Consider the following 57,671-nt stretch of genomic DNA (forward strand, 5'->3'; position numbering starts at 1 on the left):
AAGCACCGCCTCCCGAAACCGGGGGTCCTCGTCCTCGGCATCGGCGGCCTCGAGCGCGATATCGGCGACGAGCGCCTCGGGCGCAGCGATCATCTGCCGCAGCACCGAAACATAATGCCGCTGCAAGCGCTCAACCGTCCCATGCTCGAACAGGTCGGACGCATAGCCGAACACACCTTCGATACCGTCTTCATCCTCCTGCGTGTCCAGGGCCAGATCGACCTTGGCCGCGCTCGCCGTCCGGGCGACCCGCTCGAGGGTCAGGCCCGGTAGCTGCCGTAACGCCCGCAAATCCCGCCGCTGGTGATTCAGCATGACCTGAAACAACGGGTTATGAGACAAGCTCCGCTCGGGCTGCAAAGCCTCGACCAGTTGCTCGAACGGCAGCTCCTGATGCGCCTGCGCCTGCTGCACGGACTCGCGGGCCTCGCCCAGCAACGCGAGCACGGACCGGGTGCCATCGATCCGCGCCCGCAGCACCTGCGTGTTCACGAAGAAGCCAACGGTACGGGACGTCTCCGCGCGGTTGCGGTTGGCGACCGGCACGCCGATGCGGATGTCGTGCTGCCCGGTGTAGCGGTAGAGCAGGATCTGGAACGCTGTGAGCAACACCGTAAAGGCAGTCGTACCGGCCCGCTGAGCCAGGCCAGCCAGTTGCAGCGCCTCGTCACGCCCAAGCGCAAACGACACGGTGCCACCGCGGTGCGACGGCACGGCCGGCCGCGCACGGTCCGCAGGCAACTCGAGCACCACGGGGTCGTCGCCAAGCGCGCCACGCCAGTAGTCGAGCTGCCGCTCGCGCTCTCCCGCCTCGAGCCAGTGACGCTGCCACGAAGCATAGTCCGCATACTGCGCCTCAACCGGCAGCAACCGCACCGGCTGCCCGGAAGCGTAAGCCGCATAAAGCGAAGCAAACTCGTCGATGACGACGCCCATCGACCATCCATCGGAGACGATATGGTGCATCGTGACGAGCAACACATGATCGTCCGTCGCCAGCCGCAGCAACCGCACCCGCATCAACGGCCCATGCGCGAGATCGAACGGCGCAGTGGCCTCGGCATCCACGTGCCCCGTCAACGTCGCCTCGGTAACGTCGACGAGCGGAATCGATACAGAAAAGGGCGCATGAACGCGCTGCACCGTCTCCCCATCGCGTTCATGAAACGTCGTGCGCAGACTCTCGTGCCGCGAGACCAACGCATCGAAAGCCGCCTGCAGCGCAGAGACGTCCAACGCTCCCCGTAACCGCAACATCCCCGCCAGATGATAAGAACTCCCGGCCGGATCGAGCTTCCAAAGAAACCACATCCGCCGCTGCGCCGCCGACAACGGCAATTCGTCGCCAGCCGCGGCGCCAGCGCGCCACTCGCCCGTCACGGGCAGGATGGAGAAATCGATACCCTGCGTACGCAAGCGCTCCAGCAGAACGCGCCGCTTGTCCTGCGGCAGCGCGACGTAACGCCGGACCAGGTCACGGCCTGTTTGTGGGTCCATCATCGGTCAGGAAGCCTCCAGATCTGCCATCAGGTCGTCCAGCGCGGCGAGCTGCCGCGCGGTGTCCTGCTGAGGGTCGGGCCGCGCGTCGATCCACGCGGCAAGTTGAGCGATCGTCGGTTGCGACATCGCGTCGCGCAGGCTCAGCGTGAGACCCATTTCGCGATGCAGTCGCGACACCAGCTGCATGAGCAGCAACGAGTGCCCACCGAGCTCGAAGAAGTTGTCATGAATGCCGATGCGTTCGACGCCGAGCAGCGATTGCCAGATGCCCGCCAACGCTGACTCGCGCGCCGTCCGCGGGGCGACGTGATCCGCACTGGCGAAGACCGGCGCAGGCAATGCATGCCGATCGAGCTTGCCGTTCGCAGTGACCGGCAGCTCCGCGACCACGATGATTTGCGCGGGAACCATATAAGGCGGCAGCGTAGCCGAAAGCATTTCGCGCAGGCGCTCGGTATCTGGCGCAACCCCACCATCGCCCACCACATAGGCGACCAGTTGCGACCCCTGCGGCGTCGGCACGGCGAGCACCGCAGCCGCATGGACGCCGTCGGCCGCACGCAATCGCGCCTCGATCTCGCCAGGCTCGATGCGATAGCCGCGAATCTTGATCTGATGGTCGCGGCGCGATACGTATTCGATGGCGCCGTCCGCAGCCTGACGCACGAGGTCGCCGGTGCGATACATGCGCCCGCCTGGCACGTACGGATCGGGCAGGAATAGCCCGGCGGTCAGGCCGGGACGCCGGAAATAGCCGCGCGCAAGTCCATAGCCGCCGATGTAAAGCTCGCCGGTGACGCCCCGCGGTACGGGATGCAGGTCCGCATCGAGCAGGTACACATGTCGCGAGCCGACCGGCCGGCCGATCGGTGCATAAGCGGGCGTGCACGGCGTCTCCGCGTCGGCCACCCACGCGAGCGGCGTCACGACGGCTTCCGTCGGGCCATAGCCGTTGATGAGCGTGCGTGGGCGGAAGGTGTTGCGCACGCGTGTGAAGCTCTCGCGCGAGATCGCCTCGCCGCCGAAAGACAGCAGCCGCAGCGGTGGCGCGTCCGGATCCGCGGCTTCGGTCAGTCTCATCAGGTAGGCTGGCGGGAACCCCGCGTTGGTGATGCCATGCAGCGTGAAGGCGGCCAGCGTTCGCTCGGCGCTCCACAGTGCTTCGTCGCGCAGAACGACCTCCGCCCCGGCCACGAGCGGCACGATCCACCGCTCATGGGCGCCATCGAAGCTGAACGAGAGGACGTGCAACTCGCGCTCGCCGGGCGCCATGCCGTACTGCTCGGCCGTAGCGTGGCAATGCATGGCCAGTGGACCATGCTCGACGGCGACAGCCTTGGCCTTGCCAGTGGACCCCGAGGTGTAGATCAGGTACGCCAGCTGCTGCGGCGACACCTCGGGCAATGCCGCACCGCCGATGTCCGCCGCGTCCTCCATGTCGAGCCATGGCACCGTCGCCGCGATCCGCCCACGCAGCGATCGCGTGCCGAGCAACAACCGCACGTGCGCGCCATCGATCATCTCGTCGATCCGGGCCTGCGGCAGTTCCGGGTCGATCGGCAGGTATGCAGCGCCTGCTTTCAGCACGGCGAGCAATCGCACGATCATGGCCGGCGAGCGGTCGATGATCACGCCGATCACGGGCTCCTGACTTGCCTTGTGACCCATCCCATGTGCGCGCAATGCCCGCGCCAGCCTCTCGGCGGCGCCGTCGAGTTCCCGATACGTCAACGCCTGATCGCCGCAACGCACGGCCACCGCATCGGGCTGCATCGCTGCGCGGCGCGCAATGGCGACGTGCACGGGCGGCGCATGCCGGAAGCGATCGTCCTCGGCGGCAACGGTCTCGGGCCGGTCGAGCACGAGATCCGCCACGCGTTGGCGAGGATCGTCGGCAATGCGTTCGACGGTCGCGATGAAGTGGCCCAGCACTTGTTCGACACGGTTGGCCTCGAATAGCGCGGTGTCGTAGCTGATGGCCACGTCGAGCGTCTGCGATCCCGTGATCACGAGCGTCACCGGATAGTTGGTCATGGAGGCATGCTGCACCGCCCCGATCCGCAGCCCATGCTGCTCGCGCTCGCGCAACGCGGCATCCACGGGGTAGTTCTCGAACACGAGGATGGAGTCGAACAGCGGCTGCCCCCCCTGATGCTGACTACCTCGATTGGCCCATCGCTGGATCTCGTACAGCGGCACGTGCTCATGCTCGCGCAGCGAGAGGTTCTCCTGCTGCAACGCCTGCAACCACGCGTCGATGCGTTGATCAGGCGCCGGCGCCTGTATGACGGGCAAGGTGTTGATGAACAGCCCCAGCATCGCCTCCGCGCCGGGCAGCGACGCCGGGCGCCCGGCGACGGTCGCGCCGAACGCCACCGCGCGCTGCCCCGTATAGCGCTGCAGTACGACGATCCACGCCGCCTGTAGCAGCGTATTCAGCGTGACGCGCTGCTGTTGCGCCACGCGTTGCAGCATCTGGGCATCGACGCGCACGCGGGCCACCGCGTGCCCGGCGACGGGGGGCTCCGGCGCTGGCATCGCCTGCGCGAGCAACGTGGGCGCCTCGAGCAGCGGCAGCCGCTCCTGCCAGAACGCCTCGCTCGCCGAAGCATCCTGTGCCTGCAACCACGCGATATGGTCCCGATACCGCGTGGGCACCGCCTCGACGGGCAACCCGTGATAGCGCTGCAACACCTCCCCGATGAGCCGTGCGGTGCTCCACCCATCGAGCAGCAGATGGTGGCTCGTCCAGATCATGCGATAGCATGCATCGCCTTGCGCCACCAGTCGTACGCGCATCAGCGGCGCGGTGTCCAGCGAGAACGGCCGGGAGCGATCCTGCATGGCAAGGGCATCCGCATCGCCTATCGCATCGCTATCGGCATCGATCACCACCGGCGACGGCACACTGCGCATCAGCGCCTGCAACGGCGTGCCGTCGATATGCAGAATCGATGTCCGCAAGATGTCGTGCCGCGCGATCGTCTCGTTCCACGCGTGGCGCATGCGTTCCGCATCGAGCCCCCCCAGATCGACCGCGATCTGGTTCACGTACATCGCCGAGTCGGGTGCGTAGAGGGCATGGAACAGGATGCCTTGCTGCATCGGCGACAGCGGATAGATGTCTTCGATCGCGACGCCGGGCAGAGCGTCCAGCTGCGCCTGCGTGAGGCCGGACAGCGGCACGTCTGACGGCGTGAGCGAGCCGCCAGGCGCCTGCATGCAGTGCGCAACGATGTCGCCGAGGGCTTCATGGAGACGCTCGCCAAACGCTGCAAACGCTGGGTCCGCGAGCGTCAGCGTGAAGGTCAATGCGCCATCTCGCACGACGCCGTCGATCACGATGGCATTGCTCACCGGAGCATCGGGATCGCGGCTTTCTCCGGGAGACTCGGTCGCCTGCGCGAACAAGGCATCGGCCCCGTGGTCGAACTGGCCGAGATAGTTGAACGTGATGGACGGACGCGGCACACCTTGTAGCGGATCGCTCAGCAGACCGAAGCCGATGCCATGCCGAGGCACCGCGCGCAGAGCCTCTTTCACGCGCTTGATATGCGTGCCGGTATCGTCGTCGATCGGCAGCGCCACCGGAAACACGGTCGTGAACCACCCGACCGTGCGCGACAGATCGATATCGTCGAACAGGCCCTCCCGGCCGTGTCCTTCCAGCAGGACGGCAGTGCTTGCGTGGCCTTGCCATTTGCCGACGGCCCGCGCCACGGCCGCGAGCAGCAGGTCGTTGATCTGCGTGCGATACGCGCCGTGCGCGTCGGTCAGCAACGCACGGGTGGTGGTGGCGTCCACGCTCACCGTCGTCACGGTGGCGTCGCGTCGCTTGACATCGTCCGGCGCGGCAATGCCGGGACCGTGTTGCGCGCGCCAGTAGGGGAGCTCATACGCCAGCGATTCGGCATGCTGCCGGACCCTGCTCGCCCATGCCTGATACGAGGAGGTCCGCGTCGGTAGCGGGCCGTCGCTGTTGTACGCCTGCTGGAGGTCTTCCAGCAGGATGCGCCACGACACGCCGTCCACGACGAGGTGGTGGATGGCAACGAGCAGCCGCTGCGAGCCGTCCGGGAGCGTGAAGAGGGCGACGCGCAGCAGCGGGCCGTGTTCGAGATTCAGGCTCTGCTGCGCGCGCGTGCAGGCGTCGGTCAGCGCTTCGTTATTCACGACCTCATGCGTCACCGTGGTGACCGACGTGTCCGCGTAGCGCTGCGTCCATTCGCCATCGCGCTGGCTGAACCGCATCCGCAACGCGTCATGATGCGCGACGACCCGATCCACCGCTCGCTGTAAACGCACGAGATCGATCGCTTCCGTCGGCCGCAGCAACACCGCCTGATTCCAATGGTGCCGCGCCGGAATCGGCGTATCTAAGAAGGCCTGCTGCACCGGCAGCAGCGGCACATCGCCGCTCGGCGCATCGGACTTGACCGGTGCCGTCGCCACGCGCGTGACGACCGTGGCCAGTGCGCGCACCGTCTGATGCTGGAAGAGGTCCTTCGGGGTGAACCGCAGTCCCGCGCGCCGCGCGCGGCTGACCGCCTGGATCGACAGGATCGAATCGCCGCCGAGCTCGAAAAAGTTGTCGGTTACGCCAACGCGTTCGATATGCAATACGTCCTGCCAGATGCCTGCAAGGACCCGCTCGGTCTCGTCCGCCGGGTCCACGTGTCCGATGGCCTCGAACACCGGCGCCGGCAACGCGCGCCGGTCGAGCTTCCCGTTCGAGGTCACCGGCAACCGCTCGAGCGCGATGACCTGCGCGGGGACCAGATACGCCGGCATGCGCGCCGCGGCCAGGCGTAGCACCTCGGCCGCATCCAGCGCCGGTGCCAGCACCGCATATGCAATCAACCGCCCATCCACCACGACAACCGCCGCGTCGCCCACGCCTTCGATTGTCCGCAGCGCCTGCGCCACCTCGGCAGGTTCGACGCGATACCCCCGGATCTTCACCTGCTCGTCCGCGCGCCCGAGGTAAAGCAACCGCCCACCCGCCACCCGCACGCGATCCCCCGTGCGGTACATACGTGCCCCGTGCACGAACGGGTCAGGGAAGAACCGCTCGGCCGTCCGCCCGGCCGCCCCGCGATAACCCCGCGCGAGCTGCGCTCCACCGATATATAGCTCGCCGCTCATCCCTTCAGGCAACGGCGTCAGGCCCGCATCGAGCACATAAGCCCGCACACCCGGCAGCGGCGCGCCGAGCGGCAGCGCGGCTTCGTCGTCCGCCAGCGCATGCGTCAACACGCCGACCGTGGTCTCCGTCGGCCCGTAGTGATTGAAAATTCGGCACGCCGGCCGCAAGGCCCGCACCTGCGCGATCAGGGCATCCGACGTAGCCTCACCGCCAAGAATCAGCGCCACCTCCGGCAACACGTCCGCGCCACGCTCGGCATGCAGCAACGCGCGCAAATGGCTCGGCACGATCTTGAGCACGCCGACACGATGCCGCGTCATATACGCCGCCAAGCGATCCCCGTCCGTCGCACGCGAAGGCGCGATCAGATGCAGCGGGTGCCCGCCATATAGCGCGCCGAACAGCACCGTATGGCCGAGGTCCGCACCCGGTGTCGACACCATCGCCATGCTGGCGTCGCGCGGCAACGCAAGGCGCGACAGCACGCCGGCAACATAGTGCGCAAGCGACTCACGGCTGACGATCACGCCCTTGGGCGTGCCCGTGGAGCCCGAGGTGTAGATCTGGTAAGCCCCTTGCTGCGGCAGCACGGAGGCCGCCACGCGCCGGACGGAAGGCTCGAGCGTAGCCATATCGAGATGATCGACGCCGAGTGGCATCGTGCCGATCACTACCCCAGCATGCGCCGCCGCGACGAGCTGCCGCCGCCGTTCGACCGGCTGCGCGACATCCAGCGGCAACGCGACCGCGCCAGCCTTCAGCGTGCCGATCAACGCGACCACGAACGGCACCGAGCGATCGAGGTCGATCGCCACGACGTCCTCGCGCCCGATGCCGCGCGCCCGCAACGCCAGCGCGACGCCATTGGCCAGTGCATCCGCCTCCGCGCGCGTCAGTGTCTGGGTGTCATCGCAAAGCGCCGGTGCATCGGGATCGCGCTGCAACGCCGCGTCCCATGCCGCCATGATGTCCTGCGGCGGGATGGTCAACGGTGTGCCGTCGAGTCGTGACGTGTCGCCGCCGAGCGGCAGCAGGGCGACGGCCGTGTCGGGCATGGCGGCAACATGGGTCAGCACGGAGAGGTAGTGCCGCGCCATGCGCTCGATCGTCGCGCGATCGAAGAGGTCGGTAGCGAACGCCAGCCGCGCATGCAGCGCATCGCTGCCATCGATGGTGTCGAGAATGTCGAGCGCCAGATCGAACCGCGTAAAGTCGCCCTCGATCTGCATGGCGCGCAAGGCGTCGCCCGCGAGCGTGTCCGGCGCCGTCACAGGCAACCCGAGGTTGAACTTGACCTGAAACAGCGGGTTATGGGCAAGCGTGCGGTCGGGTTGAAGCGCGTCGACCACTTCGTCGAACGGCAGCGCGAGGTACGGCTGGACCTCGCGCACGGTATCGCCGACCTGCCGCAGCAGCGCGGTGAAGGGCTGCGGCCCGTCCACGCAGGCACGGATTGTCTGCGTGCTGATGAAGTACCCGACGGACCGCTCCGCCGCGACGCTGTCGCGCAGGGCGAAGGGGACACCGATGCGAATGTCGCGCTGGCCGGCATAACGATGCAGCAGAGCATGCCAGGCCGACAGCAGCACCGTGAACAATGTCGTGCGCTGCTGCATCGCCACGTTGCGCAAGCGGCTTGCCAGCGTGGCGTCGATCGCGAATGCGATGGCGTCGCCGTGGCCGGTGGGCTGTGCCGGGCGCGGGCGATCCGTCGGGAGTTCGAGCACGACGGGGTCCGGGCCGAGCGTGCGCTTCCAGTAGGCGAGGGCCTCCGCGCGGCATCTCGCGAGGGCGTGTGCGTGCGTGGCGGCGATGTCCGTATGGCGTGGCGCCGACGGCAGCGATGTGTTGCCCTCATAGAGCCGGCAGAACTCGTCGACCATCACGTTCATCGACCAGCCGTCGACGAACAGATGGTGGACGCAGATGGCGACCCATTCGGCGTTATCTGCGCCGATGCTGACGCGCAGCACGCGGAATGCCGGGCCTTCCTTCAATGCGAAGGGCTGCGCGCTCCAGTTGCGCACCGCGCGCTCGGCATCCTCGCGGCTGGCGTGGCGCTCGATGTCGATGTGAACGGACGATGCGGGCAGCACGCGTTGAAGCGGCTGCGACGCGCCATCGAGCACGATCTGCGTGCGGAGGGCGGTATGACGCTCGGCCAGTGTGTCGATGGCGGCTTGCAGCGCGGCGGTATCGAACCGCCCGGCGCGCTGCATGACGCCACACACGTTGTACGCAGCGCTATCCGGCGCCATGCACCAGAGCACCCACAGGCCGCGCTGGATGGGCGACAGCGGTGCCGCGGCGCCAGCGTCCGCGCTGGGCGATTCGCTCCGCGCGGTGCTGGTGCGATCAGCGGACAAGACGCCTGCCCCCGCCGCACCTGCGGCGGATGCGCCGGCGAACGCCGCTTCGCCTTTTCGCGCACCGGTATCCATTGCCTCGACCGGCGCCTCGGCCGCAACCATCGCCTCCGCGCACGCCGCAAGCGTCGGATGCGCGAACAGCTGCGCGAGCGCAAATGCCGGATACCCTCGCTCCCGCACCCGGGCCACGACGTGCGCGGCCTGCACCGAATTCCCGCCCAGCGCGAAGAAATGGTCATCGGGCCCCGGTCGCACCCCCAGCACGGCCTCCCACACTTCAGCCATCACTGCCTCGGCTGGCGTCAGCGCGCGCCCGGCCGAATGGCCAACGACAAACGCCGCATTGCCCTCATAGGCTGCCCAGCAGTCGAGTTCCCCCGCCTTCCAGGCCGGCACACACCGTGAGCGCTGGAGCTTGCCGCTCGTCGTGCGCGGCAACTGCCCGGGCCGCAGAAGCAGCACCAACACGGGGGCTTCCCCGCAGTCTTCCGACACCGCCGCACGAATCGCCACGGCAATCGACAGCGCCGCCGCATCGTCCTGACTGGAGGCGACAGCCCCGCGAGCAACCTCCGCCGCGATCCCGATCGACTCCACACCGTCGATCACATACGGAAACGCCGCCACCCGCCCGCGCCGCACGGCATCGACCGTCCGCTCGACCGCGATCTCCACATCCTGCGGGTACACGTTGGCCCCCCGCACGATGATCAAATCCTTGCGGCGCCCGGCGATAAATAGCTGCCCGTCCCAGCGAAAACCGAGATCGCCGCTACGCAACGCGCCATCGGCCAGAAACGCCTCGGCCGTGGCGTCGGGCCGCTGCCAATAGCCACGCGTCACGCTGGGCCCGGTCATGCAAATCTCGCCGATAGCCCCATCCGGCAATGAAGCACCGGTCCGCACGTCGCGAATGTCCACGGCATGACGCGACGGCACAATGCCGCCCGCCACCAGCGCGCTACCCTCGTCATCCGGCACAGCGCGTCCCTGCGCCAGCGCCTCCGCGTCGAAGCGCGCAATCTGCGCCCCTGTACTGGGGCAAGAGCCTGTGACGAGCAATGTGGCCTCAGCCATGCCATAGCATGGATACAGTGCGTTCGAAGCAAAACCGGAATCTGCAAATCGCTCCGCAAACTGCGTCATCGTCTCGGCACGGATCGGCTCCGCACCGCAGAACGCAATGCGCCAGCAGGAAAGATCGAGCCCCTCGGCGGGCGTCTGGCGTGCGGTTTGCCGTATGCGATCGACACAGAGCCGATAAGCAAAGTCCGGGCCGCCGCTGATCGTCGCGCGGAACCGCGAGATCGCATCGAGCCAGCGGCGCGGATGCCGCAGGAAATAGCCCGGTGACATCAGCACGACGCGCACGCCCGCATAGAGCGGATGCATCAGGCCGCCGATCAGCCCCATGTCGTGATAGAGCGGCAGCCAGCTCAGCATCACGTCGTCGTCTCGCGTGCCGAACGATTCGGCGATCGCGGCCTCGTTGGCCATGATGTTCGCGTGCGACACCATCACGCCCTTGGGCGTGGCGGTCGAGCCGGAGGTGTACTGGAGAAACGCGATATCGTCCGCGCGCAAGCTGTCGAGCAAGTTGTCGAGCAGGCCGTGGAGCAAGCCGTCGAGCGTCCCGGCAGCAATGTCGTCACCCTGATCGTCATCGACAGCGAGACACGACACATCCAACGTCCTCAACCGTGTCGACTGCCCCGCCCACGCCTTCGCAAAGTCCCCCTCGATCACCGCCACCCGCGCATCGCAGTCGGCGAGGATCGCATCGAGACGCGCCAGATGCTGCGGCCGCATCGACTCCGGCGGAAAGGCCGGCACCGCGATCATCCGCGCCAGCAGGCAGCCGAAGAACGCGCTGACGTAATCGATGCCCGTGTCGAGCACGAGCATGACGCGGTCGCCCGGCGCCGCGATGCGAGTCAGCGCACGCGCATGGCGCGCTGCGCGCTGCATCAGGTCCCGATAGCCATAGTCGATGCCATTGGCGTGTGCATCGTCCACGATCGTGAGCGCGGTCGCGTTGGGGCGCGTCGTCGCCAGATCCAGCAAATGATGAAGCAGCGTCTCGCGGGTGATGCCAGCCATTGCAGCCCTTCCAGTGAATTCGTCGACATGTCCCATGCAGAGTGGGACAAAGGGGTAGACGAGCCAGGGCGGCGTGAATTTAGGCGGCGCGCGCCTTCGCGCAGGTCAGCGGGCAGACGCCGCAGTAGTCCTCGCCGGGCAGGCGGTAGTTGAGGCAGCAGACGCGCCGCACGCGGCGTGCGTCACCGTCGATGGAGGCCTGCTTTGAGGGGAGTTGTCGTGGGGTGAGGGGTCGGTAAGCCGGCCCCAGCGCGCCGGCATTCGCCAGCCATTCCGCGAGCGCCGCGCGCCGTGAGGCTTCCACCGCTGGATGCCCGCACAACACCTCTCCCACGGTCTGGACGAATTCGGCCGCGTGGCTCCACAACACGCGCGGGGACGCCCGCAGCGGCGCCATCGCCTGGAAGATGGGCGCCAGGTTTTGTCGCACGAGCAGGTCGATCGCTACCACAAAGTCATGGCCAATGACTGTGCGGGCATCGCCGATATGGATACGTTCGGCCCGACAGTCGCGCGCAAGCGACACCTCGATGTCATCGAGCGACACCGGCAACGCGCGTTCCAGCACCACGGCGGACACCAGCACGGGCGGCACGATCGCCAGGCAATAGCGTCGCGTCCACCACGAAGCCAGCGCCGGCAAATCAGTCGCGCCGAGCGCCTTGCCATAGCCGCGCACCAGTTCGGCGATTCCGTCGATGTCCGCGAGACGCGCGCCAGGCTTGGCATCCGGCGGTGCCGGCAGGGCCGTCAGCCCTTCGCCATAAGGGCGGAGCGGCCCGGGAAAGAACGGCGCGAGTTCTGGCAGCAAGACGTATCTCCGGAGGCGTTGCGTGCGTCATCGCCCCGCGATGGCATCCCGCACGGCGCGCTACGCGCACGCACTACTGGTGACGATTTGGCGCGCCAGAAATTTAATCCCCCGAAAAACCCCGCGTTTTGAACGGGAAAGATTGTTGCCTGTGCCTGACTCTCTACGTAATAATTGCGAATTATTCGCATTAGCGTTCGCGTTTACAAAATAATTCAGGCGAATCTGACCCTTTTCTTATTTTTCACACAACAAAGCAGGGGAGCTTTTCATGGGAGCCAAGGTATCCAGCGCGCGCCGGACGGAAGTCGGGCGGGCGGTCATCGTTTTGTTCGCGCTGGCGGGCGGCGCCGCCCACGCGCAGGAGTCGGGAAGCGCCGGTACCAACGCCGCCACAAACGCCACCACAAACGCCACCACAAACGCGAACGTACTGCCTCAGGTCACGGTACGCGCGCCCGTGGAGACGCCCACTGGGCCGATAGCGGGCTATGTTGCCAAGCGCAGCGCCACGGCGACCAAGACCGACACGCCCCTGCTGGAAACGCCCCAGTCCATCAGCGTGATCACGCGCGACCAGATGGAAGACCGCGGCGTGCAGAACCTGTCCGATGCGTTCGCCTACACCGCCGGCATCATTGGCGACAACGTCGCCGAGGGCCGCTACGACAAACCGGTGATCCGCGGCTTCGCGGCGCGCCAGTACATGGACGGCCTGTACGTCAACTACTACGCCAGCGGCTATCTGATGCCGCGCGTGGAGACCTACGGCCTCGAGCGCGTGGAAATCCTGCGCGGGCCGAGCTCGGTGCTGTACGGCGCCAACGCGCCCGGCGGCCTCGTGAACCTCGTCAGCAAGCGCCCGACCGCCGATACGCTGCGCGAAATCAACCTCCAGTACGGTTCGTACGATCGCAAGCAGGCGAGCTTCGACATCGGCGGCGCGGTGGACGAGAACAAGACCGTCCTGTATCGCCTGACGGGCCTGTTCCGCAAGTCCGATACGCAGGTGGACTGGGCGGGCGACGACCGCATCTTCATCGCGCCGTCGCTGACCATCCGTCCGTCCGCCGATACCACCTTCACGCTGCTGACCCATTACCAGCACGACAAGCAAGGCACGGCCATCAACTTCCTGCCGCGGCAGGGATCGGTGACGGACACGGTCGGCGGCCGCCGCATCTCCACGTCGTTCTTCACGGGTGAACCCTCGTTCAACACGTTCGATCGCGAGGAATACGCCATCGGTTACGAGTTCGAGCATCGGTTCAACGACACGTTCCGCGTGCGCCAGAGCGCGCGGTACATGCACTCGAACCTGTTCTACACCGGCGTGTACGCGGTCGGCTGGAACAACGCGGCTCAGACGCTGTTGAACCGCGGGTCCCTGAGCGCGGGCGGTTCGCTCGATACCATCGGGCTGGACACGAACCTGGAGGCCAAATTCTCCACCGGGCCGATCCGCCATACGGCGATCGTGGGCGTGGACTACCAGCACGGCAGCTTCGACGACCGCCAGGGCTTCGGCACCGTCGGCACGCCGCCGCTTGGCCTGATCAACCCGTTCAGCCCCGTCTATGGCGCGACGATCAACCCGATCGCCTCGTACACGCTGGTGGACCAGTCGCAGCGCCAGCTCGGTCTCTATTTCCAGGATCAGATGAAGCTGACCGATCGCCTGACCTTCGTGGCGGGCGGCCGGCAGGACTGGGCGAACGCGAGCACCAATACGCGCCGACAGACGACGGCCACCGGGGCGACCACCGCGCCCACCAACGCGGGCATCGACCAGAACGACTTCACCTACCGCTTTGGCCTCGTCTACGATACGCCGATCGGTCTGGCCCCATATGCCAGCTACTCCACGTCGTTCCAGCCGCAGGCGGGCGTGACCGCGCAGGGCACGCCGTTCGAGCCGACCACGGGCAAGCAGACCGAGGTGGGCGTGAAGTTCCAGCCCACGGGCTTCAACAGCTTCGTCACCGCGTCGCTGTACGACCTGCGCCAGCAAAACGTGCTGACGCGCGATCCGACCAATACGCTGTTCCAGATCCAGACCGGCGAGATCCGTTCGCGCGGCTTCGAGATCGACGGTACGTTCGACTTCAACAATGGCTTCAAGGCACTGGCCGCGTACACGTACATGGATCAGGAAGTCACCAAGAGCAACAACACCGATCTGGGCAAGACGCCGACCAATCGTCCGCGCCATGTCGCCTCCCTGTGGGTGGACTACACCCAGCGCACCGGCTGGGCCAAGGGCCTTGGCGGCGGCGTGGGCGTGCGCTATATCGGCAAGAGCTACGGCGACGCGCTCAACACGTTCGAGGTGCCGGAAGTCTGGCTGATGGATGCCGCGCTGCATTACACGCTGGATCAGCACTGGCGCTTCTCGATCACCGCGACCAACCTGCTCGACAAGGAATACGTCGGCCAGTGCGGGAGCGCGACCACCTGCTACTACGGCTATCGCCGCAACGTGATCGGCACGGCGACCTATCGTTTCTGATGTTACTGATCGTAAAAGGCTGAAATACGCGTCGTCAGGCGCGGAAATGGGAGGAAAGGGCAGGGAAGGGGTAATTCGCGGCCGGTGTCGTTCGTCAACCCAGATAACGAACGCCACCACGGACCCGCGCATGACCGCTTCCCCTGCCCAAGCTTCAGCCCGCTCCCCCTCTCCCCCCTCCACGTCGCTTTCGCTCCGGCGCGTGCTGTTCCAGGCGTCCGGACGACTGCTCGCACTGGGCATCGTCGCCAGCCTCGGCGGCGGCGCGGCCGCCGTAGGGCTCGTCGCGACCATCAACGCGGCGCTAAGCACCCCGCCAGAGGGCCTGTCCGCGCTCGGCCTGCGCTTCGCCGCGCTTGCGGTCCTCGTGCTTGTGTGCCGCACGGTCTCGCTGATGCTGTTCGTCCGCCTGAACCAGACCGTGCTCGCGCGCCTGCGCGAGCATGTCGGCGCGCGCCTGCTGGCCGCACCGTATCGCGATCTGGAGCGTCTGGGCGGCGGGCAGGGCATGGCGCTGCTGGGCGAGGACACCAATCAGGTAGCGACGCTGCTGGTTGCCATGCCATTCATCGTGATGAACGGCACCATCGTCGTGGGCTGCCTGAGCTACCTCGCATGGCTGTCGTGGCAGGTGTTCCTGCTCTCGCTGGTAGCGGTGTTCGGCGGATCGCTGTGTTATCGCGCGAGTCGCAAGCGCTCGCAGCACGCGCTGCGGGAGGCCGCGCGGTGGCAGGACGTGCTGACGGGCCACTTCAGCGCGATCTTCAGCGGGGCCAAGGAGCTCAAGCTCAATCGCGCGCGCAGCGCGGCGTTTCTCGGCGGCCCGCTGGCCGATGCCATCGACCGCGTGCGCGCGCATCGCACGGCGGGCTTGTCGCTGCTGTATCTGTCGCTGACCATCGGCAGCACGTTGTTCTTCGTGGTCATCGGGATCATATTGTTTGTGTTGCAACGCCCGCTCGGTGCCGATGCCGCCGTCGCGAGCGGCTATACGCTCGTGTTCCTGTACATGATGGCGCCGCTCGAAGGGCTGCTCAACAGCCTGCCGCAGATGAACATGGCGCGCGTGGCATGCCAGCGCATCGAGCAGGCCGCGGCAACGCTGGATGCGGATCATGCCGCGCCGATGCACGCCACGGTCGATGGCGTCGCCGAATCGTTCCGCGAACTCTCGCTGCACGGTGTGACGCACCGCTATCACCGCGAATCCGAGGATGCGTCATTCCTGCTCGGCCCTATCGACATGTCGCTGCGCGCGGGCGAAGTGGTGTTTCTCGTCGGCGGCAATGGCAGTGGCAAGACCACGCTGGCGAAGCTGCTCGTAGGCCTGTACGCGCCCGAGGGCGGTCATGTCACCGTGAACGGCCGTACGCTATCGGGCAGCGTCGGCGCCGCCATGCACCGTGAGCAATGCACGGCGGTGTTCTCCGACTTTCATCTGTTCGACAGCCTTGTCGGCCTGTCGGGGGCAGCCATCGATGCGCGCGCCAACCGGCTCATCGCGCGGCTGCAACTCGAGCACAAGGTGTCGGTAGCCGACGGTATGTTCTCGACCCGCGCGCTGTCGCAGGGCCAGCGCAAGCGGCTCGCGCTCGTCGCCGCATGCCTCGAAGACCGTCCGGTCATCGTGCTCGACGAATGGGCCGCCGACCAGGACCCCGCCTTCAAGGCCATCTTCTATCGCGAAATCCTTGGCGAGTTGCGCGCACAGGGCAAGGCCGTGCTGGTGATCTCTCACGACGACCGCTACTTCGATGCCGCGGACCGCATGGTGTGGATCGAAAACGGCCGGCTCACCGACACACCGCCCGCTGCCGGGCCGGCGTCGCGCGCAGACGTGCGTGTCGCCTGAACGAATGCGTATGAGTACAATGACGCGACAAGTGCCCGCCTCGAGGCGGGCGACGGAACGGGTATTTGGGAGTCATTCGTGGGAGAACTGCACAAGACGGGCGACGATCCCGTTTGGGATGCGGCGCTGGGCTGGGTCATGTTGATGCGTGACCAGCAACTGGACGCTCAGGCCGAGCAACGCCTGCTCGACTGGCTCGGCACCTCGCCCCGCCACGCGGAGCAATTCAGGCAGGCGCTGGTGGTCTGGCAGGTCACCGGCAAATTGTCGCCGGAACTCACCGCCGCCATCGATCCGCAGCGCGCAACGAAGGGCAACGACGCCGCCGCGCGCTAACTCCTGGCTCACGCGATCGGGGCTGAACGCCCCGTTTCCGGCGCGATATTGCGCCGTCATACCCCCGTCATCGACCATTGCCAACAATCCTCATGGCACATCGAATGACCCTATGCCGCGAATGCATTGCGAATGATTCGCATTTCACGTAGCATATTTGACGAATTTCTCCCGGGGGTATCGAATGAGTGAGAAGTCGATGGAGCTAGGGAATATCGCGGATAGAGGTGCGGAGCCGGTGCGGATGAACCAGGAGCTTTACGGCGTGTTCATCAGCTACCGCCGCGCCCTGATCGAAGCCGCGGCGCGCATCGTCGGCTCGCGCGAGAGCGCCGAGGACGTGGTGCAGGACACATTCGTCAAGCTGTTCGACCAGGACAAGGCCATCGTCGTGCGGTATCCGGTGAGCTATCTGTTCCAGACGGTTCGAAATCTGGCGATCGATCGGCATCGTCATCACGAGGTGGAAAACCGCCACGTCGGCGCCGAGGAGGAAGGGCTGCTCGTCACGAGCGAGGCCGCGTCGCCGGAGAACGTCATGCTCGGCCAGCAGGCGCTGAGTTCCGTCATGGACGCGCTTGCCTCGTTGCCGGAACGCACACAGTGGGCGTTCGAGATGTATCGCTTCCGTGGGGTGCCGCAGAAGGACATCGCGGTGATGCTCAACGTCTCGCCGACGCTGGTCAACTTCATGATCCGGGATGCGATGACCTGCTGCCGTGACGCCCTGTTCGGGCCCAGTGGCGTGGATGGGGGCGCGGCGGCATGACTCGCGTCACCGGCGGCCCAGCCGGCTCACCGCCTGCCCGATGGCCTTGAGAATGCGCGGGTACGTCCCGCATCGGCACAGGACCCGGCTCATCGCGGTCTTGATCGCCTCGTCCGATGGCGCGCGTGTCCGCGCGAGCAAATGCGCGGCGGCGATCAGCTGCGCGCTCTGGCAGTAACCGCACTGCACGACGTCGCAGTCGATCCACGCCTGCCGCAGCGCATCGGCCACGGGACCCGATAGCCCTTCGATCGTCGTGATCCGCTTCGCGCCGCGCTGGCGCAACTCGCCCAGCGTCAGCTGGCAGGCATATTCGGCCTCGTCGTCCACGATGACCGTGCAGGCGCCGCAGACGCTGACGCCACAGCCGAACTTCGTTCCAGTCAGGTGCTTGTCGCACCGAAGGGCCCAAAGCAGGGGAGTGGCGGCTTCGGCGTGGAACTCGGTGGGTTGCCCGTTGAGATCGATCTGCACCACGTGTTCCATTTGTCCTCTCCCTCGGCCGGCTGGGGCGGCGTTAGCAGCGGCAGCGCGCGATGCCGCTTGCCGGTCAGCGCGAACAACGCATTCGCGACGGCCGGTGCAATGGGCGGGGTGCCCGACTCCCCCACGCCTCTGGGCGGCGCCTCGCTGGCGAGCACGTCAACGACGATGTCCGGGCACGTCGCCATGCACACCATCGGGTAATCGGTGTAGTAACGCTGCTGCACCATGCCCTCGCGGACCGTGATGGTTTGCCCCAGCGCCGCCGACAGGCCATAGACGATGCCGCTCTCCATCTGCTGGGCGACAAGGTTGGGATTGATCGCGCGCCCGCAGTCCACCGCGCAGAAGACGCGGGTCACGGTGAAACCCTCCTGCTGGCCGCGGCGCTCGCGCCTGATCTCCGCAACCTGCGCCACCACGCTGCCGAACGATTCGTGCAGCGCGAGGCCCCGCGCGAACTCGCCGACGCCATTGCGCCAGCGATGGGGCGCGCGCCATCCGCACCGCGCCGCGACGGCGCGCAGTACCGCGGCATGGCGCGCATGATTGCCCTGCGTCAGCATGCCGAGCCGGAAATCGAGTGGGTCCTTTCCCGCAACCGCGGCCATCTCGTCGAGAAAGCTCTCGACGAAGAAGGCCTGATGGGAGTGCCCCACGGAGCGCCAGTAGCCCACCGGAAAGGGCAGATCGACGCGATGATGGCGCACGGATACGTTGCCGCATTCGTAGGGCTGGTCGAAAGCGCCCTCCGCCATCGACGCGTCCGGGATCACACGCGCCAGCCATTCCGGCTGGCCAAACGCGCGTGGCAACACCTGCGCGGCGATCGACTGGCTCGCGGAGGCACTGCGCCACGCGACCAGTTCACCGCGCGCATTGAGCCCGCCCGTGAAGCGCGCCACGCAGGCCGGGCGATAGAAGTCGTGCGTGGTGTCCTGCGCGCGTGACCAGATCGTCTGCACGGGGCGAGGGGTGGCGTGCCGCGCGATAACGGCCGCCTGCGTGATGAAATCCGCTTCGAGCCGCCGGCCGAACGATCCACCGAGCAATTGCTCGTGGATATGGACATTGCGCTCGCGCAGGCCGAGCACGTCGGCGACCGCGCGGCGCGCGTCCATCGGCACCTGCGTGGAGACCCAGACGTGCGCGGTATCGCGGTCGACCTGCACCGTGCAGTTCACCGGTTCCAGCGCGCCGTGGGCGAGGTAGGGCACCTCGTAGGTCATCTCGCGTACGGTCTTCAATTGCTTCAGCGCGGCTTCGGGAAAGCCCGTCTGGTAGAACGTGTGCCCATCGTCGTTACTGTCGCTGTTGTCGCCGCCCAGCGCTTCGAACAGCGCGCCGCGGATGGCCGCCGTGTCGAGATGCGCGGCGGGGCCCGGATTCCATTCCACAGGCAGCTCGCTGAGCGCGCGCATGGCGATGAAGGGATTCGACGCGATGACGGCGATGCCGGCCGTGCCGCCGTTGTAGCCATCGACGGGATAGAAGCCCTGCACGCCCTCGGTATGCGTGACGGCGGAGCGGTCGAAATGCTTGAGCGTACCGCCAAGCGAGGGATTCATCGTCACGCTGGCGTACAGCATGTCGTCGAACTGCACATCGATGCCGAATCGCGCGCAGCCATTCAGCTTCGACTGTGCTTCGCGCGTCAGCCGATTCACGGGTTTGCCGATCAGCGTGAAGCGGCTGGCGGGCCTTAGCGTCGGATAACGCGGCGGCGGTTCATCCTGCGCCGCGAGCGCGAGGTCACCGAACGTCAGCGATCGGCCCGATGCGTCGAAGACCTTGCCGTCCCTCGTATCGCACTGATCGGCTGGCACCTTCCAGCGTTTGGCCGCGGCGGCGCAGAGCATCGCGCGCGCGCAGGCGCCGGCCTCGCGCATGGGCGTCCACAGGTCCGCGATGCTGGTGGATCCGCCCGTCGCCATGGAACCTGCCAGCGGCGCCGCGCGGCGTACCGTCCTTCGCAGCGTGCGCGCCACCACGCCGTCGTCATCGGGGCGGAACGGCAGGCTGGCGGGAAGAATCTCGCGATTGATGTAGAGCGAATCGATGGGGGCCTGCGTCACGCGCACGCGGGACCAGTCGGCGCCGAGCTCGTCGGCCAGGATCATGGCCGCGCCGGTGTGGATGCCCTGGCCCATCTCGGCCTTGCACATGACCACGGTGACGTTGTCGTCCGCGTCGATCATGACCCAGCCGTTGAGCGGGATGTCTCCACGCGCGGGTCTGGAAGCCGTGGCCTTGCCGGTCAGCCGCCGATCCGGATGCCAGACCGCCCAGCCGATCGCCAGAGCCACCGCCCCCGTGCCGCCCAGAACGAACGATCGGCGATTCAGCATGACATCGACAAGTTCCGTTGCCCTTGCAGTGACCTATATTAGTCAATGTCACTGCGAGTGGCGAGAACGATCGTCGATGGCGTGGCGGTCAGCGGGGCAGCGGCAGTCCAAGGTTGCCGCGCAGGGTATCGGCCTCGTACTCGCGGCGGAATTCGCCGCGATCCTGCAGGATCGGCACGACCTCGCTCAGGAATTCCTCGAGCCCGCCAGGAAAATACGCCGGCATGATGTTGAAGCCGTCGGCCGCGCCCGCCTGCACCCAGTCGATCATGTGCCAGGCGACCTGTTCCGCCGTGCCGACGACGATCTGGTGCCCGCGCGCGCTCGCGCACAGGTGGTAGAGCTGGCGCAGCGTCAGGTTGCGCGACCGGGCGAGCTTGATCAGCAGCGCGCTGCGGCTGTGCACCACGATGTCCGTGGATAGCGGCGGCAGGGGTTCGTCGAGCGCGAAGGTGGACACGTCCATGCCGAGCTGCTCGTTCAGGATGGCCAATGCATTTGACTGGTCAGTGAACGATTGCAACTGCGCGAGCTTGTCGTGCGCCTCCGCTTCCGTCCGGCCGATGATTGGCATCAGCCCCGGCATGATGAGGCAGTGGCGAGGATCTCGGCCGGCCTCGCGCACCTGGGCCTTGAGGCCCCGCGCGAACGCCTGCGCGGCCTCCAGGTCCTGTTGCGCGGTGAACACGACCTCCGCGTGGCGCGCGGCGAGCGCCTGCCCAGGGCCCGACGAGCCCGCCTGGATCAGCACGGGATGTCCCTGCGGACTGTTGGTGACGTTGAGCGGACCCGCTACCGAGAAATGCTTGCCCGCATGATGGAGCGCATGCATCTTGCTCACGTCCACGTAGATCCCGGCCTGTTTGTCCTGCACGTACGGCTCCGGGTCCCACGACCGCCATAGACCCTTCACCACGCTGACGTGTTCTTCCGCAATCTCGTAACGCTCGTCATGATCGGGGTGGCGCGAGCGGCTGAAGTTGATCGACCCGTCCGCGAACGTCGTCACGATGTTCCACGCGGCGCGCCCGCGCGACAGCTTGTCCACGGTGGCGAGCGTACGGGCGAGGTTGAACGGCTCGGTGTACGTGGTGGAGGCCGTCGCGGCCAGTCCAATCCGCGTGGTCACCATCGACAGCGCGGCGAGCATGGCGAGCGGATCGGGCCGCGTGATCATCGACGGATGCGAGTCGGGCGTCGTCAGCAGGCGATCGCCGAAGAACACCATATCCAGCTTCGCGCGCTCGGCGGCTTGCGTCATGCGGACGACGAGGTCGATGTTTTCGGTGCCGGATTCCGCTTCAGGGTGTCGCCAGCCGGCGGCATGATGGCCCGCGGCGAGCAGGAAGAGTCCGAGTTTCATCTGGGGGAATGAAGAAGGTGGGAAGGAAACCGCTCGCCGTCTGCGCGGCGAGCGGAAGATAAACGGAAGGTCGGCGGAAAGCCCTTGAAATGTCCGTCAATTCGCGGCCAGCGCACCGCTGGTGGCAACGCGCGCGGCAATGTCATGCACCTGCCGAATCCGTTGCGACGTCTGTTCCGGCGTCAACCGTTGCACATCGACCTGCACGCGTGCGAGTGCCGCCCGCGTATCGGGCTCGTCGAGAATTTCACCGATCAGCTGCCGCAATTTCGCGAGCACCTCGGGCGGCACGCCGCGCGGCGCGGTAATGAAGAACGCGCCGGCGAGCGAATCTTCCCAATCCTTCACGCCCGACTCACGGATCGACGGCACGTTGGGCATGTCGGGTGCGCGGCTGCCGCCAAAATAGGCCAGCGCCCGCAATTTCCCCTGCCGGATGAACTGGGCGCTCAATGGATCGAACACGATATCCACGTGTCCCGCCACGACGTCCGCGACCGCGGGCGCGCTGCCCTTGTAGGGGACGTGACGAATGTCGATATTGGCCGTCTGCTTGAGCAGCTCACCGGCGAGATGACCAGGCGTGCCATTGCCCGAACTCGAGAACGTCAGTTGGCCGGGATGCGCGCGGGCATAGGCGATCAGTTGCGGCAGCGTCTGCGCGGGCACGCGCGGATTTACCGCGACCGTGGCCAGCGAGTTGCCGATGTAGGCCACCGGGACGAGGTCTCGGAACGGATCGAACTTCACGGGCATCAATTGCGGTGCGATCGCAAGGTTGCCGATCGACGTGTTCAGCAACGTGTAGCCATCGGGCGCGGCGGCGGCGACGAACCCAGCGCCGAGCGTGCCGCCGGCGCCGGGTTTGTACTCGAGCACCACAGGCTGGCCGGTCTTTTCAGACAGCCGCTTGGTGACGATGCGCGCCACGTTGTCATTGGTACCGCCGGGCGTGTAGGGCACGACCCAGGTGATAGGCTTCTGCGGATACGCGGCCTCCGCATGCGCGGAGACGTTGGCAAGGATGGACAGCGACAGCGCGGCGGCAAACGCAGGGACGAACGGGGCCGCGCGTCGCGCGAGGAGGCGAGCGATGGACATGATGGACGGGAGTGGACGTGGCCGGATGCACGACGAATGGCCAACCGGAGTCCTGCATCGTACGGCCGCCGTCGTCGATCCCGAACTGCCGATTTGGCATGTGAATAGCCGGTTTCGCTATATGGGCTGGGAGGCGTCCGCCTATTGAACGACCTTTGGACGACAATAGCCGCATGCACACACCTCACTCTCACGACTCGAACGGCATGGCGCAGGCGCGGGAACTCGGCAAGGCCAAGCGCCGTGCCACCGGCCTGTTGATTGCAGCGGCCGGCATCTTCGCCGGCACGCTGTTCATGCCGCATAGCCTCGCCACCGACTGGATCCGCGCCGCCGCGGAAGCCGCGATGGTGGGCGGTCTGGCCGACTGGTTCGCGGTGGCCGCCCTGTTCCGGCGCATCCCGATTCCCGGGCTGTCTGGCCATACGAACATCATCATCCGCAAGCGCGACGATATCGCCGATGGGCTCGCCGTCTTCGTGAAGGAGAAATTCCTCGACAAGGACTCGCTCATCGCACTGATCGATCGACACAACCCGGCGCAGGCGGTGGCGAACTGGCTGGTCTCGGCGGAGAACACGCGCAAGATGGGCGACGCGGTGGCAAAGTTTCTGCGCGGTCTGCTCGACCTGCTCGACGAAGACGACATGCGACGGTTCGCGGACAAGGCCGTCGATGCGGTGCTACGCCGCATCGATCTCACCGAGACCGCGGCGGACATCCTTGACATGCTCACCCGCGACAACCGTCATCAGGCGCTGCTGAAAGAGTCGATCACGCATCTGGTCGCGCTGCTGAAGGAGCCGAACACGCGACAGCTTATCGCCGCGCGCATCGTCGAATGGCTCAAGGCGGAGCATCCGACGAAAGAGAAGGTGTTGCCCACCGAATGGATCGGCAACCGCGGCGCCGACATGGTCGCGGCCGCGCTGCTGCGCATCCTGACGCAGGTGGAGCAGGACGACAGCCACGCGCTACGGAAGAAGTTCGACGAGGTCACGCGCAACCTGATCCATCGCCTGCGCGAGGATGCCGCATTCCATGAGAAGGCCAACGATATCAAGCGGTACCTGCGGGAACATCCGGCGCTGCATGCCTATATCGGCGAGCTATGGAACGACTGGCGCGAACGCCTCAAGGAAGACCTGACGCACGAGGACTCCTCCGTCTATCGACGGGTCGTGGCCGCGGGGCAATGGATCGGCGAAGAACTCGCCCGCAACGCGTCCCTGCGCCATTCGATCAACCAACACCTCCGCGACGCGGCGAGCCAGATGGCCCCCGACTTCGCGGACTTCATCACGCGCCACATCAGCGCCACCGTCCGCAGCTGGAACGCGCGCGACATGTCACGACAGATCGAACTCAACGTGGGAAAGGACCTGCAATACATCCGCATGAACGGCACCCTCGTCGGCGGCCTGATCGGCGCGACGTTGTTTCTTGTGGCGCAGTTGCCGGGGTGGCTTGGGCGGTAAAAGCGTTGTGCTCGGCTGACACTTAGATCTGATGTAAATATTTTTTATATCAAAAAAATAGCATCTATTTCTACATCGGAAAAATGGCTCTATTGCCATATTCAGCGCGGCTTTACGGTCGTATTCTCTTGCGGGCGTTGAGGATTTGTGGATCAAAGTTGGCTTAGCTACCCCAAAAAGTAGGGTGTAAAACCCTTTACACATCCTCTACGCTTCGCCCCGAAAGTGTCGTTACAAACGGTTACAGCTGTAGTCGCATGCAGTACGAAGGGTGGTACGTAGACGTTTTACCCCGAAAGTGAGGCGAACACTGGGATTTAAGGGGAAGTAAATGCTGTTTGGGGATCCAAATACCTTTGCAATTTGGTGTGACTCGGTGGAATCATGGTCGAGTGGCACATTTAAAAATGGATGCTTTGCCTATTTTTTTAAAGGATCTTTGCTTTATTCTACTAAATCTACCATCGGGACCGATCTCGTTGCATTGAGGCGACTTCCGTGTATGAGCATCCCGCCAGTAGACGAGCATTTGTTCCATCTTCCAAGTAAAGAGGGCTATGAAGAGATCTACAAAAAGGCGTTTCCGGAAGAAAACTCACAAGTAGAGGATAGCGATTACAAGCACCTTGCATCACCGGTAAGTCTGTCTGATGATGGATACAACATTTTCTTGATTGAGTGGGGTCAACAGGGAAAGTTGGTGTACGGTGAGGATGGGGAAAAAAATTGGCTTGGCGAAGTCGTTATGAAGATCGGGGAGTTCCAGGGTGTCGTGAATGAAGCGTATAAAAAATTTTTTGATAATGCGGAAAGTATCCGTATGCAATAAAAAGGAATTATTTTGGGGTAACTTACGGAATCCGTAATTACGGTAATTTGACAGATTTGTCTTAATATCAAAATAAATTTTGAAATTGAGTAACACCGCGGTTCGGTCACTGGCGCATCACCCTATATGTCTCACAATCCCTTTCCCCCTTGCGCCCGCAACGACGATCGCGGTCATCCTCTATGCATCCAGCGCGAATGCTAAGGTGTCACAGTCTTCTGCTCAATGTTAGGTAACCCGATTACAAAAGGTGATTAGATTCGGTAATTGGTGTAAGTGACGGTACCAAATGATTGTGCTTGCTAATGGGGATGAACTTCTCCAAGTAATAGAGAGATTTTGTACGTTGGAATGGAAGAAATTCCAGCCAAGGATCGTGTTTGTAAAGTTAAAGCGTGGTGAATCCATCAGAGAGGATCACTCGACCTCGGCGCCCTTCACTTCTTTTAGAGTGACGTCGGGAGAAGATTTGCTAATCAAGCGTTTGCGATCAGCTCTGCAGGCGTATGAGGGGGGGCATTAAATGGAGCATCGTCGGACATGACCGTCATTCGCTCCCGGGTACCAACTGGATTATTCAGCCTGTGTTCGTAGACGAAATGCAATCTGTGGCTGAAGGGAACGGCGCGCGCCGGACGCGAGGAGCTATATTGCACAGCGCTTCCCCGATTTTGCCTTGGCTGCTTATGCGGATCTCTGCCTTCTGGCGGAGCACGTCGATGAATTTCTGGCGAAACAGTAACTGGCCGGCGGCGGAGACTTTGAAGCTCGGCAGGGCTTAAGGCGCCTCTGCGGAGCATGCGTTAAGAAACTTGATTGCGAAAATAGGTGAAAATAGACGTTAACGATTATTAGTGGGAACGATTTTTTCAGGAATGTAAATTTCACTGCTCCGTCGCAGACGCTTACGTATATCATCGGATTTTCCATGTTTGCATGGTTTGATGGTAGGCCGCGATGGTTGGGGGTCGTCCTGTTTTTGCTTGGATTCTTGCTAATGTCAGTGGGATATTTTTCTGCGCGTGCCCAGCTGTCTCGCCTATGGGTTTTCGGAGAAGCGGGCTGGAAAAAGGACAAGCGAACATAATTTACGAGGGTTTTGCATTAACTTAATGTTATATTTTACATTGGTTGAATAGGATTTGAGTGTCGCGGTTGGGGTGCGCGCAACTGCAATGGCGATTGGGGCGGCCCTCTACGCATTTAACGGAATCATCCGAGGCTAGAATAAAAATGAATTGGATGAAAATCTTATTCGCATTGAAGATCAGTATTGTGGTTGGCGGTGCTGCGTCAGTTGGGGCGATTTTTTGGGGGATGGTTTTCGCCGGGGTAGCACAGAAAATAGTTGGATTAGGTGAGCGAGAAAGCATGTTATTGGTGTTTTGTCCAACGGCTGTCTTAGTGGGAATCTACTTGCTGATTTTCCTTCCGTCGCCGTTAAGAAAGGCCGGAATATTGGGTCGTCCTCTTCGCGAAATGGGACCTTGGTGGAGGAATGGTTGAGGTAACTCCGAAAAATTCGATTACGAAAATAACGTGAAAGTGGATCGTGAACAATTATTCGTTGAGCCGATTTTTTAGAAATGGAAATTTCACTGCTCTGTCGCAGACGCTTGCGTATGTCATCGGATTCTCCATGTTCTTTGCTGCTGCATGGTTTGATGTTAGGCCGAGATGGGTAGGGATCTTCCTGATTTTGCTTGGATTATTGCTAATGTCAGTGGGATATTTTTCCGCGCGTGCACAGTTGTCTGGACTATGGGTTTTCGGAGAGCCAGATTGGAAAAAAGCCAAGCGAACATATCAGGATAATAATGAAAAGACGCAAGCCACACCTGCAGTAAAGCCCGATGAAGATAAAGGCTGATGCTCAAAGAAGGAAGGGTCCTGCTTCGGACGCATGCTAATCCCATATAAACGAGAAAGAAGATCCGTGGACAACACCGCGGCTCGGTCATTGGTGCATCATCCTTTATGTCTCACAATCGATCTCCCCTCGCAATGGCGATTGCGATTGCGGCGAACCTCTACGTATCCAAGGGAAACACCCAGGGCCTACCGCCCCCCAGTCAATCCGCCGCATTGACTAACGCCGAACAAGACCAACGCACGCGCCAACAACAAGAATCCCGCGAACTTGCCGCCGCGATCAATGCGCCCGCCGTCCGCGGCGAGGCCATCGCGCGGGCTGAGTACCCGACCTTGCCACAGGAAGCCCCCCGCTTTCGCATCACGCAATTCCAGCTCGAAGTCCCAAAAGACTTCCCGCCTGCCATGCAGGCCATCGGCGCCTCGGCATTGCCATGGACCCTTTTGCTTTCGCCCAGCAATGGCTAACGCACTACGCAGGCGAATTTGGTGAAAGAGTATGCGGCCGCAATGCGCGGAGTGTTCCCGCAGTTCAAGGCATAAACGTTGGCCGGATCACAGTGCGAGGCGAAAAATGAGAGCTATATCTAGCGCGGAAGCATCTCTTCTGAAATTCCTTTGCGGGATCGCCGAGCGAGTTGACCTTCCTGACAACTTAGAAGGCGTAATGGTGCAGAGTCTGGGCGATGGAGGGATGGGAAGTTCTCAGTTGGTAGCCGAGGTGCCTCCCGATTATCAGAGCAGCACACATAAAGAAATGGTCTCGACTGCGCAATCATTCGACTCGGATGGGGGGCTCGTCTTGGCTACGCTCTTCGTCAATAGGGAACATATTCCATGCGAAATAGACATATGGAAAGTGGATTTCACGTCCATAAAATCTTTTCCAGTGAATTGGGATGTTGCTGACATTCCTAGATTGCCGGGGAGTGGTCAAATGTAATGGAGCGGAACCCCAGATACGGCACAAAGAGATTTCAATGCGCTTAGTCCCACGGAGGTGAGAACCGTTAGAACTCCACGAGGAGAGGTAGTGATGGGAACGCTCGACGACGGGAGTAAAGTCATATTGCGTCCTAGCAAGGACGGTCGCACCACGATTGAATTTCAGAGTTCCAGCGGCAGAACAACCGAGGAGATACGGTATGGAGAGAAATAGAAGCTGCCCTGTTTCGGGATATGAGTTGGCGATACTTCGCAGCTTTTTCTCGGAAAGCGGTATTCTGCAGAAATCCGTTATGAAGCAACGATCCTGGATCGTGGGCGAGATTGACGATAAATCGCTCTTCGGTAATGATGCAGAGAACATCGGGCTCGCATTCCAGGGAAGCGAAAATGCCACATTTCTTGTGGTTAGTGTTACCGAACTGATTTCAAATCGAAGCACTGTGTTGGCGCATGAATTCACTGCGGACAAGACAGGAGTCGAAACGTTTCAAAGCCCAGACTGGTATGCGCTGAATTTAGATGACTGTGTCCTCTTTACTCTGCCTATGACGGGGATAGTTGTTCGCCCTGGCGAAGTGGATATTACTTTCATCGCGGGGCCTCAGCCGTTTGTTAATGCCGCACTTGGCCGACGTTAGTTTGGCAACGGCAAAGAATCCCGCGAGCGCGCCGCCGCCATCAGCGCACCTGCAGCCCGCGGCGGGACCATCCCGCGCGCCGAGTGCCACGCGGTGCGGCAGGAAGGACAAGGGATCACCCGAGGCCGAAGCCGCACGCGCGGCACTGCGTGGGATCGTCGGGTGTGCCGGCGCGGCGGCGGCTAGCCAATCGGCGACATTGCCAGGGCCGAGTATGGAAAATTAATCAAGGGAAAGTGATGGGGTGTCTAGATATTGTTTTTACACCGACCAGTGGAATTATTCCATCTGTTCAGGGTTTTTCGGTGGGTGCTCGCCTTGGGCGTATACAAATATATTTTTCAGACAACAACTTCAAGAAATTGCTAGTTGATATTTACTGGGATCTTAACGAAATCGCAAATTGGTTTGTCGTAAACAATAAGCATATTCAGGGTGAGAGAATCCCGGGATTCGTGGAAGATAGAGGGTCGATATTCGATTCAATAAAATGGGTGTATGAGTATTTTGATCGTTATTCCGATGATCAGTTGGACGAGTTGTTTGAATATAGAAGGCGTCACGAGTTTTGCTTTGCTGTTCGGGGAGTCCAAGTCCCTGAACTCTATATGGGGATCGGGAAAAATGGCATGGAGGTGTCGGGGGAAGGAGAGGGGGAGAGATACGTATATTATGTTGATGTTTGTTTTGATGAGTTCATTGAAAAATTAATTAATTTGTAATTATTTTTAACTTGAGCGAACGTTTTGCGGCTGTAGCCGCGTGCGGTACAAAGGGTGCTGCGTAGTCGGCGCCGTCCCGAGCTCCCGCACATTGAATAGAGGTAAGGTGGCTTATTTGACCAATGGGGATGTCAGCCGAGGTTTCAATGTCGATGAAATATGGAATATTCTATATTTCGTTGGTACAGAAAAACTTACGGATAACCTTGCTCGTCGGAATCTGTTGTCATGGGATGCTATCGATATGGAGAGTAATCCGGATTTTCTCGATTTTATAAAGCGAAGCTATGCTTCCGTTAAGATAAGTTAAGAGAATTGGCTTGTCGTTTTCCCTGGCGTGGCGTCGGAGAAAGCCAGTTGGCGGGCGAGAGAGGGTTCAAGATAAGCGGTGAACGCCTGGGTGGGGCTGTTACGGCGCGGCGCTCGGACAGGCCGAAGAGTATCGGGAGCGCACCATTGGGTGATGTGAGTGTCGAGTTCGAGGGGGTTATGGAAAATCGTGGCGTATTCGAATATCTGGTCAAAAATCAGGGGAATGCTACCGCAGCACTGCTCGCATCCATCCACTATGTAAATGATGTATTCCGTCGAAGTGGTGTTTTTCGCGATCTATTCGTTTTGATCGGCGATTCAACCTGGCAACCAAACACAAGAGTTGTCAGACATCTTGGTGCGACAGGCAGACGGCGACCGGGTGGAATTGATTTCGGATCCCCACCCGAGGTCACGGGCCTGGTGGAAAATGAAGAAGCGGGATTGAAGTTCTTTGGTATGACAAAAATCTCGGCCGACGCCCTCGATAAATTGCCCGCCGTGTTGACGGCGGGGGCTTGCTGCTATCTCGTTGCGCTTCCCAGCGATGAACACTGGCGCCCATCGTTGGAGGAAGGCTTCTCTGGAGATTGGCGTGCCGACTTCGCGCTTATTTCGGCTATCGCTGAGCACGGCGGCATCCTGATGCGTCGCGTCGGATTTTTTGATGACCCGGAAATCGGGCTGGAAGGGATAGCTGATGCGGCAGTGCTGGCGAGCTTAGACCTCTCGCCAGGCATTAACCATTCGTGATATGGCGGACAAGGACGGCTTTAGGGCAGTTTCGGCCCATACGGTGCCTGTCACCCCAAGGCAGATCGCATATCTCCGAGAGCGCCCCGCAATGTGATCTTTATCAAATGTGACAGGCCGGGGCACTGGTAATTTTCGTCCCGTCTCCGGCTCACATTCATAGGCAGTTGCCAAGGCCGGAATCGCTTCCACTCGCGATCCCATGCCCAGCCATCACGACCGTGCCACGCAACAGCCTGCCGCCGCGCAGAACGTACTCATCGTGCGAACGTCCTCGATGGGCGACCTCGTTCACACACTCCCCGCGATCACCGAACTCAAGGCGCATCACCCGCATCTGCGCATCAGCTGGCTCACCGAGGCCGCGTTCGCGGATATCCCCGCGCTCCATCCCGGGATTAGCGAGGTCATTCCCATTGCCTGGCGCCAGTGGCGAACGCAGTTGCTGCATCGCGCGACATGGCGGGAGCTCGGCGCGCTGCGCGGAAAGCTGCGCGACACGCCGTGGAAGATGGTGCTCGATTGCCAGGGGTTGTTCAAGAGCGCCGCATTTGCCGCGCTTGCGGGCGGTCCGCTTGTTGTGGGCTATGACCATGGCAGCGTCCGCGAACGCATCGCGTGCCTGTTTTATCAGCGAAGGCATCCGGTGAGCTGGCGCTTGTCCGCCGTGCAACGCAACCGGCGGCTCTTTGCCGCGGCATTTGGCTATCACACGAGCGGTGTTCCGGATTTCGGCCTGACGGCGGGCCCCCGTCCTCCCTGGCTGCAGTCGGGGCCCTATGCCGTGATGCTGCATGCGACGAGCCGGGTCGCCAAGGCGTGGCCCGAGACGATGTGGACGACACTGGGACGCCGACTCCATGCCGAACAGGGCCTCCGGGTCGTGCTGCCGTGGGGCAGTGCCACGGAACGACAACGTTCGGAGCGGCTGGCGGCCGCCATTCCCCACGCGACCGTGGCCCCGCCTGCCTGCATCAAAGAGGCGGCATCGCTCATCGGCCACGCCACCGCGGTCATCGGCGTGGACACCGGCCTCACGCATCTGGCCAACGCCCTGAACGTGCCGCTGGTCGCCCTCTACACGGACACCGACCCGGCGCAAACCGGCGTGGTGGAATCCCCTCGAGCCATGAACCTCGGCAATGTCGCAAAGTGCCCCACCGTCGAGAACGTATGGCACGCCCTCCGCACGGTGCAGGGCGAATGGGCATGACGCGTGACATGCACGACATACTGGAACGCGCCGTCGAGCGACTCCGTACCGTCGGGTTCGTCATCGTGGTCTTGCTGACGCTACTCTGGTCGCACCCGCGCGCCGAATTCGACGACGACACGGTGTAAGGCCTGCCCTTAGGCATTCCACACTTCATGCCCCCATGAAGCATCCCTCGGCTCCGCGTGTCATTATTCCCCGCATCCGCTGACACGACGCGCATACCGATAACAACAAGGAGCCCCCATGATCGCCGTCATCTTCGAAGTCCAACCCGCCGAGGGCAAGCAAAATGCGTATCTGGACATCGCCGCCACGCTCAAGCCGATACTGGAAACCATCGACGGCTTTATCTCCGTCGAGCGGTTCCAGAGCCTGACCACGCCGGGAAAGATCCTCTCGCTATCGTTCTTCCGAGACGAGCAGGCGGTCATGGCATGGCGGAATACGTTCGAGCATCGCCGCGCACAGGAGGCGGGACGCGGTGGCGTGTTTGCCGGGTACCGGTTGCGCGTGGCGCAGGTGCTGCGGGATTACGGCATGGAAGAGCGCGACGAGGCGCCCACCGACAGCCGCAGCATCCACGATCGCCAATAAGGAACGCGCATGTCGATCGAACTCTACGCCTTCATCGCATTCACCTTCCTGCTCGCGGGCTTCGTCAAGGGCGTCGTGGGACTAGGCCTGCCGACCGTTGCCGTGGGCCTGCTGGGCCTGACGATGCCGCCCGCGCAGGCGGCCGCATTGCTCGTCGCCCCGTCGATGGTCACCAACATCGTCCAGCTCTTCAGCGGCCCGCGCTTCGGCCAGCTGGTGCGCCGCCTGTGGCCGATGCTCGTGATGATCTGCGCGGGCACGATCGCCTGCGCCGCGCTCGTGCCGGCGAAGATGATGGCGAACGCAACGCCCGCGCTCGGCGTGGCACTCGTGATCTACGCATTGATGGGGCTCGCCGCGGTCAAGCTCAACGTGCCGCCGCGCGCCGAGCGCTGGCTCGCGCCAATCGTCGGCTTCGTGACCGGTGCCATCACCGCCGTGACCGGCGTGTTCGTGATTCCCGCCGTGCCCTATCTGCAAGGCCTCGGACTGGACAGGGAAAGCCTTGTACAGGCACTCGGCCTGTCGTTCTCGATCTCCACCATCGCGCTGGCCATCGGTCTGGCGATGAATGGCGAGCTGCTGCACACCCCGGTGCTCTGGACGTCGGCCCTCGCCCTCGTACCCGCGCTCGGCGGGATGTTCCTCGGCCAATGGCTGCGCCACCGCATTAGCGCGGAACGGTTCCGCAAACTATTTTTCTCCGGCCTGCTGATCCTCGGCGGCGAACTGGCCCTGCGCGGCATCCTCTGACGACGGACGCCGCAAATAGCTGACACATTGCTTCCGCAAACTAGTGCACGATCACGGATTGGCGGATCGGCAACCGTGGTAGGCACGGCAAGGGAGGCGAGTCGGCATGAAGCGGCGCACAGGCAGCACCAAACTGTGGACCACGCTGGGCAAGCAGGCCGCGCGCAGCGCGCGCCGGCTGCAACGCAGCGTCACGGATTCGGTCCTGCGCACGGCGCGCGAGCAGAGCACCGCGGTCGGCAAGGCGATGGGCACTGCCGCGCGGCAGGCGCTGTCTGGCGTGGCCACGCCCGCGCGCCCGCCCATCACGCGCAAAGGCGGTACAGGCGGTGTGTGGGAAGAGGGCCTGTGGGGCTTCGGCTTCGGACTCGGCCACACGCAGCGCCGCTATCGGCTATATGTGCCGCCAGGTGTCAGCGCGGCACGACCCGCGCCACTGCTCGTCCTGCTGCACGGCTGTGGGCAGGACGCCGCCAGTTTCGCCGCCAGCACGCGGGTGGCTTCCATCGCGCGCGACGCGCGATGGATCGTGCTGATGCCCGAGCAATCTGTACAAGCCAACGCGCAACGCTGCTGGCAGTGGTTCACACCGTCCACGCGCGGCGCGGCCGAAGCCGCATTGCTGATGTCCATGGTCGACCATGTCTCCCGCCGCTACGCCGTGCTGGCCGATCGCGTCTGCGCGATGGGCCTCTCCGCGGGCGGCGCCATGGCGATGTTGCTGGGCCTGCGCTATCCGGATCGCTTTGCCGCCATCGCCTCGCACTCGGGCGCGGCGCCGTATAGCGCCACCAACGCGACGCAGGCCGCGCGCGCCATGCGCGGCGAGCGGGTGGCCGATGCGGGCGCCGCCAGACTGGCGCTCGCCGGGCGCCGTCCGCCGCCGCTCGTGCTGCTCCATGGCGACGAAGACCCGGTGGTGACCTACGACAGCGCCACGGGCGCGGCGGCGCTATGGCTCGAGCTGATGCCGTCGGACGGTGCGGCCGCCGAACCGCTGCCCGTCAGACGCATCCGCCGTGGGACGCGTCGCGCGATAGAGGTATTCGATTGGCAGACGCGCGGCGGGCAGGCACTCGGCGAGCAACCCCGCGGACAGACCGGCGCTTCATCGACACCGCATCCCTTCCTGCGCCTCGTCAAGGTCGAAGGGCTGCGCCATGCATGGAGCGGCGGCGCGCCCGGACAGGCATTCTCCGATCCGACCGGACCGGATGCCCTCAAGATCGCGCTGCGCTTCTTCTCGGTAAACGGACGCGGCGCTGCCTAGGTCGTGCCGACGGGCTCGAAGGCAACATCGGAAGTCGGGCAAGCCACGCACGGCAGGATAAACCCGTCTTCCTTCTCGTCGAGACTCAGTCCCGGCCATTCGATCCGATATCGCACGCTGCCCGCGTGCAGCATGCTGAGGCAGGCACGACAGGTGCCGTTGCGGCAGGAGCTCGGCAGACGCATGCCGTCGAGCAGCGCGGCCTCCAGCAGGCTCAGATCGGCCGGCGCTTCAAACGTCGTGCCGACGGGCAGCACGGTGGCGTGGTAGGTACGATCGTCAGACATCGCCATCGCCACCATCGCCATCGTCCGGAAAGCACGCCCGGCCATGCGTGGCGTCGCGCAGCGTGTCAATCGCTTCCGCACGCATCGCCGCCGGCAGCTTGATCTCGAGCCGGGCCAACGCGCCATACGCGGTATCCGCGAGCGAGCAGCCCTGCGCAGCCGACTGTTCGAGCCACCGGCGCACGCGCGGCTCGTCGGCATAGTCGACCTCGATGACCAGGGTCGCATACGCGATGCGCTCGATCCGCTCGGCCTGCTTGAGCGCGCCCGCAATCGCATCGGTATAGGCGCGCACGAGCCCGCCCGCGCCGAGCTTCACGCCACCGTAGTAGCGCACCACGGTCGCCAGCACGCCGTCGAGGTCATGGTGCCGCAGCACTTCGAGAATCGGCCGTCCCGCCGTGCCGGACGGCTCGCCATCGTCGGACATGCCCGACTGCCCGCCTGCCAGCAGCGCCCAGCAGACATGCGTCGCGGTGGGATGCAACGCGCGTAGCCGCTCGATCTCGGCCATGGCGGCATCGCGATCGGCGACGGGAACGGCCTGGGCAATGAAGCGGCTCTTGCGGATGTCGATTTCCGCGTGGACCGGGGAGGCAAGCGTATAGGTGGGCAAGACTGGGTGGGCAAGACTAGGTTGGCAAGACAGCACGGAGAAACCGGTGTGAAGCCTGCAGTGTAACGTCGTCAAAGGCGGCCGTGCGAGGCGGCCGCGGAGCGGCGACACGGATGGCGCAGTATCCTTGCGGCACCGACTACCGTGGGAAGAGGGCAGACATGGATATCCAGATGAACGGTCGCACGGCGATCGTGACCGGCGCGAGCAAGGGCCTCGGCCTGGCCGTGGCCACGCAGTTCAGCGCATGCGGCGCGGAGGTCGTCATCGCCGCACGCGGCGCGGAGGCGCTCGAGGCCGCGCGGCGCACGCTCGCGGAGACCCACGGCGCGAAGATCGCCGCGGTGCAATGCGACGTGTCCACCGCCGATGGCGTGCGGCAGCTTTACGACGGTGCAATGCAGGCATTCGGCAAGGTCGACATCATCGTCAACAACGCCGGCGTATCGCGCGCGAGCCCGTTCGAGGCCACCACCGACGAAGAATGGCAGGCCGACCTCGACCTCAAGCTGTTCGCAGCGATCCGGCTTACCCGGCTCGTGTGGCCGCAGATGAAGGAAAGGCGCTGGGGCCGCATCATCAACGTGCTGAACACCGGCGCGAAGGCGCCAGGTCTGAACTCGTTGCCGACCACCGCATCGCGCGCGGCGGGTATGGCGCTGACCAAGGCGCTGTCGAAAGAGGGCGCACCCTTCGGTGTGCTCGTCAACGCCTTGCTCGTCGGCCGCATCGAAAGCGACCAGTGGGCGCGGAAGGCGGAGAAGACCGGTGTAAATCTCGACGCGGTGCTCGCGGAGATGGGCGCCGATATTCCCGCGGGACGCGTGGGGCGCGCGGACGAGTTCGCGTCGATCGCCTGCTTCCTCGCGTCGGACCTCGCGTCGTATATCGCGGGGACAGCGATCAACGTGGACGGGGGCGCGTCGCCGGTTGTTTAGCGATTTGTCGGGAAAGAACGTTGCGGACGCAAGTCGGCAAAGGGAGGGTGACCTCAGCAGGCGCGGATTTTGTTACGCTTGCGATCTGGTGCCGGACCGGTGCCCGAATCCCCCACACTTTCTTCCCATGACCGCTCAGAATCTGGACGCCCGTCGCATGGCGCCCGCCACCGAACGCAACCGCGAACCGATTCTCGCCGTGCTGCGCGAGGTGTTGCCCGCCACCGGCACCGTGCTCGAGATCGCAAGCGGAACCGGGCAGCATGCCGTGCACTTTGCCGGGGCATTGCAGGGCCTGGACTGGCAGCCGAGCGATCCCGATGCCACCTCCCGCGACTCGATCGCCGCCTGGATCGCGCATGCGGGGTTGTCCAACGTGCGCGCGCCGCTCGCGCTCGACGTGCATCGCGAGCCATGGGGCATCGAGCGCGCGGATGCGATCGTCTGCATCAACATGATCCATATCTCGCCATGGACCGCGACGGAGGCGCTCTTCGCGGGCGCCGGCCGCGTGCTCGACAGCGGCGGCGTGCTGTTCCTCTATGGCCCTTACCGCCGCAACGGCGCGCATACGGCGCCGACCAATGCCGCATTCGACGAGCAGCTGCGCGCGGCGAATGCGACGTGGGGCGTGCGCGACATGGAGACCGTCATCGAGCTCGGCGCGGCGCACGGGCTGACGTGCGAGGCGCAGTTGCCGATGCCGGCCAACAACTTCAGTCTGGTGTTCCGGCGCTGATCGCCATGCCTGGGGACGGGCAGGCTATTGCGTAGCCTTACCGACCCTTCCGCAATCGCAAGTTCACAGCGGCGGGGTTTGGCGGGAAGATGGGCGGCATCGAACAGCCGCTCATTCCCGCCGCCATGTCGCAAGCCGCAAGTCAAGCTCAGTCCCCTCAGTCCGCTCAGTCCCCTCAGTCCCCTCAGGCCGCTCAGTCCTCCCGGCCCGCCCGGCCCCTGGAGTGCATCACGGTCGTCTCCCTCGAGCAGGCCATCGCCGCACCCTTCTGCACGCGCCAGCTGGCGGACCTCGGTGCCCGGGTGATCAAGATCGAGCGGCCGGGCCCGGGCGACTTCGCGCGCGCCTACGACTCGCGCGTGCGCGGGCTGTCGTCGCACTTCGTCTGGACCAACCGCTCCAAAGAGAGCCTGTCGCTCGACGTCAAGTCCCCCGAGGCCGCGCCGCTGCTGGAGGCGTTGCTGGCCAAGACGGACGTGCTCGTCCAGAACCTCGCCCCCGGCGCGTCCGCCCGCCTCGGGCTCGACTTCGAAACGCTTTCCGAGCGGTATCCACGCCTGATCGTCTGTGATATCTCCGGTTACGGCGGCGATGGCCCCTATCGCGACAAGAAGGCCTACGACCTGCTCGTGCAGAGCGAATCCGGCTTCGTGTCGGTGACGGGCACGCCGGAGGAGGGCGTCAAGGCAGGCGCGTCGGTGGCCGATATCGCCGCCGGCATGTATGCATACAGCAATATCCTCGCCGCGCTGATCGAGCGCGGGCAGACGGGGCGCGGCAAGCGCATCGACGTATCGATGCTCGAATCGATGGTCGAGTGGATGAGCTTCCCGATGTACTACGCGTTCGAAGGCGCGGCACCGCCGCCGCGCGCGGGTGCGGCGCACGCCACGATCTATCCCTACGGCCCGTTCCCGACCGGCGACGGCAAGACCGTGATGCTTGGCCTGCAGAACGAGCGCGAATGGGCGGTTTTCTGCGACGCCGTGCTCGGCGAGCCCGCGCTGGCGACGCATCCGGACTTCTCGAGCAATTCGCTGCGCAGCGCCAACCGCGCCCCGTTGCGCGCCCATATCGTCGAGGCGTTCTCGCGGCTCACCGCGGAGCAGGTCGTCGAACGGCTGGAAAGCGCGAAGATCGCCAACGCCAACGTCAATACGATGGCGGACGTCTGGCAGCATCCGCAGCTCGCCGCGCGGGACCGCTGGCGCACGATCGACTCGCCCGTCGGCCCGATACCGGCGCTGCTGCCGCCTGGTCAGACCGACGCCTGCATGAACCCCGTACCGGCGGTCGGCCAGCATACCGATGCCATCCTTGCTGAACTGGGCTATTCGCAAGAGGCCATTGCCCGCCTGCACGACGGCGAGGTGGTCTGAGATGGCCGCCCGCAACCACCCGCGCAGCTATCTATTTGTCCCCGCCTCGCGCCCGGACCGCATCGGCAAGGCGATTGCGGCGGGCCCGGACGCCGTGATCGTCGATCTCGAAGACGCGGTGGCGCCGGACGACAAGGATGCGGCCCGTGCCGCGCTCGCCCCGGCATGGGCAGACCTCCGTCCTCAGGCTGACGCCGCCGGCGTGGCGTTGCTGGTCCGTGTGAACGGCGCGGATACGGCTTGGTTCGAAGCGGATCTCACCACTTGCCGGCAGATGGGCGTGTCCGCAGTGGTGCTGCCCAAGGCGGATCCCCCGGCATTGCGCGCCATGCGGTCGCTCTTGCCCGATACCGCTTGCCTGGCGTTACTGGAATCGGCAGCCGGATTTGACGACCTGCGTGCCGTGGCCCGGGCGCCCGGCGTCGAGCGTCTGTTGTTCGGCAGCATCGACCTCATGGCCGACCTCGACGTGGCGGACGATGGCGCGCCGCTCGATTATTTCCGCAGCGCGATCGTCGCCGCCTCCCGTGCGGCGGGCCTTCCGGCGCCCGTGGATGGCGTCTGCACCGCCATCGGCGATGCCGAGGCGCTTGCCGCGGACACCGCGCGGGGCCGCCGATTCGGCTTCGGCGCCAAACTGCTGATCCACCCGAATCAGGTGTCCGGCGTTCACGCGGCGCTGGCGCCGTCGGCAAACGCCCTCGCCTGGGCGCGGCGCGTGGTCGATCAGGCCGCTGCCGCCAAGGGCGCGGCCATCGCGGTGGACGGCAAGATGGTCGACAAACCGGTACTGGACCGCGCGCTGCGGATCCTCGCCGCCGCGCAATAAATGCGCGCCACGCCACCTACCGGCGTGTCGAAATGACGTCAAAACGGCGTGTGGTTCATCACCCGCGCGCAATAACCGCGCAGGCGCAAACGCGGCGCTGAGAATCGCCGAATAATGCCATTCGGGTTTTCCTTTATACGGGGTTAGCCCGATTTCTTGCGTTTTGGCGGACAGATGAAAGGCGTTTGTAATGCGAGTCGGTTTGAATGACGCTCGAGAGATCGTGCGCAGTCATCAACAAAACCATATTGCACTGCGGTTATCCGGGATAAAGGGCGTCTAAAAAGAAAATTGCCATTCCGGTGCACCGTTCGGCTGGCACGGTCGTTTACCTCTGACCGTTTGTCGACTCGAGCCGAACTGATCGTGCATTTTCCTGTTTCCCGTGCTGCCGTGGCGATGCTGCTGGCCCTGGCGGCCACTGGCGGGCGTGCTGCCAGCCAGTCCCTGCCGCCCGACGGCCCCTGCGTGCCGCCACCCGCCAAGGCCGCGCTGACGCTGTCGCAGGCGCGCCTTGACGCCGAACGTTGCAATCGAGACATCATTTCCGCGCGCCGCGGCGAAGAGGCCAGCCAGGCCGATATCCAGATCGCGTCGCAGCGTCCCAACCCGGTGCTCAGCGTCGGCGTTGCCAATATCAACCAGACCTATGGCATCGGCTCGGGCAATCTCCGCAGCAAGACCGTCGATTCCACGTTCCGCGTCGATCAGGTCATCGAGACCGCCAACAAGGGCAATCTGCGCGTAGATGCCGCGCGCAAGTCCAGCGCCGCCGCCGGTGAACAGGTGCAGGCCGTCATCGCGCAGCAGCTGGGTGCGGTCGATCAGGCATGGTACGAGGCCGTCGTCAGCCAGGAGCGCGTGGAGGTCCTGACCGAGATGGTCGGCCTGTACGGCCGCACGCAGCAGGCCAACGAAGCGCGCCTCAAGGCCGGCGACGTGTCGCGTTCGGATGTGACCAAGCTCCAGCTGGACACCCTCCGCGCCCAGAACGATCTGCGCGCGGCGCAGGCCGACCATGCGCGCGACAAGGCCGCGCTGGCCGCCACGATCGGCGTGCCGGGCACGCTGGCGGACAACCGCCTGATTCCAGACTGGCCGTCGCTCGATACGCCGGTGCCGCCCGTCGATCCCGACACGCTGCAGCGCCGCCCCGACGTGACAGCGGCCGAGGCGCGCCTTGCGGCCGCCGCCGCCAGCCGCGACGTGGCGCGCGCGGGCCGCGTACCCGATGTGACCGTCGGCGCGCAGTACGAGCACTATCCGCTGTCCGAGACAAACACGACAGGCAGCGGCAACAGCTGGGGCGTGTTCGTGTCGATCCCGCTGTTCGTGCGGCACAGCTACGGCGGCGAAGCGCGGCGTGCCGAGGTCGATTACTACGCGGCGCTCGACGATCGCAACCGCATCCTGCTGGCGGCGCAGAACGACATCGAGCGTCTGCGCTCGCAACTGGAGTCGGCGCGCCTGTCGCTGAAGCAGATGCGCGAGTCCGTGCTGCCCGCTGCGGAGAGCGTGGCCAACAGCGCCGAGTTCGCCTACGGCAAGGGCGCGTCGGGCGTGCTCGACCTGCTGGACTCGCGTCGCGCGCTGCGCCAGACGCGGCTGGACGCCGTCGAGGCGCAGGGCGATTACGCCAAGGCGCTGGCCGCCTACCGCACGGCCCTGCAGGCCACCAATACCGATATCAACAAGCTTCCCCAGGTCCGCACCGATGCGTCGCGTCAATAACAGCATGCAGAGATTTACCGAGATGTCCGTCCTGTCCCGCACCGGTATGGCCCGGCTCGCCGCCGTCTCGCTGTGCGCGCTCGCGCTCGTGGCGTGCGGCAAGAAGGCCGTGGAAGAAAACGACGACGATCCGAAGGTCGTCGGCCAGGTCATCACGTTCCCGGAAAGCGTCCGTTCGCTGCCGGGTATCGCCAGCCAGCCCGTCAAGCTGGGCGGCGAGCGCATGCTGAGCATGCCGGGCCGTCTGGTATGGGACGAGGACAAGACCGTGCGCATCAGCTCGCCGTTCGCGGGCCGCGTGACCGAGATCCTCGTCCAGCCCGGCACGTCCGTGAAGATGAACCAGCCGCTCGCGATGCTGACTTCGCCGGACTTCGGCCTCGCGCAGGCCGATGCACGCAAGGCCGCCGCGGATAGCGCCTATGCGCAAAAGTCGCTCACGCGTCAGCGCGAGCTCTACGATGCGGGCGTGATCGCGCAGAAGGATTTCGAGCAGGCGCAGGCCGACAGTGCCCGTGCGATGGCGGACCTCCAGCGCACGCAGGCCGCGCTGCGCATGTACGGCACCGCCAACGACAACGTCAATCAACGGTTCTCGCTGCGCAGCCCGATCGATGGCCTCGTGGTCGAGCGCAACATCAATCCGGGTCAGGAACTGCGTCCCGACCAGCCGCCCGCATCGCCGCTGTTCCTTATCACCGATCCCAGCACGCTGTGGGCGCAGCTCGATGCCACGGAAGCGGACCTCGCGCTGTTCAAGCCGGGCGTGACCGTCAAGCTGACCAGCGCCGCGTATCCGGGCGAGACGTTCCCGGGCACCGTGGTCAAGGTGGCCGACTACGTCGACCCGGCGTCGCGTAGCGTCAAGGTGCGGCTCGTCGTGCCGAATGCCGACCGCCGACTCAAGGCCGAAATGTTCGTGACGGCCCGCCTGCAAGCCGCGTCGTTCAAGGGCATCGCGGTGCCGGCGAAGGCCGTTTTCCTGGCCGACAACAAGAACTACGTGTTCGTGCGTCCGTCGCAGAACGTGTTCGAGCGCCGCCAGGTGACGCTCGGCGTGTCGCTGCCCGGTACGACCGAAGTGCTCGAGGGGCTCAAGGATGGCGAAGTCGTCGTGACCGACGGCAACCTGTACCTGCAGGACATCCTGCGCGATGCCACCGCCGTCAACAGCGTGCGCGCCGCCGCCGCCAAGCAGTAAAAGGACCGCGGCCACATGATCTCGCGCATCGTCAGTTTTGCGCTTCACCAGAAGCTGTTCGTCTGGCTGGGGCTGCTCATTTTCATCGCCGGCGGTCTCGCCGCCTTCAAGAACCTGCCAATCGAGGCGTTCCCGGACGTCTCGGACATTCAGGTCAACGTCATCACGTTGTACCCGGGCCGCGCGGCCGAGGAAGTGGAGCGCCAGGTCACGATTCCGATCGAGACCGCGCTCGCCGGCACGCCGAATTCCGTGCGCGTGTTCTCGCACACGCAGTTCGGCCTGTCGTTCATGATGGTGACCTTCAACGACAAGGCCACCGACGTGACCGCGCGCCAGCAGATCCTCGAGCGCCTGCGCGGCGTCGACCTGCCGGATGGCGTAAGCCCCGAGCTCGCGCCGCTGTCGACGGCCATCGGTGAAATCTATCGTTTCCGCCTGACCGGGAAGGGCTACTCCGCGCAGGAGCTACGCACGCTACAGGACTGGGTGGTCGAGAAGAACCTGCGCCAGGTCCCCGGCGTTGCGGACCTCGTGACCATCGGCGGCACCATCAAGCAGTACGAGGTCAACCCGAACCTCGCGCGCATGCGCGATGCCAAGATCTCGCTGTCGCAGCTGTTCACCGCGCTGCAACGCGCGAACTCGAACGCGGGCGGCGGCTCGGTCAGCCATGGCCGTCAGCAGTACCTGCTGCGTTCGCTCGGCAGCTACCGCACGTCGGCCGATATCGCCAACACCGTAGTGGCGGAAAACAACGGCACGCCGATCCTCGTCAAGGACATCGCCGAGGTGAAGATCGGCGCCGCGCCGCCGCAGGGCCTGATGGGCCAGGACAACGAAGACGACATCGTGTCGGGCATCGTGGTCATGCGGAAGGGCGAGAACCCGTCCATCGTGCTCGAGTCCCTGAAGCAGAAGATCGAAATGCTCAACGGCTCGATCCTGCCGAAGGGCGTCAAGATCGTCCCGTACTACGACCGCTCGACGCTGATCGACAAGACGCTGCACACCGTGTTCGGCAACCTCGTCGAGGGCGCGCTGCTGGTGATGGCGGTGTTGTACCTGTTCCTCGCCAACGTGCGCGCGGCGGCCATCGTCGCGCTCGTGATTCCGCTGGCGCTGCTGTCGACGTTCCTCGGCCTGACATGGGTGGGCATTCCGGCCAACCTGCTGTCGCTCGGCGCGATGGACTTCGGGATCATCGTCGACGGCGCGGTGATCGTCGTCGAGAACATCTTCAAGCGGCTGGGCGAGCTCAAGGAACAGCAGATCAAGGACAAGAAGGCGCGGCTATACGCGATTCTTCAGGCCACCACGGAAGTGGGCCGGCCGACCGTGTTCTCGATGGTGATCATCATCGCGGCGCACATCCCGATCTTTACGCTGCAGCGTCACGAGGGCAAGATTTTCGCGCCGATGGCGTACACGGTGACGGGCGCGCTGATCGGTTCGCTGATCCTCTCGCTGACGGTAGTGCCGCTGCTTTGTCATCTGCTGCTCACCAAGAACATCTCGCACGAAGACAACTTCATCGTGCGCCACAGCAAGCGGCTGTACGAGCCGATCCTGACGTGGGCGCTCGGCCACAAGAAGGCCGTGGTCGGCGTGTCGCTCGGTCTGCTCGTCGCGACCGTCGGCGTGGGCAAGTTCCTCGGCAGCGAATTCCTGCCCGAACTCGACGAAGGCTCGATGTGGGTCAGCTTCGACCTGCCCGCGTCGGTGTCGATCGACGAGGCGCGGGAACAGGCGCATATCCTGCGCGACGTCATCCGCAAGACGCCCGAGGTCAACACCACGATCTCCAAGGTGGGCCGGCCCGATGACGGTACCGATCCGAAGCTGATCAACACGGTGGAAATCCTCGTCGACCTGAAGGGCGACAAGCAGTGGCGCGCGGGATACGACAAGCGCAAGATCATTACCGAGATCGACCGCAATCTGCGCGCGCTGCCCGGTATCGAGCCGAATTTCTCGCAGCCGGTGCGTGACAACATCCTCGAGAGCATCTCGCAGATCAAGGGCCAGATCGTCATCAAGGTGCAGAGCGACAGCCTCGAGCACAACAAGCAGGTGGCCGACCAGATTCTGGCCAACGTGCAGACGGTCAAGGGCGTGATGCGCGCGTTCATCGACCGCGATGGCGAACTGCCCCAGTACGTGCTGGACTTCGATCGTGCGCAGGCGGCGCGCTACGGCATCAATGTGGCCGACGTGCAGGACCTGATGGAAACCGCACTGGCGGGCAAGGCCGCGACCGAGCTCTGGGAGGGCGAGCGCCACTTCAGCGTGGCCGTGCGCCTCAAGCCGAACGAGCGCGAGCTGCCCAACCTGCCGAACATCTTCATGCAGACGGCCGATGGCGCGCAGGTTCCGCTGTCACAACTTGTGACGTTCCGCGCAGCGTCGGGCGCGATGAACATCAGCCGCGAGAACGGGCAGCGCACGACGTCGATCGGCATCTTCATCCGCGACCGCGACATGGGCAGCGTGGTGAAGGACATGCAGGCGCTGGTCAAGAAGAACGTGAAGACCGACGACGTGAAGATCGGCTGGTCGGGCGAGTTCGAGAACCAGGAGCGCGCGATGGCCCGACTGTCGATTGTCGTGCCGCTGTCGGTGCTTCTGATCTTCCTGCTGCTGTTCAACGCGTTCAAGTCGTTCAAGAGCGCCACGCTGATCATCTCGAACATCCCGTTCGCGCTGATTGGCGGCGTCTTCGCGCTGTTCATCACCGGCATTCCGCTGTCGGTGTCGGCGGCGATCGGCTTCATCGCGCTGTTCGGTCAGGCGGTGCTCAACGGCGTGGTGATGGTGACGTACTTCAACCAGCTGCGCGACGAGGGCATGCCGCTGCGCCAGGCTGTCCTCACGGGCTCCATGGACCGTCTGCGCACCGTGCTGATGACGGCGCTGCTGGCGATGCTGGGCCTGTTCCCGATGGCCATCTCCCGCGCCATCGGCTCGGAGACGCAGCGCCCGCTAGCCATCGTGATCATCGGTGGCCTCATCACCGCCACGATGCTCACGCTCATCGTGCTGCCGACGCTCTATGAATGGATGGTCGGCCGCAACTGGCCGGATGAAGAAGTCGAAGGCAAAACCGCCGAGGCCTGAGCAGCGAAAAAGGGGGCGGCGGCAGTGCCTGCCGCCGCCCCTCTTCTCAGCGGGTAAGGGCGATCAGTCGCGATAATGCGGCCGGCAGAGCAGCGCCCCTAGCAAGAATCCAATTCCCGCCGCCATCCCAAGCGCCCGCACCGGCTCCCGGTGCACATAATCCTTCGCGCACTCCTGGGCATGCTCCATCCGCTCGCAGGCATTGGCCGTCAGCGACTGCAACGCGTTCGAGCCGTGCTCCGCCTTGGCGAGGAATTTCTGCTTGGCCGCATCCACGGCGTCGCCGGTCAAACTGGGTAGCTGCGAAATCAGGTCGTCGAGATCCCGCGCGAGCTGGTCGCCTTTGGCGCGCAGTTGAGACGTGCTGTTGGAAGCAGAGTCCTGCGGATCGAGATTGTTGGGGTCCATGTCGCTCTCCGTTGATTGATTTGGTGAGAGCGTGGTCCCGCGCAGATTCCGTACCAGGCATCCGAACCGCCGGAAGCGCCCGTCGTACCGTGGCGGAAGATATCGGCCGTGAAAGAACCGCAACCGCAGGCAAGAGCGATTTTGTAAATTTCGCCCATGCCCGCGTTCAAGGTGAGGGACGTCAGGGAGGTCAGGGACCGGTCAGCCCTTGCGATGCGCATCCCGGTCGAGCGCCACTTCCGCCTCATTGCCACTGAAGCCCTTGTAATACAGATGCACGCCAATCGCGAGCGAATCGTGGCGAATCTCGTTGAGGGCCTTCCATGCCTTCACCGGATCCTTGAACACGAGGTAATGCGCCTCCTGTTCGATCAGCTCGGCCACCTTGTGCAGACCATGCACGTGCAGCGCATTGACGAGCGCGTCGAGGCTGCGGTGGGTGCGCGCATCGGTCCGCGGATACAGCATGTGCAGCACGGCCACGCGTTGGTCGGCCATCGTGCCCGACCACGCGGTAACGATGTCCTGATGGCGGATCGCGGTCACCACGTCGTCGGCGGCAACGGCCGGAACGTCGGTGGAGGCGGGAAGCAGGGTGTCAGGGGTGAGTCGCATGATGGGAAGCTCCTTTGGCAGGCGATTCGAAGTCCCTACTCTAGGCCAACCATTGCGAAGTAACAGCCCGATTCCGCTAACGGACTGTTTCGGTTTATGAACGAATCCGGACGGAACTTTCCACCTTTCAATCTTTGAAAGAAACGACCGAGGCGTGGCGCGGGCAAGCGGCTCACGCTCGCGATCGGTGCGGCATGCGAGGCTGCGGCGTATATTAGCGCTTTGATTTTTTCTTACAAAACGGGGGAGCGATGGATCTGCAATTGAAGGGCAAGGTCGTGCTGGTCACGGGTGGCAGCAAGGGCATCGGCCTCGCGTGCGCGCGCCTGTTCGCGCAGGAAGGCGCAAAAGTCGCCATCGCCGCGCGTAACCCGGAAGGCCTGGAAACCGCCGTGGCAAAGCTTGCCGCCGAGGGCCTGACCATCAAGGGCTTCTCCGCCGACCTCACTGTGCCCGCCGAAGCCGCCGCCTTGCGCGAGAGCGTGCAAGCCGCGCTCGGTCCGATCGACGTGCTCGTGAACTCCGCCGGCGCGGCCAAACGCACGCCCGCGGAACAGCTCACGGCCGCGCACTGGCACGCGGCCATGGAAGCCAAGTACTTCACGTACATCCACATGATGGAAGCCGTGCTGCCGGGCATGGCCGAGCGCCGCACCGGCAATATCGTCAACGTGGTGGGTGTCGGCGGCCGGGTCGCCTCGACGTTCCATCTCGGCGGCGGTGCCGCTAACGCGGCGTTGATGCTGGCGTCGACGGGCCTTGCCAATGCGTATGCGAGGCATGGCATCCGGATTAACGCGGTCAACCCGGGCACGACGGAGACCGATCGCTACCATGCGCGCATGGAGGTGGAAGCCGCCGCCGCCCACGTCAGCAAGGAAGAGGCGATGCGCGCGCTCACCGACAAGATGCCGATGGGCCGTCTGGCCTTGCCCGAGGAGGTCGCCGACATGGTGGTGTTCCTGGGTTCCGGACGCGCGGCATACGTCAACGGCGCCGTCATCGCCATCGACGGTGCGGCAAACCCCGTGCCCTGATTCCTGCTGCGGGAAAAACAAAATCAGAACCAAAAGCAAAACGCCCCACTCCGCCCTGAAAGGGGCGAAGGGGGCGTTCCATGGTCCCTCCCCGCGAGGAGGGACCGGCGAGCCAAACCGCTTACTGCTTCTTGGCGCCGTCGGTGTACGGATCAGCCTTGCCGGTCTTCGCACCGTCGGTGTACGGGTCACGGGCGCCGGACTTGGCGCCGTCGGTGTACGGGTCGCGCTTGCTGTTCACCAGGTCCGAACGCGTCGAACCCGACTTGGCGCCGTCGGTGTACGGGTCGAACTTGCCAGTCTTGGCGCCGTCCGTGTACGGATCCGGCTTGCCGGTCTTGGCGCCTTGCGTGTACGGGTCGACTTGCTTTTGCTGCGCAATGGCCAGCGGCGCGGCAACCACGGCCGTGGCCGCGACGATCAGACTGAGGAGATGGGTCTTCTTCATAAGGTGCCTCGCGATGTAGTAATTGGGCGCGATCCGAATACCTGTGTCGACTGCGCCCCGCGTCGATCGGACAGGCAGCTTAAAACTGCACTCCTGCAAGCATAGCCTTCTGTCAGTGCAGAGGACACTATGCCTTAGTTTTAGGTGACGCACGCATTGGTTGTGCCACCGTTGTGGATGTCTTGAAGTTCATATATACGCGAGACCCTTGTAGCTTGTACGTGTAAAGGCGTCAAACCGGCCCGATCTGCGCGTATCTCGCTCAATGCGGCTTGCCATTGCGCGCCCGGAGATGCCGGGTTTCACGAATGGCGTGCTGTGGCACATCTTCCACACCGTCGCCGTTTTCTGCCGCCGAGGCAGACGCCAGGATAGCGGGCATCCCGAGCCAGTGGCCCCAGGTATCGAGCCACGCACGCTGCGAGGCGCAGCCCAGTTCCAGCAGCGCGGACGCGTAATGGAGCGGGATGGACAGCATGGGGATCTGGTTGGTCATCTGCCGGACGTACGCCGACTCCGGGTCCTGCACCACGAACATGGACGCCCAGTCGAACCGGGCCTCGTCGAACATGGAACGCGCAAAATCGGTATTCAGGCCCATCAGCCGGGCCCAGCTCTCGGTGAACTGCTGACCTTCGACGGCACCCATGGCCTGAAGGTGGGGGAAAAACGCCGTCATCGGCCACAGTGTCGGTGGAATGCTTTGCATGGTGTTGGCTCCAGTGAAAAGCGCTGTGGTGAAAATCAAGCTTACCGGCATTCTGGGCGCGGTCAAACAACCTTTGCATGCGGGTAAGCAGGGGGGCGGGCTGGCACGGTTGTCGCAGCGGCGTCGGAAACGGCCGTTTGAAAGTGGGCCCGCGAGCGGGCAGGGCCTTCACGATTTGTGATCCCCCCATGCCGGATGGGGACTATTCTGGCAGCAGGGGTAGCGATAGAGTCCCCGATTCAGCCGGATCCCATGATTCGGCTCAAGATTCCAACGATCCCCGAGGAGACTGCATCATGAAAACGATGCCACGCCGCCGCATGGCGCTCAAGGCCATGGTCGGCGCCGCCGCCCTGCTGGCCGGTGCTTCCCTGCATGTTGCCCACGCCGCCGATGCCTGGCCCAGCAAGCCGATCACGCTGGTCGTCCCGTTCGCCGCGGGCGGCACCACCGACATCGTCGGCCGCGCGGTCGGCCAGAAGCTCGGCGAGGCGCTGGGTCAGCCCGTGGTGGTGGACAACCGGCCGGGCGCCGGCGGCACGCTCGGCGCGGCCAACGTGGCGCGCGCCCAGCCCGACGGCTATACGTTCCTGCTGGCGACCATCGCCCACACGATGGCGCCCGGCATCTACAAGTCGCTGCCGTACGATTTCCAGAAAGACCTCGAGCCCATCGGCATGGTCGCGTCTACGCCGAACGTGCTGATCGTCAACGAACAGATTCCGGTCAAGACGGTGCAGGAGCTCATCGCCTACATCAAGGCGCATCCGGGCAAGGTGAACTACGGTTCGGCCGGTATCGGCAGCACCGAACACATGTCGGGTGAACTGTTCCGCGCTGCCACGGGCACCGATATCTCGCACGTGCCGTACAAGGGCGGCGCGCCGATGATGACGGACATCATCGCCGGCCAGATCCAGATGGCGATCGAAACGAGCCCCTCGGCGTATCCGCATATCAAGAGCGGCAAGGTGCGCGCGCTGGCCGTGACGTCGGCCAAGCGTTCGCCCGCCTATCCCGGCCTGCCCACCGTGGCGGAGAGCGGGGTGCCCGGCTACGAGGTGGTGACGTGGTACGCGCTGATGGCGCCGCGCGGCACGCCCGAGGCGATCAAGCAGCGCGCGGGCGCCGAACTGGCCAAGGTGCTCAAGCAGCCGGACGTCGTGAAGCGCTTCGACGAGCAGGGCGTAAGCGCGGGGGACATGAACGCGCAGCAGCTTGGCGCGTTCATCAAGACCGAGACCGCCAAGTGGGTCAAGGTGGCCAAGGACTCCGGCGCCAAGGCCGAATAACCGCGATTACACGGCGGACTTCAACACCTTGCCGGTCTCGAAAAACGCCTGCAGGTTGTCGAACACGAGGTCCGCCATTGCCTTGCGGGTCTCGTGCGTGCCGCTGGCCACGTGGGGCAGCAGCACGACGTTATCGAGCTTGTACAAGGCCTCCGGCACATGGGGCTCGTTCTCGAAGACATCGAGACCCGCGCCCGCGATGCGCTTGTTGGACAGCGCATCGATCAGCGCCGCCTCATCCACCACGGTACCGCGCGCGATATTGATCAGGTAGCCCTTCGGCCCGAGCGCCTCCAGCACGCTGGCCGAGACCAGATGCTTCGTGGACGGGCCGCCAGACGTCGCCAGCACCAGAAAGTCCGCCCAACGCGCCAGCGCCTCGATCGACGGCTCGAAGCCGTACGACACGCCTTCCTGCGCCTTGCGGCCGAAGTAACGCACTTCCATGTCGAAGCCGCTCGAACGCCTGGCGATGACATGGCCGATGCGGCCGAGGCCGACGATCCCGAGGCGCTTGCCACTCACGCGCGTGGTCAGCGGATAAGCCGCCTTCGGCCACTCGCCCCGGCGAACATAACGGTCCGCCGCGCTCACCTGCCGCGCCGCATCCATCAGCAGGGCCCATGCCGTGTCAGCGACGCAGTCGTTGAGGACGTCCGGCGTATAGCCCACGGCAATACCGCGCGCACGCGCGGCGTCGAGGTCGATCTTGTCCAGGCCTACGCCGAAGCTCGAAATCACGCGCAGAGAAGGCAGCGCCGCGATGGTCGCCGCATCGACGCCCGTGGCCGCGCGCGCGGTCAGCGCCACGAAGTCCGCACCGTGCTTCGCGAGGAAGCCCGCCGGATCCGTCTCGGCCCAGAACGGGTGCACGTCGAAGTGCTCGGCGAGCCGGGCTTCGATATGTTCGGGAAGGCGGCCATGCTGCAGAAGACGGGGTTTCATGCGCGAGTTTCCTGTCAATGAATCGAGTTGGCCATTATCGGCCAGAAGCCTTGCGCCATGCGGCAAAATCCGCGCGCGCCTCCTCGGTCGTGGCCGGATAAAGGCCGATGATCGAACGGCCCTTCTTCACTTCTTCCGTGACGAAGTCCTCGAAAGCGGTCATCTCGACCGCCTCGTCGGCAATTTCCCCGGCGAGTTCGCGCGGAATGATGACCACGCCCTCGCCATCGCCCACAACCACATCGCCGGGGAACACGGCGACATCCCCGCAGCCGATCGGCACGTTGAATTCCAGCGCCTGATGCATCGTCAGGTTCGTCGGCGCGGACGGGCGCTGGTGATAGGACGGAATATCCATCTCCGCGATCTCGGGCGAGTCCCGCAAGCCGCCATCGGTAACGATGCCCGCGCCACCACGCTGCATGAGCCGCGTCACGAGGATCGAGCCCGCCGACGCGGCGCGCGCGTCCTTGCGGCTGTCGATCACAAGCACCGCGCCAGGCGGGCATTGCTCGATCGCCCGCCGTTGCGGATGGTTCGGATCCTGGAACACGGTAATCGGATTGAGATCCTCGCGCGCGGGGATATAGCGCAGCGTGAAGGCTTCGCCGACCATCGTCCCATGCTTCACGGCGTGCTTCGGGTCGAGCGGATGCACATCCTGGATGAACTGGTTACGCAGGCCGCGCTTGAACAGCGCCGTGCACAGCGTGGCCGTGCTCACGGTCTTGAGCTTGTCGCGCAGGGAAGCGCTGAGCTGGGTCATGATGTCCTTCGATCAGTAGATGCTCGGTTCGCCCGCGGACTCGCCGAAGTCCGTCTGCAGGAAGTCGAAGTCGCAACCGTCGTTGGCCTGGCGAATATGCTGCGCGAACATCCAGCCGTAGCCCCGCCCGAATTTCGGCGGCAGCGGCCGCCAGGCGGCGCGGCGTCGCGCGAGTTCCTCGTCGGAGACCTCGAGGTGGATGCGGCGCTGGTCGATATCGACGGAAATCATGTCGCCCGTTCGCACCAGCGCGAACGGTCCGCCGATATACGCTTCCGGCGAGACGTGGAGGATGCAGGCCCCATAGCTCGTCCCGCTCATGCGCGCGTCCGACATGCGTAGCATGTCGCGCACGCCCGCCTGCACGAGTTTCTTCGGAATCGGCAGCATGCCCCACTCGGGCATGCCTGGTCCGCCCTGCGGGCCCGCATTGCGAAGGATCAGCACGTGATCGGCCGTCACGTCGAGGTCGTCGCGCTCGATGGCGGCTTTCATCGACGGATAATCGTCGAATACCAGCGCCGGACCCGTGTGTTTGAAGAAGCGCGGCTCGCACGCGCTCGGCTTGATGACGCAGCCATCGGGCGCGATATTGCCCTTGAGCACGGCGAGCGCCCCTTCCTGATACAGCGCGTTGTCGCGCGCGCGGATGACGTCGTCGTTGTAGACCTCGGCGCCCGCGATGTTTTCGCCAAGCGTGCGGCCCGTGACCGTGGGCGCGTCCAGGTGCAGCTTGTCGCGAATGCGGCTCATCAACGCGGGCAGTCCGCCGGCGTAATAGAAGTCCTCCATCAGGTACTTGTCGCCGCTCGGCCGGATGTTCGCGAGCACCGGCACGTGGCGGCTCATCGCGTCGAAGTCGTCCAGGCCGATGTCGTGCCCCGCGCGCCGCGCCATCGCAATGACGTGGATGATCGCGTTCGTCGAGCAGCCCATCGCCATGGCCACCGCAATCGCATTCTCGTACGACGCATGCGTCTGTACGCGCGCGGGCGTGAGGTCCTCCCACACCATCTCCACGATGCGCCGGCCGGACTCCGAACACATGCGGATATGGTTGGCATCCGCGGCGGGAATCGACGACGCGCCCGTCAGCGACATGCCGATGGCCTCGGCGATCGCCGTCATCGTGCTCGCGGTACCCATCGTCATGCACGTGCCGTGGCTGCGCGCGATGCCGCCCTCGATGCCGATCCATTCGGTCTTGCTGATATTGCCGGCCCGTCGCTCGTCCCAATACTTCCACGCGTCGGAGCCGGAGCCCAGCACATTGCCCTTGTAGTTGCCGCGCAGCATCGGGCCCGCCGGCACGTAGATGGCCGGCACGCCCGCGCTGGTCGCGCCCATCAACAGCCCGGGCGTGGTCTTGTCGCAGCCGCCCATGAGCACCGCGCCGTCGATGGGATGCGATCGGATGAGTTCTTCGGTCTCCATCGCGAGCAGATTCCGATAGAGCATCGTCGTCGGCTTGACCGAGCTCTCGGAAAGCGAAATCGCGGGTAGCTCGATCGGGAATCCGCCAGCTTGCAGGATGCCGCGCTTGACATCGTCGACACGCTGCTTGAAGTGCGAATGGCAGGGGTTGATATCGGACCAGGTATTGACGATCGCGATGACCGGCTTGCCCATCCACTCGTCGGGCGCGTAGCCCATCTGCATGATGCGGGAGCGATGACCGGAGGAGCGCAGGTCGTCAGGGGCGAACCAGCGCGCGCTGCGCAGGGATTCGGGCGTCTTGCGTGCCGTCATGGTTGTCTCTTCCATGTCCACATTGAAAGCGGAGCCGGTCTGCTGACGAGAGTTCGCCACGCCGGCCTTGATGGCGACGATTAAAGCACTAATATATTAGTGCGTCAATGCGGAATGGCTGCAACGTTCGGCTAGAATCGCGCCCCAAATGGAAACCTTGCTGCGGGAACCGTCCTCTCTCTTTCACTTCGACCGCACGCGCCAGGCGGCGCCGCAGGTGTTCGAGCACATGCGCGAACAGATCCTCGCGCTTTCGCTGCAGCCCGGTACCGTGCTGTCCCGGATCGATCTGGCCGCGCAGTACGGTATCAGCCAGACACCGGTGCGCGATGCGTTGATCCGTCTGGCGGAGGAGGGACTCGTCGACATCTTTCCGCAGCACGCGACCCGTGTGAGCCGCATCGACGTGGCGCTGGCCCGGCAGGCGCATTTCCTGCGGCGGTCCGTGGAACTGGAGATCGTGCGCACACTGGCGGCCGCGCCCGACGCACGGCTCATCGAGAAACTGCGCACGACGGTAGACCGCGCCGCGCGCATGCTCGAACTGAATGCGTTATCGGAGTTCAGCGACAACGATCAGGCCTTCCACCGCGCGCTGTATGACGCGGCGAACGTTCCCGACCTGCATGCGCTGGTGCGCCGGCAAAGCGGGCATCTCGATCGTCTGCGCCGTCTGCATCTGCCGACGGCGGGCAAGGCGCACGAGGTGCTGCGCGATCATGCGGCGATCGTCGACGCGATCGCCACGGGCAACGCGGTCCGCGCGGAAGCGGTGCTCCGTGAGCACCTGTCGGGCACGCTGGCGCATCTCGACGAGATTCGCGCCGAGCACGGCGAGTACCTCAAATAGCCTCGCTCATCGTGTCGCGGACACATCGATCTCGCTGCGCACGTAATGATCGGTGAGGCAGCCCATGACGATGTTCTCCACGGCCTTGCGCGTCGGCGCATCGCGTACCGTGCCACGCAGCGTCACCGCGCCGTCGATCATCTCGACGCTGATCACGCCGGGGTCCACCACCATCGATAGCCGTTCGTGGAGAACCTCGAGACGCTGGGCATCGTTCAGCGGCTCCAGCGCGCGCATGTCGTCGCCATCGTACTGGCCCAGCGCGGCGGGGCCCGGTAGCGGCCGCTGACCCGCGTTCGCGAACTCGGGAGCCGGCTTGTCCGTGCCCGGCGCGACGCCATACATGCCATAGCGTTCGACGCCTTCGGGCTCGTTGGAGCCGGGCTGCGGGCGGTAAGGCTGCTCCGGAAGATTCCGAAACGACTTCGGCGCGGGATCATCCTCGGCCGAGCGCACCGGTTCGCGTGGACGGCTTTTCTCGTCGTCCACACCACTGTGGCCACCATAGTGAAAATCCGTGAGCGGCGGAGCAGTTCGACTCTTTTCCATGATCGTCACCATTGCGTTGGGGATATCAGGCGACCCCGCCGCAAGGTCCGTTCCATTCGGACAAACGCCGACAAGCCGCACACAGGCACGGGCGAAACCCGCGTGACAGTCGTTCCGGGACCGCGCGGCAGGCGGTAGGAATTGCAACCGCCGCTGCAATCGGTTGCAAGAGCTTGCAATCGCGCGCGGAGGCTAAAGGGTGTCCGACGCCCGGGTTGCGTAATGCCCGCATGACTGCTACATCAGGAGTGGGGCAACGTGCGGTTTGCCCGCAGATGGAGGGAAACAATAACTATGGAAGAGCGAATCGCCACGGCACTCGACCTCGGTCGGGTGCTTCAGGGTGCACGAACGATTGCCGGTCTCAGCCAGGCGGAGGCGGCCACGCGCCTGCATGTGAGCCAGAGCTGGATCTCCCATACCGAACTGAATCCGGAAACGCTGAGCGCGGCGCAGCTGCTGGCGCTCATGGAAGTCTACGACCTGGCGCTGTATGTGAGGCGGCGCTGAGCACGCCGCCCCGTGCCGCGGTCGGCTGGTGCTTACTCGGTGAGCGCGCGGCCCTGTGTTTCGGGCAGCGTCAGCGCGGCGAGAATCACCACGCCATACGCGGCGGCCGCAAATAGCCCGATGGCGTGGCCGAGGCTCATGCCCTGTGAGACGTGTCCGATCAGGAACGGGAACGTGGCGCCCACCGCCCGGCCGAAGTTGTAGCAGAAGCCCTGTCCGCTGCCGCGGATACGTGTGGGATACAGTTCGGTGAGGAACGCGCCCATCCCGGAGAAAATTCCGGATGCGCAGAATCCGAGCGGAAAGCCGAGCGCGAGCATCAGCACGTTGTCGAGCGCCAGTTGCGTGTAGACCGTGGCGATGATGACCGATGCCACGGCGAACAGCATGAACGCGCGACGGCGGCCGAGGCGATCGCTGAGCCAGGCGCCGGCCAGATACCCGCAGTACGAACCCACGATGACGACGCCGAGATACGCGCCCGTGCCGATGACGCTGAGTCCGCGTTCGGTCTTGAGGTACGTCGGCAACCACGTGGTGATCGCGTAGTAGCCGCCCTGCACGCCCGTCGCGAGTACCGATGCGCGGATGGTGGTCCACGCGATATCGCCGCGGAAGATGTCGAGGAACGAGGCGCGTTCTGCGTCGCCCGCAGCTTGCGCGGCCTGCTGGCGCTGATGGACCTCGGGCTCTTCGACGAACCGGCGAATCCAGATGACGAATGGCGCGGGCGCGATGCCGATGGCGAACAGCACGCGCCATGCGTATTCGGGCGGCACCAGCGAGAACACGAGCGTGAACAGCAGGGTGGAGAGCCCCCAGCCGATCGCCCATCCGGCCTGTACGATGCCCACGGCCTTGCCGCGATCCTTCGCGCGGATGACTTCGCCGATCAGCACCGCGCCGGCCGTCCACTCGCCGCCAAAGCCCAGGCCCATCAGGCCGCGCGCCCACAGCAACTGCCCGAAGTTCTGCGCGAACGCGCACAGCAGCGTGAAGAACGCGAACCATACGATCGTGATCTGCAGCGTGCGCACGCGGCCGATGCGGTCCGACATCACGCCCGCGAGCCAGCCGCCCACCGCGGACGTGAGCAGCGTGACGGTTCCGATCAGTCCCGCGTCGCCACGCGTGATGCCCCACGCGGCGATCAGCGTGGGAATCACGAAGCTGAGGAACTGCGTGTCCATTGCATCGAGGATATAGCCGAGCTTGCAGGACCAGAACGCATTGCGCTGCGAGCGCGTCATCTGGCCGTACCATGTGCGCGCGCCCTCGCGCTGCGTCTCCGCCTGCAGGTCCGCGCCCGGAAGATTCGTCTCGATATCGATCGCCATCGTTGATACCTCCCTCGTCCTTGTCACTAGATGACCGCAAGCGTGCGGTTGGGAATGTCGGTGACCAGCATGTGGCCCGGCTTGTGCGCGATCGCGAACGGCAGGCGCGCGCTCTCGATCGCGGACTGCGGCGTTACGCCGCATGCCCAGAACACCGGCACTTCGTCGTCGTGCACGGCCACCGCGTCGCCGAAGTCCGGCTGCCACAGATCCCGAATGCCGATCAGCGCGGGATCCCCAAGGTGCACGGGCGCGCCATGCACGCCGGGAAAGCGGCTGGTGATCTGGATCGCGCGAATGGCGTCCGCCGCTTTCATCGGGCGCATCGACACCACGAGGTTGCCGCCGAACGGCCCCGAGGGCTGACTGGGGATGTTCGTGCGGTACATCGGCACGTTCACGCCGGCGTCGACATGCCGCAGCGGAATACCTTCCTGCTTGAGCATCTCCTCGAACGAGAACGAGCAGCCGATCGCGAACACGACCAGATCGTCGCGCCACAGCGCGTGCAGATCCTGCACCTCCCCGGTGCGTTCGCCATGGCGATAGACGTAATAGGCCGGCACGTCCGCGCGGATATCGAGGTCCTCGCCGAGCGCGGGAATGTGCCACTGACCCGGTTCGCCGACCGCGAGCAGCGGGCAAGGCTTGGGATTCAGCACGCAGAAGCGCAGGAAGTCGTCCGCGTGGGCTTTCGGCAGGATCGCAAGGTTGGCCTGCGCGTACTCGCCGCAGTACCCCGCGGTGGGGCCGGTGACCAGACGTTCGCGCACGGCGCGTCGCAACTGCGAAGGGTGCGCGTGGGATCTGTCCGCGGGTCGTGCAAACGATATTGGGGGCGTGGGGCGGGGGAGCGGCGACGTGGACATGGATGGAACCGGGCTTATGAAGGTTCCAACCTTAGAAGTAAAAAAAATGTCTGGCGACGAAGTTATTTCTGCCGGCAGCGTCAAGTAATTGTGAACACGCGCGGGTCATTTCCTTCGAAGCCACGGTTGACGCCGTATCCGCACGATTGCCGGCGCCTGCTGCGGTCGCGTGCCAGCCGCGTGCGTCGACGCGCATCAGGGTAAATACTCAGAAGGAGGCGGCATCGACGCGGGTCATCGCGCCGCGAGCACCGCGCGCTCCGGTCCCACGCGCGCCGCGTATTCCTCGACCGTCGTGTCGATCAGATCGAGAATCCGCTGCGTCGCCTGAAAGCCGATATCGGTGCGCCATGACGCCGTGACGGGCAGCGCGGGCGGCTGAGGCATCGGCGCGTCCAGTACGACGAGTTCGCCGCGCGCCAGCGGTTCTTCCACGATGGCTGGCGGAACCACGCCCACGCCGAAGCCGCCGATCAGCAGCCGGACCATTGCGGCCACCGAATTGATGCCGTTGAGCCGCGCACGCGCCATGCCGTGCTCGCGCAAGAGTTGCGCGAGGTCCTGGTATGGCCGGGAATGCCGCGAGAACGTGATGATCCGATCCCGCGCTGTCTCCGGCAGATTGGGCGCCGCGATCCACGCGAGTGGATGGCTCAGCAGCGCCGTGCTGGCAATCCC

General features: G+C 64.5%; 47 protein-coding genes (1 of these 47 running past the window's edge). 27 read left to right on the forward strand and 20 right to left on the reverse strand.

Annotated elements, in window-relative coordinates; translation table 11 throughout:
- The 3 genes from KHP16_RS26670 to fhuF form a co-directional block, all read right to left on the reverse strand.
- A partial coding sequence (locus KHP16_RS26670; protein ID WP_244836065.1) for a condensation domain-containing protein occupies positions 1 to 1,500 on the reverse strand: 1,500 nt, incomplete at its 3' end.
- 3 nt (positions 1,501 to 1,503) lie between these two features.
- A complete protein-coding gene (locus KHP16_RS26675; RefSeq protein WP_211961482.1) occupies positions 1,504 to 11,115 on the reverse strand; it encodes a non-ribosomal peptide synthetase in 9,612 nt (3,203 codons plus the stop codon).
- Positions 11,116 to 11,194: 79 nt separating this feature from the next.
- Positions 11,195 to 11,926, reverse strand: coding sequence for a siderophore-iron reductase FhuF (gene fhuF, locus KHP16_RS26680; protein WP_115955784.1), 732 nt, complete (start codon positions 11,924 to 11,926; stop codon positions 11,195 to 11,197).
- Between the two features lie 271 nt (positions 11,927 to 12,197).
- On the opposite strand from fhuF, the gene KHP16_RS26685 reads away from it, so the two are divergent.
- The 4 genes from KHP16_RS26685 (at position 12,198) to KHP16_RS26700 (ending at position 17,392) form a co-directional block, all read left to right on the forward strand.
- The gene (locus KHP16_RS26685; RefSeq protein WP_211961483.1) at positions 12,198 to 14,435 is read left to right on the forward strand and encodes a TonB-dependent siderophore receptor; all 2,238 of its coding nucleotides are present in this window, start codon (positions 12,198 to 12,200) and stop codon (positions 14,433 to 14,435) included.
- A gap of 130 nt (positions 14,436 to 14,565) precedes the next feature.
- Positions 14,566 to 16,287, forward strand: coding sequence for a cyclic peptide export ABC transporter (locus KHP16_RS26690; RefSeq protein WP_211961484.1), 1,722 nt, complete (start codon positions 14,566 to 14,568; stop codon positions 16,285 to 16,287).
- Positions 16,288 to 16,365: 78 nt separating this feature from the next.
- Positions 16,366 to 16,623 (forward strand): FecR/PupR family sigma factor regulator, encoded by a 258-nt coding sequence (locus tag KHP16_RS26695; RefSeq protein WP_109585611.1) that lies wholly within the window; start codon positions 16,366 to 16,368, stop codon positions 16,621 to 16,623.
- 244 nt (positions 16,624 to 16,867) lie between these two features.
- Positions 16,868 to 17,392, forward strand: coding sequence for an RNA polymerase factor sigma-70 (locus tag KHP16_RS26700; RefSeq protein ID WP_244836067.1), 525 nt, complete (start codon positions 16,868 to 16,870; stop codon positions 17,390 to 17,392).
- A gap of 6 nt (positions 17,393 to 17,398) precedes the next feature.
- On the opposite strand, the gene KHP16_RS26705 is transcribed toward KHP16_RS26700, so the two are convergent.
- The 4 genes from KHP16_RS26705 to KHP16_RS26720 form a co-directional block, all read right to left on the reverse strand.
- Positions 17,399 to 17,869 carry a (2Fe-2S)-binding protein gene (locus KHP16_RS26705; RefSeq protein ID WP_179594679.1) on the reverse strand — a complete coding sequence of 157 codons (471 nt, stop codon included), beginning with the start codon at positions 17,867 to 17,869 and terminating at the stop codon, positions 17,399 to 17,401.
- Positions 17,776 to 20,223: a xanthine dehydrogenase family protein molybdopterin-binding subunit gene (locus tag KHP16_RS26710; RefSeq protein WP_211961486.1), complete on the reverse strand. Its 2,448-nt coding sequence runs from the start codon at positions 20,221 to 20,223 to the stop codon at positions 17,776 to 17,778. Before KHP16_RS26710 ends, KHP16_RS26705 begins: the two co-directional genes overlap by 94 nt.
- An 88-nt stretch (positions 20,224 to 20,311) precedes the next feature.
- Positions 20,312 to 21,586 (reverse strand): LLM class flavin-dependent oxidoreductase, encoded by a 1,275-nt coding sequence (locus KHP16_RS26715; protein ID WP_211961488.1) that lies wholly within the window; start codon positions 21,584 to 21,586, stop codon positions 20,312 to 20,314.
- A gap of 96 nt (positions 21,587 to 21,682) precedes the next feature.
- Positions 21,683 to 22,687, reverse strand: a complete 1,005-nt coding sequence (locus tag KHP16_RS26720; protein WP_109585614.1) for a Bug family tripartite tricarboxylate transporter substrate binding protein — start codon at positions 22,685 to 22,687, stop codon at positions 21,683 to 21,685.
- 173 nt (positions 22,688 to 22,860) lie between these two features.
- Here KHP16_RS26720 and KHP16_RS26725 point away from each other — a divergent pair, with 173 nt between their 5' ends.
- From KHP16_RS26725 to KHP16_RS26775, 12 genes are all read left to right on the forward strand, one after another.
- Positions 22,861 to 24,165 (forward strand): DUF445 domain-containing protein, encoded by a 1,305-nt coding sequence (locus tag KHP16_RS26725; RefSeq protein ID WP_415831419.1) that lies wholly within the window; start codon positions 22,861 to 22,863, stop codon positions 24,163 to 24,165.
- Between the two features lie 331 nt (positions 24,166 to 24,496).
- Positions 24,497 to 24,994 carry an immunity 42 family protein gene (locus tag KHP16_RS26730; protein ID WP_211961490.1) on the forward strand — a complete coding sequence of 166 codons (498 nt, stop codon included), beginning with the start codon at positions 24,497 to 24,499 and terminating at the stop codon, positions 24,992 to 24,994.
- 1,552 nt (positions 24,995 to 26,546) lie between these two features.
- Positions 26,547 to 26,864 (forward strand): hypothetical protein, encoded by a 318-nt coding sequence (locus KHP16_RS26735; protein ID WP_211961491.1) that lies wholly within the window; start codon positions 26,547 to 26,549, stop codon positions 26,862 to 26,864.
- 134 nt (positions 26,865 to 26,998) lie between these two features.
- Positions 26,999 to 27,334 carry a hypothetical protein gene (locus tag KHP16_RS26740; protein ID WP_211961492.1) on the forward strand — a complete coding sequence of 112 codons (336 nt, stop codon included), beginning with the start codon at positions 26,999 to 27,001 and terminating at the stop codon, positions 27,332 to 27,334.
- A 106-nt stretch (positions 27,335 to 27,440) separates the two neighbouring features.
- Positions 27,441 to 27,809: a DUF6984 family protein gene (locus KHP16_RS28720; RefSeq protein ID WP_415831420.1), complete on the forward strand. Its 369-nt coding sequence runs from the start codon at positions 27,441 to 27,443 to the stop codon at positions 27,807 to 27,809.
- Positions 27,810 to 28,011: 202 nt separating this feature from the next.
- On the forward strand, positions 28,012 to 28,452 hold the full coding sequence (locus KHP16_RS26745) for a hypothetical protein (protein ID WP_211961494.1): 441 nt from the start codon (positions 28,012 to 28,014) through the stop codon (positions 28,450 to 28,452).
- Between the two features lie 149 nt (positions 28,453 to 28,601).
- Positions 28,602 to 29,174, forward strand: a complete 573-nt coding sequence (locus tag KHP16_RS26750) for a hypothetical protein (protein WP_211961496.1) — start codon at positions 28,602 to 28,604, stop codon at positions 29,172 to 29,174.
- A gap of 489 nt (positions 29,175 to 29,663) precedes the next feature.
- Positions 29,664 to 30,239 (forward strand): hypothetical protein, encoded by a 576-nt coding sequence (locus KHP16_RS26755; protein ID WP_211961498.1) that lies wholly within the window; start codon positions 29,664 to 29,666, stop codon positions 30,237 to 30,239.
- A gap of 202 nt (positions 30,240 to 30,441) precedes the next feature.
- Positions 30,442 to 31,452 carry a lipopolysaccharide heptosyltransferase I gene (waaC, locus tag KHP16_RS26760; protein ID WP_211961499.1) on the forward strand — a complete coding sequence of 337 codons (1,011 nt, stop codon included), beginning with the start codon at positions 30,442 to 30,444 and terminating at the stop codon, positions 31,450 to 31,452.
- Between the two features lie 246 nt (positions 31,453 to 31,698).
- Complete coding sequence (locus tag KHP16_RS26765) at positions 31,699 to 32,049, forward strand: antibiotic biosynthesis monooxygenase family protein (protein ID WP_109585596.1); 351 nt, start codon at positions 31,699 to 31,701, stop codon at positions 32,047 to 32,049.
- A gap of 9 nt (positions 32,050 to 32,058) precedes the next feature.
- Positions 32,059 to 32,802 (forward strand): sulfite exporter TauE/SafE family protein, encoded by a 744-nt coding sequence (locus KHP16_RS26770; protein WP_109585595.1) that lies wholly within the window; start codon positions 32,059 to 32,061, stop codon positions 32,800 to 32,802.
- A gap of 106 nt (positions 32,803 to 32,908) precedes the next feature.
- Complete coding sequence (locus KHP16_RS26775; protein ID WP_211961501.1) at positions 32,909 to 34,072, forward strand: extracellular catalytic domain type 1 short-chain-length polyhydroxyalkanoate depolymerase; 1,164 nt, start codon at positions 32,909 to 32,911, stop codon at positions 34,070 to 34,072.
- On the opposite strand, the gene KHP16_RS26780 is transcribed toward KHP16_RS26775, so the two are convergent.
- Complete coding sequence (locus tag KHP16_RS26780) at positions 34,069 to 34,365, reverse strand: 2Fe-2S iron-sulfur cluster-binding protein (RefSeq protein WP_415831421.1); 297 nt, start codon at positions 34,363 to 34,365, stop codon at positions 34,069 to 34,071. The two genes, KHP16_RS26775 and KHP16_RS26780, sit on opposite strands and share 4 nt — an antisense overlap.
- The gene (locus KHP16_RS26785) at positions 34,352 to 34,975 is read right to left on the reverse strand and encodes an IMPACT family protein (protein WP_211961505.1); all 624 of its coding nucleotides are present in this window, start codon (positions 34,973 to 34,975) and stop codon (positions 34,352 to 34,354) included. Before KHP16_RS26785 ends, KHP16_RS26780 begins: the two co-directional genes overlap by 14 nt.
- 173 nt (positions 34,976 to 35,148) lie before the next feature.
- Here KHP16_RS26785 and KHP16_RS26790 point away from each other — a divergent pair, with 173 nt between their 5' ends.
- The 7 genes from KHP16_RS26790 (at position 35,149) to KHP16_RS26820 (ending at position 44,909) form a co-directional block, all read left to right on the forward strand.
- The gene (locus KHP16_RS26790; RefSeq protein WP_244836069.1) at positions 35,149 to 35,913 is read left to right on the forward strand and encodes an SDR family oxidoreductase; all 765 of its coding nucleotides are present in this window, start codon (positions 35,149 to 35,151) and stop codon (positions 35,911 to 35,913) included.
- 127 nt (positions 35,914 to 36,040) lie between these two features.
- The gene (locus KHP16_RS26795) at positions 36,041 to 36,652 is read left to right on the forward strand and encodes a DUF938 domain-containing protein (RefSeq protein ID WP_109585591.1); all 612 of its coding nucleotides are present in this window, start codon (positions 36,041 to 36,043) and stop codon (positions 36,650 to 36,652) included.
- 89 nt (positions 36,653 to 36,741) lie between these two features.
- Positions 36,742 to 38,031 carry a CaiB/BaiF CoA transferase family protein gene (locus tag KHP16_RS26800; RefSeq protein ID WP_244836072.1) on the forward strand — a complete coding sequence of 430 codons (1,290 nt, stop codon included), beginning with the start codon at positions 36,742 to 36,744 and terminating at the stop codon, positions 38,029 to 38,031.
- Between the two features lies 1 nt (position 38,032).
- Positions 38,033 to 38,860: an HpcH/HpaI aldolase/citrate lyase family protein gene (locus tag KHP16_RS26805; protein WP_211961509.1), complete on the forward strand. Its 828-nt coding sequence runs from the start codon at positions 38,033 to 38,035 to the stop codon at positions 38,858 to 38,860.
- A gap of 366 nt (positions 38,861 to 39,226) precedes the next feature.
- A complete protein-coding gene (locus tag KHP16_RS26810) occupies positions 39,227 to 40,591 on the forward strand; it encodes a TolC family protein (RefSeq protein ID WP_415831422.1) in 1,365 nt (454 codons plus the stop codon).
- Positions 40,592 to 40,595: 4 nt separating this feature from the next.
- Positions 40,596 to 41,792: an efflux RND transporter periplasmic adaptor subunit gene (locus tag KHP16_RS26815; RefSeq protein WP_109585605.1), complete on the forward strand. Its 1,197-nt coding sequence runs from the start codon at positions 40,596 to 40,598 to the stop codon at positions 41,790 to 41,792.
- A 15-nt stretch (positions 41,793 to 41,807) separates the two neighbouring features.
- Positions 41,808 to 44,909: an efflux RND transporter permease subunit gene (locus KHP16_RS26820; RefSeq protein ID WP_109585587.1), complete on the forward strand. Its 3,102-nt coding sequence runs from the start codon at positions 41,808 to 41,810 to the stop codon at positions 44,907 to 44,909.
- Positions 44,910 to 44,972: 63 nt separating this feature from the next.
- Here the strand turns inward: KHP16_RS26820 and KHP16_RS26825 are convergent, their stop codons facing one another.
- The gene (locus KHP16_RS26825; RefSeq protein WP_211961511.1) at positions 44,973 to 45,317 is read right to left on the reverse strand and encodes an ElaB/YgaM/YqjD family protein; all 345 of its coding nucleotides are present in this window, start codon (positions 45,315 to 45,317) and stop codon (positions 44,973 to 44,975) included.
- Between the two features lie 201 nt (positions 45,318 to 45,518).
- Positions 45,519 to 45,932 carry a hypothetical protein gene (locus KHP16_RS26830; RefSeq protein ID WP_109585585.1) on the reverse strand — a complete coding sequence of 138 codons (414 nt, stop codon included), beginning with the start codon at positions 45,930 to 45,932 and terminating at the stop codon, positions 45,519 to 45,521.
- Between the two features lie 251 nt (positions 45,933 to 46,183).
- Here KHP16_RS26830 and KHP16_RS26835 point away from each other — a divergent pair, with 251 nt between their 5' ends.
- The gene (locus KHP16_RS26835; protein WP_109585584.1) at positions 46,184 to 46,969 is read left to right on the forward strand and encodes an SDR family NAD(P)-dependent oxidoreductase; all 786 of its coding nucleotides are present in this window, start codon (positions 46,184 to 46,186) and stop codon (positions 46,967 to 46,969) included.
- Positions 46,970 to 47,090: 121 nt separating this feature from the next.
- Here KHP16_RS26835 and KHP16_RS26840 read toward each other — a convergent pair whose 3' ends face one another.
- Positions 47,091 to 47,417 (reverse strand): hypothetical protein, encoded by a 327-nt coding sequence (locus tag KHP16_RS26840; RefSeq protein ID WP_109585583.1) that lies wholly within the window; start codon positions 47,415 to 47,417, stop codon positions 47,091 to 47,093.
- A 262-nt stretch (positions 47,418 to 47,679) separates the two neighbouring features.
- Positions 47,680 to 48,126, reverse strand: coding sequence for a polyhydroxyalkanoate granule-associated phasin (locus KHP16_RS26845; protein WP_109585582.1), 447 nt, complete (start codon positions 48,124 to 48,126; stop codon positions 47,680 to 47,682).
- 296 nt (positions 48,127 to 48,422) lie between these two features.
- Here KHP16_RS26845 and KHP16_RS26850 point away from each other — a divergent pair, with 296 nt between their 5' ends.
- Positions 48,423 to 49,418, forward strand: coding sequence for a Bug family tripartite tricarboxylate transporter substrate binding protein (locus tag KHP16_RS26850; protein WP_211961513.1), 996 nt, complete (start codon positions 48,423 to 48,425; stop codon positions 49,416 to 49,418).
- 6 nt (positions 49,419 to 49,424) lie between these two features.
- Here the strand turns inward: KHP16_RS26850 and KHP16_RS26855 are convergent, their stop codons facing one another.
- Genes KHP16_RS26855 through araD form a run of 3 tightly spaced genes read right to left on the reverse strand, consistent with a single transcriptional unit; the run spans position 49,425 to position 52,878 of the window.
- Complete coding sequence (locus tag KHP16_RS26855) at positions 49,425 to 50,363, reverse strand: 2-hydroxyacid dehydrogenase (RefSeq protein WP_109585580.1); 939 nt, start codon at positions 50,361 to 50,363, stop codon at positions 49,425 to 49,427.
- A 34-nt stretch (positions 50,364 to 50,397) separates the two neighbouring features.
- Positions 50,398 to 51,129 (reverse strand): ribonuclease activity regulator RraA, encoded by a 732-nt coding sequence (locus KHP16_RS26860; RefSeq protein ID WP_211961515.1) that lies wholly within the window; start codon positions 51,127 to 51,129, stop codon positions 50,398 to 50,400.
- 12 nt (positions 51,130 to 51,141) lie between these two features.
- Positions 51,142 to 52,878, reverse strand: coding sequence for an L-arabinonate dehydratase (araD, locus tag KHP16_RS26865; RefSeq protein ID WP_109585604.1), 1,737 nt, complete (start codon positions 52,876 to 52,878; stop codon positions 51,142 to 51,144).
- Between the two features lie 148 nt (positions 52,879 to 53,026).
- Between araD and KHP16_RS26870 the strand changes: the two genes are divergently transcribed.
- Positions 53,027 to 53,728, forward strand: coding sequence for a GntR family transcriptional regulator (locus KHP16_RS26870; RefSeq protein WP_211961517.1), 702 nt, complete (start codon positions 53,027 to 53,029; stop codon positions 53,726 to 53,728).
- 6 nt (positions 53,729 to 53,734) lie between these two features.
- Here KHP16_RS26870 and KHP16_RS26875 read toward each other — a convergent pair whose 3' ends face one another.
- Positions 53,735 to 54,277, reverse strand: a complete 543-nt coding sequence (locus KHP16_RS26875; RefSeq protein WP_211961519.1) for a BON domain-containing protein — start codon at positions 54,275 to 54,277, stop codon at positions 53,735 to 53,737.
- A 294-nt stretch (positions 54,278 to 54,571) separates the two neighbouring features.
- On the opposite strand from KHP16_RS26875, the gene KHP16_RS26880 reads away from it, so the two are divergent.
- Positions 54,572 to 54,787 carry a helix-turn-helix domain-containing protein gene (locus KHP16_RS26880; protein ID WP_109585576.1) on the forward strand — a complete coding sequence of 72 codons (216 nt, stop codon included), beginning with the start codon at positions 54,572 to 54,574 and terminating at the stop codon, positions 54,785 to 54,787.
- A 32-nt stretch (positions 54,788 to 54,819) separates the two neighbouring features.
- On the opposite strand, the gene KHP16_RS26885 is transcribed toward KHP16_RS26880, so the two are convergent.
- The 3 genes from KHP16_RS26885 to KHP16_RS26895 all read right to left on the reverse strand — a co-directional run.
- A complete protein-coding gene (locus tag KHP16_RS26885) occupies positions 54,820 to 56,124 on the reverse strand; it encodes an MFS transporter (RefSeq protein WP_109585575.1) in 1,305 nt (434 codons plus the stop codon).
- 26 nt (positions 56,125 to 56,150) lie between these two features.
- A complete protein-coding gene (locus tag KHP16_RS26890) occupies positions 56,151 to 56,993 on the reverse strand; it encodes a putative hydro-lyase (RefSeq protein ID WP_109585574.1) in 843 nt (280 codons plus the stop codon).
- Positions 56,994 to 57,227: 234 nt separating this feature from the next.
- A protein-coding gene (locus tag KHP16_RS26895) for a LysR family transcriptional regulator (protein WP_109585573.1) crosses the window boundary here: on the reverse strand, positions 57,228 to 57,671 show its end. 456 nt of this gene lie beyond the right edge of the window; only the last 444 of its 900 coding nucleotides appear in the window; its start codon lies off the right edge, out of view; the stop codon is at positions 57,228 to 57,230.

Source organism: Cupriavidus plantarum, from assembly GCF_905397285.1.
Lineage (GTDB): Bacteria > Pseudomonadota > Gammaproteobacteria > Burkholderiales > Burkholderiaceae > Cupriavidus > Cupriavidus plantarum.

What these genes read in the sequence shown, in the direction of transcription:
- KHP16_RS26800 (WP_244836072.1), top strand. Translation starts at nt 36,742, where the DNA reads ATGGGCGGCATCGAACAGCCGCTCATTCCCGCCGCCATGTCGCAAGCC.
- KHP16_RS26845 (WP_109585582.1), bottom strand. Translation starts at nt 48,126, where the DNA reads ATGCAAAGCATTCCACCGACACTGTGGCCGATGACGGCGTTTTTCCCC.
- KHP16_RS26715 (WP_211961488.1), bottom strand. Translation starts at nt 21,586, where the DNA reads ATGAAACTCGGACTCTTCCTGCTCGCCGCGGGCCATCATGCCGCCGGC.
- KHP16_RS26825 (WP_211961511.1), bottom strand. Translation starts at nt 45,317, where the DNA reads ATGGACCCCAACAATCTCGATCCGCAGGACTCTGCTTCCAACAGCACG.
- KHP16_RS26850 (WP_211961513.1), top strand. Translation starts at nt 48,423, where the DNA reads ATGAAAACGATGCCACGCCGCCGCATGGCGCTCAAGGCCATGGTCGGC.
- KHP16_RS26765 (WP_109585596.1), top strand. Translation starts at nt 31,699, where the DNA reads ATGATCGCCGTCATCTTCGAAGTCCAACCCGCCGAGGGCAAGCAAAAT.
- KHP16_RS26855 (WP_109585580.1), bottom strand. Translation starts at nt 50,363, where the DNA reads ATGAAACCCCGTCTTCTGCAGCATGGCCGCCTTCCCGAACATATCGAA.
- KHP16_RS26775 (WP_211961501.1), top strand. Translation starts at nt 32,909, where the DNA reads ATGAAGCGGCGCACAGGCAGCACCAAACTGTGGACCACGCTGGGCAAG.
- KHP16_RS26875 (WP_211961519.1), bottom strand. Translation starts at nt 54,277, where the DNA reads ATGGAAAAGAGTCGAACTGCTCCGCCGCTCACGGATTTTCACTATGGT.
- KHP16_RS26740 (WP_211961492.1), top strand. Translation starts at nt 26,999, where the DNA reads ATGGCGATTGCGATTGCGGCGAACCTCTACGTATCCAAGGGAAACACC.
- KHP16_RS26830 (WP_109585585.1), bottom strand. Translation starts at nt 45,932, where the DNA reads ATGCGACTCACCCCTGACACCCTGCTTCCCGCCTCCACCGACGTTCCG.
- KHP16_RS26780 (WP_415831421.1), bottom strand. Translation starts at nt 34,365, where the DNA reads ATGGCGATGTCTGACGATCGTACCTACCACGCCACCGTGCTGCCCGTC.
- KHP16_RS26880 (WP_109585576.1), top strand. Translation starts at nt 54,572, where the DNA reads ATGGAAGAGCGAATCGCCACGGCACTCGACCTCGGTCGGGTGCTTCAG.
- KHP16_RS26770 (WP_109585595.1), top strand. Translation starts at nt 32,059, where the DNA reads ATGTCGATCGAACTCTACGCCTTCATCGCATTCACCTTCCTGCTCGCG.
- KHP16_RS26725 (WP_415831419.1), top strand. Translation starts at nt 22,861, where the DNA reads ATGCACACACCTCACTCTCACGACTCGAACGGCATGGCGCAGGCGCGG.
- KHP16_RS26795 (WP_109585591.1), top strand. Translation starts at nt 36,041, where the DNA reads ATGACCGCTCAGAATCTGGACGCCCGTCGCATGGCGCCCGCCACCGAA.
- KHP16_RS26805 (WP_211961509.1), top strand. Translation starts at nt 38,033, where the DNA reads ATGGCCGCCCGCAACCACCCGCGCAGCTATCTATTTGTCCCCGCCTCG.
- KHP16_RS26730 (WP_211961490.1), top strand. Translation starts at nt 24,497, where the DNA reads ATGCTGTTTGGGGATCCAAATACCTTTGCAATTTGGTGTGACTCGGTG.
- KHP16_RS26870 (WP_211961517.1), top strand. Translation starts at nt 53,027, where the DNA reads ATGGAAACCTTGCTGCGGGAACCGTCCTCTCTCTTTCACTTCGACCGC.
- KHP16_RS26840 (WP_109585583.1), bottom strand. Translation starts at nt 47,417, where the DNA reads ATGAAGAAGACCCATCTCCTCAGTCTGATCGTCGCGGCCACGGCCGTG.
- KHP16_RS26860 (WP_211961515.1), bottom strand. Translation starts at nt 51,129, where the DNA reads ATGACCCAGCTCAGCGCTTCCCTGCGCGACAAGCTCAAGACCGTGAGC.
- waaC (WP_211961499.1), top strand. Translation starts at nt 30,442, where the DNA reads ATGCCCAGCCATCACGACCGTGCCACGCAACAGCCTGCCGCCGCGCAG.
- KHP16_RS26885 (WP_109585575.1), bottom strand. Translation starts at nt 56,124, where the DNA reads ATGGCGATCGATATCGAGACGAATCTTCCGGGCGCGGACCTGCAGGCG.
- KHP16_RS26675 (WP_211961482.1), bottom strand. Translation starts at nt 11,115, where the DNA reads ATGGCTGGCATCACCCGCGAGACGCTGCTTCATCATTTGCTGGATCTG.
- KHP16_RS28720 (WP_415831420.1), top strand. Translation starts at nt 27,441, where the DNA reads ATGAGAGCTATATCTAGCGCGGAAGCATCTCTTCTGAAATTCCTTTGC.
- KHP16_RS26835 (WP_109585584.1), top strand. Translation starts at nt 46,184, where the DNA reads ATGGATCTGCAATTGAAGGGCAAGGTCGTGCTGGTCACGGGTGGCAGC.
- KHP16_RS26815 (WP_109585605.1), top strand. Translation starts at nt 40,596, where the DNA reads ATGCAGAGATTTACCGAGATGTCCGTCCTGTCCCGCACCGGTATGGCC.
- KHP16_RS26790 (WP_244836069.1), top strand. Translation starts at nt 35,149, where the DNA reads ATGAACGGTCGCACGGCGATCGTGACCGGCGCGAGCAAGGGCCTCGGC.
- KHP16_RS26890 (WP_109585574.1), bottom strand. Translation starts at nt 56,993, where the DNA reads ATGTCCACGTCGCCGCTCCCCCGCCCCACGCCCCCAATATCGTTTGCA.
- KHP16_RS26720 (WP_109585614.1), bottom strand. Translation starts at nt 22,687, where the DNA reads ATGTCCATCGCTCGCCTCCTCGCGCGACGCGCGGCCCCGTTCGTCCCT.
- KHP16_RS26710 (WP_211961486.1), bottom strand. Translation starts at nt 20,223, where the DNA reads ATGCTGAATCGCCGATCGTTCGTTCTGGGCGGCACGGGGGCGGTGGCT.
- KHP16_RS26685 (WP_211961483.1), top strand. Translation starts at nt 12,198, where the DNA reads ATGGGAGCCAAGGTATCCAGCGCGCGCCGGACGGAAGTCGGGCGGGCG.
- KHP16_RS26820 (WP_109585587.1), top strand. Translation starts at nt 41,808, where the DNA reads ATGATCTCGCGCATCGTCAGTTTTGCGCTTCACCAGAAGCTGTTCGTC.
- KHP16_RS26700 (WP_244836067.1), top strand. Translation starts at nt 16,868, where the DNA reads ATGAACCAGGAGCTTTACGGCGTGTTCATCAGCTACCGCCGCGCCCTG.
- KHP16_RS26690 (WP_211961484.1), top strand. Translation starts at nt 14,566, where the DNA reads ATGACCGCTTCCCCTGCCCAAGCTTCAGCCCGCTCCCCCTCTCCCCCC.
- araD (WP_109585604.1), bottom strand. Translation starts at nt 52,878, where the DNA reads ATGACGGCACGCAAGACGCCCGAATCCCTGCGCAGCGCGCGCTGGTTC.
- KHP16_RS26755 (WP_211961498.1), top strand. Translation starts at nt 29,664, where the DNA reads ATGGAAAATCGTGGCGTATTCGAATATCTGGTCAAAAATCAGGGGAAT.
- KHP16_RS26745 (WP_211961494.1), top strand. Translation starts at nt 28,012, where the DNA reads ATGGAGAGAAATAGAAGCTGCCCTGTTTCGGGATATGAGTTGGCGATA.